The organism is Massilia eburnea (assembly GCF_050709955.1).
Lineage (GTDB): Bacteria > Pseudomonadota > Gammaproteobacteria > Burkholderiales > Burkholderiaceae_D > Rugamonas > Rugamonas eburnea_A.
Window position 1 is genome coordinate 1 of sequence record NZ_JBNZFX010000028.1, and the last position, 57,671, is coordinate 57,671.

Below are 57,671 nucleotides of genomic sequence, written 5' to 3' on the forward strand. Positions count from 1 at the left end.
GACCTGGCGGTGCTGAAGCGCGTGATCGTGATGAACGTCGACGAGCATGGCTATGCGGTGCTGAATGCGACCGATCCGATCGTGGCCGCCATGGCGGCCAAGTGCAAGGGCAAGGTGATCTTCTTCGGTGCGGACCGCTATCACCCTGTGGTGGCGACGCACCTGGCGCAGGGCAAGCGCACCGTGTACATCGAGAACGGCCAACTGGTGGCGGTGGAAGGCAAGAACGAGCAGCGCATTCCGCTGGCGGACGTGCCGATCACCTTCAACGGCACCATCGGCTTCCAGGTGGAGAACACCATGGCGGCGGTGGCGGCGGCGTGGGCTGCGGGCATCGACTGGGATTCGATCCGTCGTGGCCTGCTGACCTTTACTACCGACAGCCACAACGCGCCAGGCCGCTTCAACATCTTCAAGTACCGCGGTGCGACCGTGATTGCGGACTATGGCCACAATCCGGATGCGATGCTGGCACTGGTGCAGGCTGTCGATGCAATGCCGGCCAAGCGCCGGTCGGTGGTGATCTCGGGCGCCGGCGATCGCCGTGACCAGGATATCCGTGAGCAGACCGAGATCCTCGGCAAAGCCTTTGATGATGTGATCTTGTACCAGGATGCTTGCCAGCGCGGGCCGATCTGACGGTGAAGTGGTCGGCTTGCTGCGCCAGGGCCTGGAAGGCGCTACGCGCACCAGCCGGATCGACACCATCACTGGTGAGTTCATTGCGATTGATACCGCGATGGAGCGCTTGCAGGATGGGGATCTGTGCCTGATTCTGGTGGATCAGGTGGAGGAGTCGCTGCGGCATATTGCTGAGCGGATTGCGGCGGGCTGAAACCGGTAAGGCGGTGTCTGACCCAAGGGTCAGACACCCAACGGTATTACGGCCGCGGTTCGGGTTGTGCGCCTTTGATCTTCGCAGAAAGTCAAAGGCGCACAACCCAGCCCGCGGCCGCAGCACAGACGGTGTCTGACCCTTGGGTCAGACACCGGTTTACCGGTCTTCAGGCAACCAAAACAGCCTTCGGCGCCACCAGCCGCGCCGTCTCGCCCTCAACAAACTGCGCCGCAAACACCCGCTTCTCAGCCGCCACTTCCCCGTCCGCTTCGATCAGGCCGCAAATCAAATCCGCAGTCGCCACCGCCATCTTGTGCAATGGCTGCTTCAGCGTAGTGAGCTCATAGCTCAGCCAATGCGAGCCTTCCACCGCATCGCAACCCACGACCGACATCTGCGACGGCACGTCGATATGCAAATGCTGGCGCGCCGCGTCAACGCAGCCCATGGCCATCGCATCGTTGCCGCAGATTACCGTGTCCGGCACCGCGCCAATGCGCGCAATCAGTTCATGCAGCCCCGCCACGCCACTGGAATAGTCGAAGCAGCCGTGGAACACCGGCGCTTCCGGCAGTCCCAGTTCCGCGATCCGGTCCAGCGCTCCCCGCAAGCGTTCGCGCGCCACGGAATTCTGGGCTGGCCCGCCGATCAGGGCAAACTGGCGATGCCCTGCAGCGGCCAGGCGGGTCACCAGGGCGCGGCTGGCGTCATACTGGTCGCACAGCACGGTATTGACGTCCAGGTCGCGCAAGTGGCGGTTGAACACCACCAGAGGCACCTTCCTGCGCTTGAATTCCCCCACATGGGCTTCGTTCAGTTTGGACGCAGCCACCACGCCATCCACCTGGAACTGCCAGATTTCGGTCAGGATGTTCTCGATCTCGCCTTCATGATGCATGGTGAAGAGCAGGGCGCGCTTGCCGCGGCGATTCAGCTGCTGGCTAAGCTCCGACAACGCCGCCGGGTTATACAGCATGCTGGTGTGCGACACCACGATCGCAACGATATTGGTGCGGCGCGTAATCAGGCTGCGCGCCGCGGCGTTCGGGATGTACTCGAGTCCCTCGGCCGCCTTCATCACCCGCGCGTAGGTCGCTTTCGACACGCTGGCGCCCGGCTTGAAGCAGCGCGAAACCGCCGATTGCGATACGCCCGCCACCAGCGCCACATCATAGGAGGTGACGCGGCGTCCCTCCAGGAGGATGATGGCCTTTTGTTCGGCAAGGCTGATGGCAGTTTGTGGCTTGGATTGGCGCATGAATGCGGAGGTTGCGGCTGGTGGGCTTGCGATTTTGAAAATAATCTCCAATCTTACCACATGGCAATAGTTTCCCGGCGTTTACGCGACCCCGGCAGGGCTGCGGTGTGGCGCACAAGCCGCGCCGCGCTCTGTTAAAATATCGCCCCTTTTGGTTTCGGATGATTAAGATGGCTCAGGCTTGCGGCATAGACTTTGGCACTTCCAACTCCACCGTAGGATGGGTGCGCCCCCGGCCAGCCCATCATGCTGGAACTCGAAGATGGCAAAATGACTCTGCCGTCGGTGGTTTTCTTCAATGCGGAAGACGAGGAAACCAGCTACGGCCGCGCGGCCCTTGCCGAATACCTGGCCGGCTGCGAAGGGCGCCTGATGCGCTCCCTGAAAAGCCTGCTGGGCACCAGCCTGATTGACGGGCAGACCGAGGTTGGCGGCCGCGCGCTGCCTTTCCGCCTGTTGCTGTCGCAGTTCATCGGGGAAGTGAAGCGCCGCGCCGAAAGCGCTGCCGGCCGCCATTTCGACCACGTGGTGCTGGGGCGCCCCGGTCCATTTCATCGATGACGACAAGACTGCCGACCAACTGGCTGAAGACACCCTGGGGGAAATCGCGCGCAGCGTCGGTTTCCGCGAAGTGGCCTTCCAGTACGAGCCGATCGCGGCAGCATTCGAATACGAATCCCAGATCGACCGCGAAGAGCTGGTGCTGATTGCCGACATCGGCGGCGGTACTTCGGACTTTACCCTGGTGCGCCTGGGTCCCGAGCGCGTGGCGCGCACCGAGCGCGCGGACGACATCCTTGCGACTGGCGGTGTGCATATTGGCGGTACCGACTTCGATAAGTACCTCAGCCTGTCGAGCGTGATGCCGTTGCTGGGCTATGGCAGCCAGTTCCACAGCGGCGCCGAGGTGCCGTCCAGCTATTACTTCAACCTGGCCACCTGGCACACCATCAACTTGGCGTACACCCGCAAGATGCAGGCGCAGTTGACCGAAATGATCCGCGATGCACGCGAGCCGGCCAAACTGGAACGCCTGCAGCACCTGATTGAAGAGCGCGCGGGACACTGGCTGGCGTTGAAGGTGGGAAGAGGCCAAAATCGGACTTTCCAGCGACGACAAGGTGCAGCTCAACCTCGAGCGCTTTACGCCGCCAGTACTGCTGGACGTGACGCGCGGCAGTTTCGACAGTGCGGTGGACCAGCTGGTTTCCAGCGTCGGCGCCACTGTGACGCAACTGCTGGCCGATGCCGGTGTCCAGCCAGGGCAGGTCGATACTATCTTCTTCACCGGCGGCTCCAGCGGCGTGCGCGTGCTGCGCGAGCGGATTGCAGCGATGGTGCCGGACGCCCGCCGCGTCGAGGGCGACCTGTTCGGCAGCATTGGCGCCGGCCTGGCACGTGATGCATTGCGCAAGTTCGCATAATCTGCTTACAATAGCTGTCGTGAAAAAAGCCAATCGCCATTTCCTGCACGTTTTACTCGCGCTGCTGCTGGTACTGTCCCAGCAGCTCGGGATGGCGCACGCGGTTTCGCACTGGTCGGACTTCCGGCACAGCAGTGAACCGCAGCAGCTCACCGATGTCGATGGCAATGGCCTGAGCGCGGGCCTGGCGCTGGACCACAACTGCAGCCAATGCGCAGCCTTTGCTTCGCTGGCGACGGCGATCCACTCGCCAAGCTTCACCTTCCCGTCCGTCGACTACAGCGCGCCGCAAGCCGGCGTCGCCTTGCAGCACCTTCACGGCGCACGCGCCGCACGCGCTTACGATTCGCGCGCTCCTCCCCTGGCTTGACACAAACAAGGTAGTGCATTTGCTGCCGCCGTGGCTCGCGCCGCGGGCTGGCTATTGTTTGTCGTATCCAGAGGTTAACTATGAATTTCAAGTACTCCCTGCTGGCGGGCGCTGTCCTGTCGGCCGTATCCGCCATTGCCTATGCCGATGATGGCGAAGTGACCAAGGTCGTTGTGACCGCCAATCCTTTCCACAAAGGCGAAACCGAACAGATCCTGCTGCCGGCGAAAGTGCTGTCCGGCGAAGAACTGCGCGACAAGATGGCGAACTCGCTGGGCGAAACGCTGTCGTCCGAGCTGGGCGTGTCTTCTTCGGCCTTCGGCGCCGGCGCTTCACGGCCAATCATCCGTGGCCTGGAAGGTGCGCGGGTGAAGATGCTGGAAAACGGCATGGCGGTGTCCGACGTATCCGGCTTGTCCAACGACCACGCGGTGTCCGCTGAAGGCGCTGTGGCGCACCAGATCGAGATCCTGCGTGGACCGGCTTCGCTGATGTACGGTTCCGGCGCCATTGGCGGCCTGGTGAACGTGGTGAACGAGCGCATTCCGCCGGCGCTGGAACAGAAACTGACCGGCCAGGCCGAAGCGCGTTACAGCACGGTCGATGATGGCAAGGCGGCTTCCGGCACCATCGATGGCGCCATCGGCAAGGTCGCGCTGCACCTGGATGCAAACACCCGCCAAAGCGGCGACTACAAGATTCCGGGCAACCGTGTTGACGGCGATCCCGATTCGGCTTCCGGCCGCCTGCCGCACTCGGGCACCAAGGAAAAAGGTGCCGGCTTCGGCGGTTCCTACATCGATAGCTGGGGCTATGTCGGCGCATCCGTTTCGGGCCTGGATAACAAGTACGGCATTCCGAGTGCGGAAGGGTCGACGATTGACCAGCACCAGACCCGCTACGACATCGACAGCCTGTTCAAGAATCCGCTGCCAGGCATCGAGTCGGCCAAGTTCAAGGCTGGCTACACCGATTACCATCACGCCGAACTGGGCGACGACGGCCAGCCGGAAGTGCTGTTCAAGAACCGTGCGGTGGAAACCCGCGCCGAAGCGGTGCACAAGGGCATCGGCGGCTGGCACGGTACTTTCGGCATGCAGACCGAATTGACGCACTTCTCGGCGCTGAGCGCGGAAGGTGGGCCGGACACGGTTCCAGTCACGCGTTCGAATTCCACCGCAGGCTTCCTGGTTGAAGAAAAAGAATGGGGCCCGGTGCGCGTCAACGCCGGCTTGCGCCTGGAACGCGTCAAGCGCGAACCGGTGAGTGGCCTGGACCGTTCGTTCTCGCTGCAAAGCGGCGCGCTTGGCGCGCTGTGGTCGTTCACGCCGGGCTACGCGACGGGCCTGACCCTGTCGCGCGCCCAGCGTGCTCCTTCGACCGAGGAGCTGTATTCCGGCGGTCCGCACGACGCGACCATCACCTTCGACCAAGGCGACCCGAACCTGCGCAAGGAAACCTCGCGCAATATCGAGTTCTCGCTGCAGAAGACCGCGGGCCTGGTGCGCTGGAAAGCCAACTTGTTCCATAACAGCATTTCCGACTTCATTTTCGGTCACGTTACCGGCCGCTCGCTTGACGAAGAGGGCAATGAAGGCGGCGAATTCCGCGAACGCCTGTTCAGCCAGGGCGATGCCACCGTGCGCGGCGCCGAGGCGGAGATCGAGTACAACCCGTTGGCCATGGGCCTGAACGGCCGCCTGTTTGCCGATACCTCGCATGGCGACCTGAAAAACAGCGGCAGCCTGCCGCTGCAGCCGGCATCGCGCGTCGGCGCCACCATCGGCTACCGCAGCGCCAACTGGCGCGCCGGCGCCACCTGGATCCACGCGCAGTCGCAGGACCGCCTGGCGGCGTTCGAATCCACGCCAACCGGTTCCTACAACCAGCTGAACGCCAACCTGTCGTACACGCAGAAGCTGAAGGACTTGGACCTGACCTGGTTCGTGCTGGCGAAGAACCTGCTGAATGAAGAAATCCGCGTCTCGACCTCGCTGCTGAAGGACGTTTCGCCTTTGCCCGGCCGCAGTTTGGTATTTGGTGTGCGCGCCAAGTTCTGAGTTTGCGCAAAATCAAACGTAGCACGGAGTCGCTTCTTATACTTTAGATAACAATCGAGGGTATGGGAGGCGGCGATGGGCAAACGTCTGGCAGACCGGGAGCGCATCTTCCGGTGGTTTCTTGGCTCCGCCCAGCGGGGCAATCCTTACGCACAGTTCAACCTGGCGCTTCTTTACAAAAACGGGCAAGGCGTCGAAACCGACGTGCGCCTGGCATTCAGCTGGATGCGCATGTCGGCGCTACAGGGGCTGGCCTTCGCCCAGAACCAGCTCGGCGCGATGTACTACAAGGGCGTTGGCACCGGCAACAGCGATGCCGAAGCGCTGTACTGGTTCCGGCGCGCTGCGCGCCAGGGCGATCCCGCCGCACAGCAAAACCTCGGGCAGATGTACCGGCGCGGGCGCGGGGTTGCGGCCGACGAGGAGATGGCCGCGCGCTGGTTCAGCCGCGCGGCGGAACAAGGTGTCTCCAGTGCCCAGGCTTTGCTGGGCGAGGCCTATCTGAATGGACGTGGCGTGCCGCCTGACTGCAAGCTGGCGCAAGCCTGGCTGCGCAAGGCCGCGGTGCGCGGCGAGATTCATGCGCAATGCCTGCTGGGCAGCATGTTCGCCCACGGTACAGGCGTGGAGCGCGACGCGGTACAGGCGCTGATGTGGTACTGCCTGGCCGCGGAGGGCGGCTCGGCCCAGGCGCAGTTCAGCGTGGCGGTGCTGTATGCCAGCGGCGATGGCATACAGCGTGACCTGGTGAAAGCGGTGCGCTGGTATCGCAGCGCGGCTGAAAAAGGCGATGCGGCGGCGCAGAATAATCTGGGCGTGCTGTATGCAACAGGGCAGGGCGTAAGCCAGGATGAAGCCGAAGCGCTGCGCTGGTACAGGCGTGCGGCCGCCCAGGGGCACGCACTGGCGCGGCACAACCTGGCCGGTTTGGGTGGCGGCGCAGCGAATGCGGCGCTGCCTGACGAAGTGGCGCATGGCGAGATTGACTTCGACGAGGCGTGGCGCCTGCGCTCCCACGTGCCGGAGGCACGCAACAGCCCGCGCTGAAGCGGCCTAGCGCTGCGCGGTCAACGGGCGATCGGGACTGGCGGCCAGCATCACCGTGGTGTTCAGTCGTTCCAGTCCGGCTTGGGCGTCGACATTTTCGATGCGCATGCTGTAGCTGCCACGCGCCAGCGCAATGTTGCCAAGGCTGCGCGAACGCTGGTTGGCCCATTTGCTGGCGACGCACAAGGTATTCACGGTGCGCGAATGCACCAGCAAATTGTCCGGTTTGCGCCGTACTTCCACCTTGAAGGCCATCGGGCGCCCATAACTGGCGCGCTCCTGTTTCGCGACCTTGGCGAGGTCGGTGCCTTGGTCGCAGTCTTCCACGCGGCGGTCGCCGATGATCGATATTTCCTGCTTGCTCAGCGAGTCGCCGGCAGGATTGCTCATTTCAAGCATCAGCGTATAGCTCAGATCAACCGGCACTTCAAGGTCGGCACTGGCGACAGTGCCGGCTTCGCCGAGCTTTACCTGAACGTCTTTCACGAGCGGAGGGAATTCACACAGTGCGACAGTCGCCATCGCCAAGCCGACAATGGGTTTCTGGCACAGGTTGTAGATGAATGGGCTCATGAATTCAATATAGACTATGCCCCTTGCGTTTGCATCCTGCGGTCGAGGAAAAGGCTGTTGCCGTGTATCTTTTTAGCCTGCTTCTTGGCATCGGCCGCGCTGGCGGCGATCTGGTGGTGCGAATAATACTGGCGCGGTTCGACGCGGATCACGCCCACCGATAGGCTCATCAGCGAGTAGAACACTTTCTTGCCCTGGCGGTCTTCGCTGATATAGCCGCCGCGTTCGCGGTCCTCGTTGCTGTAAAACTCCGAAATGGCGCTGGCGAAATCCTCGAGCACCGCCTGGCAGCGCTGTTCCCAGTCTTCGCTCTGGAACAGGATCACGAAGTCGTCGCCGCCGATGTGGCCGACGAAATCGCGATGGCGGTCGGCGCGCTTGGCCAGGATATGGCCGGTGAGCTGGATCACGTCGTCGCCGCGGCGGTAGCCATAGACATCGTTGAAGGGCTTGAAGTGATCGAGGTCGACATAGCAGACCCAGAAGCGCGTGGCGCTCTCCAGCAAGCGGTCGATATGCTCGTTGATCGGCACATTGCCCGGCAACTGTGTCAGCGGGTTGGCGTAGCGCGCCGCGTTGATCTGCATCTGGGTGATCTCGCGCATCAGGTCGTGGCCGGTGCCCATGCCGATATAGCTGCCGCCTTCGGTGATGATGAAACCGTTGAACAGGTGATGCGCGTCCGATTCGGCCATGCGGCAGGACAGGTCTTGCAGGCTGGTGTCGACGTCGGCAATGATCGGTTTGGCATCCATGAAAAGTGTGCATGGTTTCTTGCCGTATAACTCGCGCTGGTAAGGGCGCGCGAAGTGGTCGATCATTTCGAAGCGCGACACCAGGCCAAGCGGGCTGCCCGCGTCGACCACAGGAATGATCATCAGCTTGGGTTCGGCCATGAAGATTTCATAGACGTCGTTGTTGTTCATGGACGGCGGCACGGCGGCCACGTCGTGCAACAGCTTGCGGATGGACACGGCATTTCTCTCGGCAGCGCGTTGCGGGTAGACCGCCACACCATTGCGGCCCAGCACCTTGACTACTTCCGCCGGCAGGACCCGTGCCGGCTGGAGGTGGGGACGGCCCAAATGGTATCCCTGGCCGTATGCAATGCCAAGGTCGCGCAGCACCAGCAGCTCGGCCGCTTTCTCGATGCCTTCTGCGATGACCAGGGTATTGGACTTGTCGGCGATTTCCTGGATCGAGCGCACGAACTGCAGCTTGACCGGGTCGTGCTCGATGCCCTGGATGAAATGCATGTCGATCTTGACGAATTCCGGGCGCAGCTCGGACCACAGGCGCAGGCTGGAAAAACCTTCGCCCAGGTCGTCGATCGCGATCTGGAATCCCATGTTCCGGTAATGCAGGACGGCCTCGCGCATGCGCTGGTAGTCGTAGGTCGGCTGGTTCTCGGTCAGCTCGATGATGACGTTGGCCGGGTTGAGGCCGAATTCGTGAATGTAGCCGAGGGTTTCGCCCTGGCTGCCATCGGGTTGGCGCACCAGCGATTCCGGACTGACGTTCAGGAATAGCTTGCCCGGGAGCTGCAGTTCGGCGAAGCGCTCAAGGACGATGTGCCGGCACAGGTATTCCACTTCACGCGACAGGTTGTTGGCGCGCGCCGCACGGAACAGGTTGAGCGGCGAGTGCAGCGGACTGTCCGCGGGGCCGCGAATCAGTCCTTCGTAAGCGATGATCTCGCCGCTTTGCATGTGGACGATGGGCTGGAACAGGGCGTGCAGCTGGCGGCGCTGGATGATGTCCAGCAGGTGCTGGCCCAACAGCGTATCCGGCGGCGGGCGCAGGTAGCTTACGTTGTTCGGGAGGGCGGCGGTTGGAGGGCTCACGATGGCGGGCGCAAAAATGGCAACGTGATGATTCTGTGTCGCAATTGTGACAGCATGATGAACGCCGGAAACACTTTTTGGCGTTACAATAAGCCTTCCACGTGCTTGATTGAGAACGATGCCGCGCCAGTCCTTGATCCGTCCCGCTGCCCTGGCAGTCTTTTGTTTTTCCGGTGCCGCCGCTGCGGCCAGCGGGATTACCGTGCACATTGCCGACGCCAATGGAAAGCCGGTTGCCGATGCCGTGGTCTACCTGGAGGCGGATGGCGGGCAGTCGCTGCCGAAGCCGCAGAAGGCGGGTGAAATCAGCCAGAAGGGCCTGAAATTCAATCCGCTGGTGACCGTGATCCAGGCCGGCAGCAAGATCTACTTCCCGAACAACGACAAGGTGCGGCACCATATCTACTCGTTTTCAGCGCCGCACAAGTTCGACCAGAAACTCTACTCCGGCACCACCGCCGATCCGCAGACTTTCGACAAGCCGGGCACGGTGGTCCTCGGCTGCAATATCCACGACAAGATGATCGCCTATGTACGCATTGTCGACACGCCGTATTTCGGCAAGACCGATGCCGGCGGCGACGTGGCTGTGGATGCTCCCGCCGGCAAATACGTGCTGAAGGCATGGCACCCCGACATCGTTGGCGGCAATGCGCAGGAGCAGGCGGTACGCCTGAGCGACGGCACGGCGAACGCCAGCTTCAAGTTCGCGTTGAAGCCACCATCAACCGATCCGGACGCGCCAGCCTACTGATACCATGCGATTCCGTAGCCTTGAAAGCCGTATCGTCACATTGTTCCTCGTGTTGCTGATCGTGGTGCAGCTTGTGGGACTGGTCGTGATCCAGCGCGGCATCGACAGCAATGCCCGCTCTGCGATCGCCTCGGAGCTGGTCAACGGCAGCAAGGTGTTTGCGCGCCTGATGGACCAGAACGCGGAAAACCTGCGCAATGGCGCGCGATTGCTGTCGCGCGATACCGGTTTCCTGTCTGCGATCGGCAATACGGACGACGATGACCGCGCCACCATCGAGTCGGCGCTGGCCAACCATGGCCGCCGCATCAAGGCGGCCATGACGATGCTGGTGAGTCCGGAGCGCCAGGTGGTGGCATCGACCAGCGATGCGCAGGCTGCGGGCCTGGAGCACATGGTCATGGCCATGCTGGACAAGGCGGAACAGGGCGACGGCGCATATGGCGTCGCCATCGTGGAACGCCTGCCGTACCAGGTGGTTGTGGTGCCGGTCAAGGCGCCGGTAACCATCGGTTTTGTGGTGATGACGTTCCCGCTCGATGAGCGCCTGGCGCGGGACATGCAGGAAACCACGGCGCTGCAGACGCTGTTGCTGACGCGCGATTCGAACGGGCGCTGGCTGTCGGTGGCATCCAGCCTGGCGCCTGTTGCCGTGGGACGCATCATGGCGCAGCTCCAGGGTATGGGCGGCATGCCTGGCGAAGCCTTCGACGTCGACATCGGCGGCGACAAGCTCAGCGTACACATGACGAAAATCGGCGAGGATGATGGAAATGCCGCGGTGGCGATGCTGGGCCGCTCGATCGACGAGGCCACCGCCGAATATGCGCGCCTGGAACGTTGGCTGCTTGGCCTCACTGTGGCCGGCATGATCGTCTGCGTGATAGCCAGCGTATTGACGGCCAAGCGCATCGCACAGCCGCTGCGCCAATTGGCCGATACCGCGAAAAAACTGGAGCAGGGCGATTACAAGGTCGATATCGCGTCCTCCCGTGCCGATGAAATCGGCGAACTGGCGCATGCCTTGGGCAGCATGCGTGACGGTATCGCCAAGCGCGAACAGGAGATCCGGCGCCTGGCGTATTGGGACCCGCTGACTAACCTGCCGAACCGTGCGCAGTTCCTGCTGCTGTTGAACGACGCCATCGGCGAGGCGCGCAAGCGCGGCGGTTCGGTGTATGTGCTGATGATGGACCTGGACCGCTTCAAGCACGTGAACGACGTGATGGGGCACAGTTTTGGCGACGCCTTGCTGAAGCAGGTGGCGGGCCGGCTGTTGCAAAAACTGGCAAACCGTCGCTACCCGGCCCAGGTGGCGCGCCTGGGCGGCGACGAATTTGCCGTCCTGCTGCCCGGCTCGGACCTGGACCAGGCGGTGGTGGTGGCGGCCGAGATCCTGCAAGCGCTGGAATCACCGCTGTCGCTGGACGAGCAGATGGTCGACATCGGCGCCGGCATCGGCATCGCCGGCTTTCCCGATAACGGATTGGATGGCGAAGAGTTACTGGGCAAGTCGGAAATTGCCATGTACACCGCCAAGCAGCGTAACGAAGGCGCGGTGGTCTACGAGGACGCGATCGACAAGGGGAGCCAGCAAAGCCTTTCCTTGCTGACGGAACTGCGCCAGGCGGTGGAAAATAATGAGCTGCGCCTGTTCGTGCAGCCGAAATTGACGCTGGCTACCGGCCTGGTGGTGGGCATGGAAGCGTTGGTGCGCTGGCAGCATCCAGTGCGCGGCAATGTCTTCCCTGACCAGTTCATTCCGTTCGCCGAGCAGACTGGCTTTATCCGCGTGATTACCCACTGGGTGCTTGAGCGTTCGGCCGAGTTGTGCCATGAGCTGGCGCAGCGCGGCATCCACCTGAAAGTTTCGGTCAACCTCTCCACGCGCGATTTGCTGGACCAGGAGCTGCCGTTCAAGTTCGGCGAGATCTTCATGCGCCACCATGTTTCGCCGGGCGCCTTCTGCCTGGAGATTACGGAAAGCGCAATCATGGAGGATCCGGTGCGGGCCCAGCAAACGCTGGAACGCCTGCACAGCATGGGATGCGATCTTTCAATTGACGACTTCGGGACAGGCTATTCCTCGCTGGCCTACCTGAAACGCCTGCCGGTCGACGAGTTGAAAATTGATAAATCGTTTGTGCTGAACATGGCGAACGACGTGGGCGACGCCAAGATCGTGCGCTCCACCATCGACCTTGGCCACAATATGGGCCTGCGCGTGGTGGCGGAAGGCATCGAGAGCGAGGCGGCCTGGAACATTCTGGCGGAAATGGGATGCGACCAGGGCCAGGGCTACCATATGAGCCGTCCGATCCCGGCCAATGAACTGGCAGGCTGGATCGAGAACTGGAAAGCTTCCGTATTGGCCGAATAAACACCGGCGCTGAAGGCTTCGGAGAGTTACTTATTTGTTAAAGTTCAAGTTATGATCGTTGCCGCATCATAACTACTCTACGGAAGACCAATGCCATTCAAGCGCGCCACCCTTGCACTTTCCCTGATTGCCGCCTTCTCCGCTCAAGCCCTGGCCCAGTCCCAGGCCTGCCCGGCGGGTACCCCTGCAGTGAGCTATCCAACCACCAAGAAGGTCGAGCAGCAGGACAACTACCACGGCACCATGGTCGCCGATCCATACCGCTGGCTGGAAGATGCCAACAGCGACGAGACCAAGGCCTGGGTGGTGGAACAGAACAAGGTAACGCAAGGCTGGCTGGCCCAGATTCCCGAGCGCGAGGCAATCAAGACGCGCCTGACCAAGCTGTGGAACTATGAGCGTTATGGCGTGCCCTCGAAGAAGGGTGGCCGCTACTTCTACAGCCGCAATGACGGCCTGCAGAACCAGGCGGTCCTGTACACCGCCAAAACCCTGTCCGAAGCGCCGCGCGTGCTGCTCGACCCGAACACCCTGGCCACTGACGGCACCGTCGCGCTGGCTGGTACCGCCGTGAGCCCGAACGGCAAGTTCCTGGCCTATAGCACCGCCGCATCCGGCTCCGACTGGAACGAAATCAAGGTGCGAGACATCGCGACCGGCAAGGACATGGCCGACCATATCAAGTGGGTCAAGTTTTCCAACACCGCCTGGGCCGCCGACGGTTCCGGCTTTTACTACAGCCGCTACGACGAGCCGACCGAAGAAAGCAAGCTGGCTGGCGTAAACTATTTCCAGAAAGTGTATTTCCACAAACTGGGCACCGGGCAAAGCGCAGATGTGCTGGTCTACCACCGTCCGGACCAGAAAGAGTGGGGTTTTGGCGCAGAGGTGACCGACGACGGCCGCTACCTGGTGATCAACGGCTCGCATGGCACTGAAGCCAAAAACCGCGTCTTCATCAAGGACCTGAAAGCCAAGGACGCGCAAGTGGTCGGCCTGCTGGAAGCGTTCGATGCTTCCTACAACCTGATCGACAATGAAGGCCCGCTGTTCTACTTCATGACCGATAAGAATGCCCCGCGTTCGCGCGTTATCGCCATCGATATCCGCAAGCCGGGCATCGAGAATTGGAAGGAAATCGTTCCGGAAACCCAGCAAACCCTGACCGGAGCCAGCATCGTCAACAAGCAACTGGTGCTGAACTACCTGAGTGACGCCCACAGTGCCGTCAAGGTGCTCGACCTGAAAGGCAAGCCGGTGCGCGATATCGCGCTGCCAGGACTGGGCACCGCCTCCGGCTTCGGCGGCAAGTCGACCGATACCGAGACCTTCTACGCCTACACCAGCTTCACCACCCCGACCACGATCTATCGCCTGGACCTGAAGAGCGGAAAATCGAGCATCTATCGTCAGCCAAAGGTCGACTTCGACCCGAGCGCGTTTGATACGCGCCAGGAATTCTTCACCAGCAAGGACGGCACCAAGGTACCAATGTTCATCGTGTCGAAGAAAGGCATGAAGCTGGATGGCAGCAACCCGACCTACCTGTACGGCTATGGCGGCTTCAATATCTCGCTGACTCCAAGCTTCTCCGTGTCCAACCTGGCGTGGGTTGAAATGGGCGGCGTGTACGTTGTAGCCAACCTGCGCGGTGGCGGCGAGTACGGCGAGGCATGGCACCAGGCAGGCACCAAGCTGCAAAAGCAAAACGTATTCGACGACTTCATCGGCGCGGCCGAATGGCTGGTGTCGAACAAGGTAACTTCGCCGGCCAAGCTGTCGATCGGTGGCGGCTCGAACGGCGGCCTGCTGGTTGGCGCTGCAATGACCCAGCGTCCGGACCTGTTTGGCGCAGCGGTGCCTGCAGTCGGTGTGATGGATATGCTGCGCTTCCAGAAGTTCACCATCGGCTGGGCATGGGCCTCGGACTACGGTTCGTCCGACAACGCGGATGAATTCAAGGCTTTGGTCAAGTACTCGCCGTTGCATAACCTGAAGCAAGGCGGCTGCTATCCGGCCACCATGGTCATGACGGCCGACCACGACGACCGCGTGGTACCTGCCCACAGTTTCAAGTTCGCCGCTGCAGCTCAAGCGGCACAAGCAGGTGCCGCGCCGATCCTGATCCGCATCGACTCCAAAGCAGGTCATGGCGCCGGCAAACCGACCGCCAAGCAGATCGAGGAAGTGGCTGACCGTTGGGGCTTCCTGAGCCGCGCCCTGGATATGCATCCAGCCGCATCGGCCACCATCACCGGCGGACAGTAAGCCATGCGCGCGCTTCTGCTGCTGTGGACAGTCTTGCTTGCGCCAGCCACGGCGGCGGAAGCGCCGGAAATTTTCACCGAGCAGACCCAGTCGCTCGCCGCGCAGCCTGGTTTCATCGAGGTCTGGCGCGACGCGGCGAAGGGCAGGGTGCTGCTCTCCGTGCGCGAACTCGACCAGCCATTCCTGCTGGTCTCATCGCTGCCCTATGCGCTCGGTTCAAACGATGTAGGCTTGGACCGCGCGCAGCCTGGCAGTCCGAAGCTGGTACGCTTCCAGAAGTTTGGTAACCGGCTGTTCCTGGTGCAGGAGAACACGCGCTTCGTGGCGCGTTCGGCGGATGCGGACGAGCGCAATGCGGTGGCTGAATCCTTCGCCGGGGCAGTTCTATGGTCTGGCGACATTCTCGCCAGCGACGGAGCGCGCCACCTGGTTGATTTCTCGAGCTTCCTGCTGGCCGACCAGCACGGCGTAGCGCAGCGGCTGGATGAAACCAAGCAGGGCGCATATCGTGTGGATGAAAAGCGCAGCGCCGTATTGCCGACCGAAGCCAAGGCCTTCCCGGACAATATCGAGCTGGAGTCTTTGCTGACCTTTGCCGGTCCTGGCAGCGGCGAATACGTCAAGCAGGTAGCGGCCGATCCGGCCAGCCTGTCGATGCGCCAGCATATTTCGATGGTGCGGCTGCCGGACAATGGCTACCAGCCGCGCCGCTATCACCCATTCTCCGGTGGCTTTGACACCGGTTACTTCGACTTCGCCACGCCACTTGCAAAGAGCCTTGACGTGCGCTGGCAGGTGCGCCACCGCCTGGAAAAAGGCGGCAAACCAATCGTCTATTACCTTGATCGCGGCGCCCCGGAGCCGGTGCGCTCCGCATTGCTGGAAGGCGCGCGCTGGTGGGCCAGCGCCTTTGAAAAGGCTGGTTTCAAAGATGGCTTCCGCGTCGAACTGATGCCGGAAGGGGCCGACCCGGCAGATGTGCGCTACAACGTGATCACCTGGGTACACCGCGCCACGCGTGGCTGGTCGTATGGCAATGCGATCACCGATCCACGCACTGGCCAGATCATTCGCGGCGCCGTGACGCTCGGCTCACAGCGCGTGCGGCAGGACATCCTAATTGCAGAAGCCTTGCTGGCACCATATGGAAAATCCGTTCCCGCCGAGCGCCGTAAGCTTGCCGAACAAATGGCGCTGGCACGCCTGCGGCAGCTGGCAGCCCACGAGGTAGGTCACACCCTCGGCTTCGCCCACAACTTTGCGGCCAGCCGCCAAGGCAACGGCTCGGTGATGGATTACCCGCATCCGGTCCTGAAGCTCGGCGCAGATGGTGCAATCGACCTGCAAGATGCCTATGGCGTTGGTGTCGGTGCGTGGGACGATTACGTCGTAAAGCATATTTACGGCGATTTTGGCGGGGGCGAAGCCGAATCGACCGCACTGGCCGGGCTGCGCAGCGATGCGCGTGCCGCCGGCCTGCAATATGTGTCTGACGAGGATGCGCGTGCACCTGGGGCGTCACATCCGAATGGACTGCTGTGGGACTTTGGCCCTGACACCTTGAAGACCTGGGATCAGTTGGGCGCCATCCGCCGCCGCGCCCTGGACAACTTCTCCTTTGACGTTCTGCCCGATGAACGCCAGGCCGGCGAACTGGAGGCACGCTTGGTGCCGGTATATCTGCTGCAGCGCTACCAGGGGGAAGCCGTAGCTCGGCTGCTGGCTGGCGGTGAATATGAATCCGCCACCGGTGCCGACATCCGCGCCGGGCGCGCCGCCGCGGGAATCAAGATCACCCCCGCCGCCACGCAACGGGCGGCGCTCACACGCCTGGCCGATACGCTGCGCGCCGAGTACCTCGCTTTGCCGGCAGGTGTGCTCGACCTGTTGGCGCCGCCATCGACTGGTTTCGAGCGCAATAAAGAATACTTCGGCACCCGCATGACTGCCGTCTTCGACGCGCTATCCGCCGCTGAATCGGGCGCTGCGCAAACTGCGAGCTTCCTGTTCGACGCCGGCAGGCTGAATCGCCTGTACTGGCAGCACGCGCGCGACGCCGCAATGCCGGGCGCCGACGAAGTGGTTGAAGCCGCACTGGCCCGGGGCTGGAAGCGCGGCCCGGTTCCCGCCAATGTGACAGGTGGCGAGGCGGTCCAGCTTGCAGCCAACTGGGTTGTGCTCGACGCACTGCTTCAAGTACTGGACGGCGGCAAGCTGCACGCCAACGTCGACGCCGGCCTGCGCCAACAACTGCGCGTCTTCTGCGGCTGGTTGAAAGCGAACCCCGGCAAAGGAACTACCGCTTCCAGCCGCGCCCAGGCAGCCGATCACGTGTTGCGCTTCCTGGCCGACCCGCGCAGCGTCAAGCTGCGTACACTGCCCGCAATCCCTCCGGGTGCTCCAATTTAGAGAAATGATGATGCGCTTGATTCATATTTTTGCACTGCTTGCATTCTATGGACCGTTGGCCCAAGCGGAGGAGTCTATGCCAACGCATTGCAGGACAGGCGAAATTGCGCTCCTTGACGCCTGGATGGGGCCCATCGACGATGCGGAGCAGGGCGATGAACGTTATCCTGCCAGCGGCAAATTGCTTTCCTTGTGCGCCGAGGGGCAAGGGGAGTCAACTACGAAGCTGGCCTTCCGCTATGGTCAGCTGAAGCGCCCGGAGATCGAAGCAATCGCAACTCCTCACTCAAAGTTTCGGATCTACAGCGGGTCAACCACGCCTCACACTGGAGAAGAGGTCGTTTCCTTCAACAAGGGGTCGTTGACCTACTACGTTGTAGTCGCAACAGGGCAAGGCCATGGCGCCTCGTTGTTCATTTTTAAAGGCAATAGGAAAATCAGATCGATGCACTCCGCTTTTGAAGAAGGTGTCGCCTATCAGCGGGGAGCTGCAGCGTACGATTTCTTCGATCGGCGCAATCGGATACCTGTCGCTGTATGGGCGAAGCCTCAGCATAGATTCGGTTGGTACTAACGCGGGAGCGAGAAGGAAGTACCGTGCTAACATTTGCAGAAATTTTAATTGAATGTAACTTTGGGTATGGACGGATTTCGGATCACCACGGAAGTAAGCGAGCTTGATACTGGGCTCGTTCATCGCTTCCTCTCGCTGCAAAGTAGTTGGGCCAAGGGCATTTCGTTCGACCTGGTTGAACGATCGATGGCTAATTCGCTCTGTTTTGGCGGCTTCGTGGGCAAAGATCAAATCGCTTTCGCACGAGTGATCTCCGATTACTCAACCTTCGCGAATCTGGTGGACGTCTTCGTCTTGCCTGAACATCGGGGAAAAGGCTATAGCAAAGCGTTGATGGCCGCAGTATTCGCGCATCCAGACCTTCAGGGGCTGCGTCGATTCACGCTGGCTACCGGTAATGCGCATGGACTGTACGAACAGTTCGGTTTTTCGGCACCGTTGTATCCACAGTCGCTCATGGAGCGCTATTTTCCGGGGATGTACGCTGTTAAGCCATAACGAGACTTGCGGCCGAAAGGCCGCCTGCCACGCTCCAGCATCAATATCATGATTCGACCTCCAATACGTTTTGATCCGCAGTTTCTTGCGTCGCCGGAAAAACTGTTCGACCATCTGCTAACGTCGATCGAATGGGACATGCGGATGAAAGCCCGGAAGACTGCGAGCTTTGGCGTCTCTTACGATTACTCGCAAATGTCGTACGAACCGGCACCAATGCCGAGCGTACTCGCTTCGGTTTCGGAGCGGATCGGACAGGTCCTCGGTTTCACGCCCAATAACTGCCTGCTCAACTACTACGAGGATGGCAGTTCCTCGATGGGCTTCCACTCCGACTCGAGCGAAGAACTCAGCGCAGGGACCGGCGTGGCAATTGTCTCGCTGGGAAGCGTAAGATCGCTTGTCTTCAGGAGCAAGGCCGACAAGGCGGTGGAGTTCGACTATCCTCTTCCGCCTGGCTCGTTGATCTATATGACCAAAGAGGTACAAGATCACTGGCTCCATGCCATTCCGAGAATGGAGAATACGGGCCCACGTATCAGCCTGACCTTCAGGTCTATCGTCAAACAGGAGCAATGTGATGACTAAACGCCTCGCATCATGCAGCTGTGGCCAACTTTCTGCCGAAGTGATCGGCGAACCTGTGCGAATCTCGATCTGTCATTGCCTGGCTTGCCAGCGCAGGACAGGCAGCGTATTCGGTGAGCAGGCCAGATTTCCGCGTGAGAACGTGACTGTGTCCGGCGTCTCGACAGAGTACGAACGGGTTGGAGATGAAGGGGGCAAGGTAAAATTTCATTTCTGCCTAGCTTGCGGTTCAACGGTATATTACGGTCTCGAGAGCGTTGACGGTTTCGTGGGCATTCCGGTCGGAGCTTTTGCAGATCCAGGCTTCCCCACGCCCCGGGTGTCCGTGTACGAAGAACGGATGCACAGTTGGGTAGTCCCGCCGGCAGATGCGGAACGTATCCCGTAGCTGCAGACGCGCGTGCGTTTAGCGGTGGATCACCACCAGCAGCGCTTTGGCTTCCGTTTTTCCTGGATTGCGGATGGCGTGGTGCAGGTCGGCGGAGTAGCGCGCTGTACCGCCTAACTTGATCTTCTTCTTATTGGACCCGACTTCCAGCTCCATCGATCCGTGCAGGATCGTCAGGTGCTCGGTCGTGCCTGGATCGTGCGGCTGGGAGACCAGTTCGCCGCCTGGCGACAGCGTCAGCTCATACCATTCGTATTTACCCGCCAGCTCCATCGGTCCCAAGATCCGCAGTACGTAACCGGCGTGGGCGCCGGGCAGGGTAGGCGTTTCGTGCGCATCCACCAACTTTATCGCTTCGACATCCTTCTCGACGTCGGACAGCAGCTCGCCGATCTGCACGCCCAGTGCATTGGCCAGGCGCCAGGTAATGGCGATGGTCGGATTGGCTTTTTCGCGCTCAATCTGGGATAGCATTGACTTGGAAACGCCTGCAATACGGGACAGGTCTTCCAGGGTCAGCCCGCGCGCCAGGCGCAGTCGTTGCAGTGCGGCGCCGACTTCGGGCGGGGCGTTGGTGGAAATGTTCGGCTTCACGCTTGCAGAGTTCAATATAGTAAAGTACGATCCCGTATATCGAATTTACGTTCAATATAGTGAATTCGCGTCGAAATAGTGAAATAAGAGTAAACTTTACATCAGAGGACGACCATGAGCCAAGCGACGAATGCGTTTTACACCGGCCTGCAACAAAACCTGGAAAAGCTGCGCAGTGACGGCCTGTACAAACCTGAGCGCGTAATCGCTTCCCGCCAGGGCAGCGAAGTGCAGTCGGAAGATGGCCGTACCCTGATCAATATGTGCGCCAACAATTACCTGGGCCTGTCGGGCCAGGAGTGGGTGGCGCAGGCCTCCATCGAAGCGACCGAGAAGTACGGCTATGGCCTGTCGTCGGTGCGCTTCATCTGCGGCACGCAGACCGTGCACAAGCAGCTGGAAAAGGCCATCTCGGAATTTCTGGGCACTGAAGACACCATCCTGTACGCGGCGGCATTCGACGCCAACGGCGGCGTATTCGAGCCGTTGTTCGACGAAAACGACGCGATCATCTCCGATGCTCTGAACCACGCATCGATCATCGACGGCATCCGCCTGTGCAAGGCCGCGCGCTTCCGCTACGCCCACAACGACATGGCCGACCTGGAAAAGCAACTGCAGGCAGCTGCGGACAAGCGCCATAAAGTCATCGTCACCGACGGCGTATTCTCGATGGACGGCACCATCGCCCAGCTGGACAAAGTCGTTGAACTGGCCGAAAAATACGGTGCCCTGGTCATGATCGACGAGTGCCACGCTTCCGGCTTCATGGGCAAGACCGGCCGCGGCACCCACGAGCACCATAATGTGCTGGGCAAGATCGACATCATCACCGGTACTCTGGGCAAGGCCCTGGGCGGCGCGATGGGCGGCTTTACTTCCGGCCGCAAGGAAGTGATCGACACCCTGCGCCAGAAATCGCGTCCTTACCTGTTCTCGAACACCCTGGCTCCAGCCATCGCCGGCGCCTCGCTGGAAGTGTTGAAGCGCCTGTCTGCTTCGACCGAATTGCGCGACCGTCTGCACGAAAACACCGCCTACTTCCGCAAGGAGATCGAGCGTATCGGCTTCACCATCAAGCCAGGTACCCATCCGGTCGTGCCGGTGATGCTGTTCGAAGCACCGGTGGCACAGAAATTCGCGGCACGCATGTATGAACTGGGCGTGCTGCTGTCCGGCTTCTTCTATCCAGTGGTGCCGATGGGGCAGGCACGCGTGCGCGTGCAGCTGTCCGCCGCACACACCCGCGAGCAACTTGACAAGGTCCTCGCAGCATTCGAACAAGCCGGCAATGAGCTGGGCATCATCAAGAACTAATCAGGAAAACAGGTAAGAATCATGGAACGTATTCTCGTCATCGGCGCCAACGGCCAAATCGGTAGTGAACTGGTTGAAGCGCTGGCCAAACAGCACGGCCAACAAAACGTCATCGCAACCGACATCAGCCCGGTCAATAAGTACAACGCAGCGCGCTACCAGGTGCTGAACGTGATGGACAAGGCCGCGCTGCAAGCATTGGTCGCCGATGAAGGCATCACCCAGGTGTACCAGCTGGCCGCGATGCTGTCCGCCACCGGCGAAGCGGCGCCGCTGAAGGCGTGGGACCTGAACATGGACGGCCTGCTGAACATCCTGGAAGTGGCGCGTGAGCGCGGCGAGCAGGGCAAGCCGCTGCGTATTTTCTGGCCATCGTCGATCGCGGCTTTCGGCCCGAACACGCCGGCCGAGAATACTCCGCAATACACCGTGATGGACCCGACCACGATTTACGGCATTTCCAAGCTGGCCGGCGAACGACTGTGCGAATATTACTTCCTGAAGTACGGCGTGGACGTGCGTTCGATCCGCTACCCAGGCATCATCAGCTTCAAATCGCCGCCAGGCGGCGGTACCACCGACTACGCAATTGCGATCTTCCACTCCGCGCTGCGTGGCGAACGTTACGATTGCTTCCTCGGCCCGAAGACCACGCTGCCGATGATCTACATGCCTGACGCGATTCGCGCAACCATTGAATTGATGGACGCACCCGCTTCACAAATCAAGATTCGTTCGTCGTACAATGTCGCCGGCGTTTCCTTCAACCCGGAAGAACTGGCCGCAGCGATTACCCGCGCACTGCCTGACTTCAAGATCGCCTACACGCCGGACAGCCGCCAGGCTATCGCGGACAGCTGGCCGCGCAGCCTGGATGATTCCAAGGCAAGCGCGGACTGGAACTGGAAAGCGAAGATCGGCGTGGAAGAGATGGTGAAGGACATGCTGGCGAATATCGACGTGAGCCTCAGTGAGGCCGCATAACTAGAGAGAGACAAGCAACAATGGACATGAGTGTTTTCGACTTATTCAAGATTGGCATTGGCCCATCGAGCTCGCATACGGTGGGACCAATGGTGGCGGCGCGCCGCTTCCTGGTCGAAAACGGTCCATTGGAAGATGTCACCTCGGTGACGGCCGAGCTCTACGGCTCACTGGCCTTGACCGGTATCGGCCACGGCACCGACAAGGCCGTGCTGCTTGGCCTGATGGGTGAAACGCCGCAAGGGGTCGATCCTGATGCGGTGGACGATATGCTGGCAGCGGCCGACGTTGACGGCGAGTTACGCCTGCTGGGCGAGAAGAGCATTGCATTCACCCGCAAGCAGCACCTGTTCTTCCATATGTCGGAGAACCTGCCGGAGCATCCGAACGGCATGCGCTTCACGCTGACGCGCGCCGACGGCAGCACCGCTTCCAGGATTTACTACTCTGTCGGCGGCGGTTTCATTCGCGCCGAAGGCGAAGAGGCGGCCACCGATGGCAAGCCTGCCGTTCGCCTGCCGTACCCGTTCAACACCATGGCGGAGCTGCTGGGACATGGCGTCAGCAGCGGCAAGACCATTCCACAGATGCTGCGTGCAAATGAGCTGACCCGCATCAGCGAGTCTGAGCTCAATGAGGGCATGGACCGCATCTGGCACGTCATGCGCGACTGCATCCAGCATGGCCTGGAAACCTCCGGCCAACTGCCGGGCGGCCTGAATGTGAAGCGCCGCGCGGCCGATCTTTGGCGCCAGGCGCAAGGCGGCGATCGCGCCAACCAGCTGCCGCACGATGCGCTGAACGGCGTGAGTTTGTACGCGATGGCGGTCAATGAAGAGAACGCAGCAGGCGGACGTGTTGTAACGGCGCCTACAAATGGCGCTGCCGGCATTATTCCAGCTGTGCTGAAATACTATGCGGAAGACTGCAAACCGGTCGACCCGATTGCCGGCGTGCGCGCGTTTATGCTGACCGCTGCGGCGATTGGCATGCTCTGTAAGCGCAATGCGTCGATCTCCGGTGCCGAAGTCGGGTGCCAGGGCGAGGTTGGCGTGGCGTGTGCGATGGCGGCGGCAGGCCTGGTCGCAGCGCTGGGCGGCAGCAACGCGCAGATTGAGAATGCGGCGGAGATCGGGATTGAGCATCACCTGGGCATGACCTGCGATCCAATCGGCGGGCTGGTGCAGATTCCTTGCATCGAGCGCAATGGGATGGGGGCGGTGAAGGCGATTACCGCTGCATCGCTGGCCCTGAAGGGAGACGGTACCCACTTTGTCACGCTGGATAATGTGATCGAGACCATGCGCCAGACCGGCGCTGACATGCAGGCGAAGTACAAAGAGACTTCGCTGGGCGGCTTGGCTATCCACGTCGTGTCGGTGAATCACGCTGCTTGCTGACGCTAGAAAATTCCGAAATTTAGCTAAATTCACAAAGAAAGACTGGTGGCACTATAATAAGTGTCCGTTTTCACCTGCCACCGGACTTTCTACTCTATGCAATACGTGTCTACCCGGGCCGACGCGTCGGCTGCATCCCACTCCCTCCAGCAATTTTCCGACATCCTCCTGGGTGGTCTGGCGCCAGACGGCGGCCTGTACCTGCCGGTCGAGTATCCGCAAGTCAGCGGCGAAGAGCTGAACAAGTGGCGTCATCTGTCCTACGCTGACCTGGCGGTGGAAATACTGAAGAAGTTTGCCGGCGACATTCCAGAAGCCGACTTGCGCGCCCTGGCCAAGAAGACCTACACCGCCGATGTCTACCGCAATGTGCGCGAAGGCGAGAACGCCGCCGACATCACCCCGCTGCGCGTGCTGGAAGAAACCGACGGCAAGAAGCTGGTGCTGCAATCCTTGTCGAACGGCCCAACGCTGGCTTTCAAGGACATGGCGATGCAGTTGCTGGGCAACCTGTTCGAATATGCCCTGGCCAAGAAGGACGCGCAACTGAACATCTTCGGCGCCACCTCCGGCGATACCGGCAGCGCCGCTGAATATGCAATGCGCGGCAAACAAGGCATCAAGGTTTTCATGCTGTCGCCGCACAAGAAGATGAGCGCCTTCCAGACCGCCCAGATGTTCAGCCTGCAGGACCCGAACATCTTCAATATCGCCGTCGAAGGCGTGTTCGACGACTGCCAGGACATGGTCAAGGCGGTGTCGAACGACCTGGAATTCAAAGCCCGCCACAAGATTGGCACCGTGAACTCGATCAACTGGGCGCGCGTGGTGGCGCAGGTGGTGTACTACTTCCGCGGCTACGTGGCGGCGACCAGGGACAATGAGCAGAAGGTGTCCTTCACCGTCCCGTCGGGCAATTTCGGCAATATCTGCGCCGGCCATATCGCCCGCCAGATGGGCCTGCCGATCGACAAGCTGGTGGTCGCCACCAACGAGAATGACGTGCTGGACGAATTCTTCCGCACCGGCATCTACCGTGTGCGCAAGTCGGCCGAAACCCACCACACCTCCAGCCCGTCGATGGACATCTCGAAAGCCTCGAACTTCGAGCGCTTCGTGTTCGACCTGGTGAAGGGCGACGGCAAACGCGTGCGCGAACTGTTCAAGAAAGTGGAAACCGAAGGCGGTTTTCGACCTGTCCGGGCGCGCCGGGCAGCGACGGTGATGAATTCAAGCTGGCGGCAGGCTTCGGCTTCAAATCGGGCAAGTCGACTCACGATGACCGTGTGCAGACCATTCGCGACGTGGCCGACGATTACGGCATCGTGATCGACACCCACACCGCGGACGGCATCAAGGTCGCCAAGGAACACATGGAAGCGGGCGTTCCGATGATCGTGCTGGAAACCGCGTTGGCCGCCAAGTTCAACGAAACCATCCTGGAAGCACTGGGCCAGGACGCCGAGCGCCCAGCCGGTTTCGAAAATATCGAAACGCTGCCGCAGCGTTTTGAAGTCATGCCGGCCGATGTGAGCAAGATGAAGGCTTACATCGCGGCCAATACAGGACTGTAAGGCATGGCAATGCTCGCCGTACGCGAAGCCCTCGATTTCCTGCTCGCGGCCGCCCGTCCGGTGGCAGGGGGTGGAGAACATCCCAACCCTGGAAGCCAATGGCCGTGTGCTTGCGAGCGCCGTGGTGTCGGCCATGAACGTGCCAGGCCATGACAATACGCAGATGGACGGCTATGCCGTGCGTGCCGCGGATTGCGCCAGCGGCGATGCTACGCTGACCGTCACGCAGCGCATTCCGGCAGGCCATGTCGGCCAGCCGCTGCTGCCCGGATGCGCCGCGCGTATTTTCACCGGCGCCTTGATTCCCGAGGGCGCGGATGCCCGTCGTCATGCAGGAACAATGCGAAGCAAACGATGGCCTGGTAACCATCCGCCATGCGCCTAAAGCAGGCGAATGGATCCGCCGTACCGGCGAGGACATCAGCGTGGGAAGTGTGATCCTGGCAGCGGGCACACGCTTGCGCAGCCAGGAGCTGGGCCTGGCCGCATCGATCGGCATGGCGGAGCTGAACGTGCGCCGCAAGCTGCGCGTGGCGGTATTCTTTACCGGCGACGAGCTGGCGATGCCGGGCGAACCACTGGCGCCAGGCGCGATCTACAATTCCAACCGCTTCACGCTGCGCGCCTTGCTGGAAAACCTGGGCTGCGAGGTCCGCGATTTCGGCATCGTGCCGGATTCACTGGAGGCCACGCGCAATGTGCTGCGCCAGGCGGCGGACGGCAATGACCTGATCATCACCTCCGGTGGCGTCTCCGTCGGCGAAGAGGACCACATCAAGCCGGCCGTTGAAGCGGAGGGCAAACTGAATATGTGGCAGATCGCAGTCAAGCCGGGCAAGCCGTTGGCGTTTGGCGAAGTAGGGCAGGCGTTCTTCCCTCGGCCTGCCAGGGAATCCGGTGTCGAGCTTCGTCACCTTCCTGTTGTTCGTGCGCCCATTCCTGCTGCGCCTGCAGGGCGCCGACGTGCCGGCGCAAGCGCGCGGCATCTTGTGTGCGCGCCGATTTCAACTGGCCAAAAGCTGACCGCCGCAACGAATTCCTGCGCGCTAAACTGAACGGGCAGGGCGGCCTGGACCTGTTCCCGAACCAGGGTTCCGCTGTGTTGACCTCGACTGTTTGGGGCGATGGCCTGGTGGATAATCCAGCGGGCAATCCGATTGCGCCGGGCGACCTGGTGCGCTTCATCCCTTTCAGTGAACTGATGTACTGATATGCTGATCAACCTTAAATATTTTGCCAGCGGTGCGCGAAGTGCTGGGCAGTGGCGAGCAGGTGGTACTGCCGCCAAGCGCCGAGACGGTGGGCGATGTGCGTGCCTGGTTGTTGGCACGCGGCGAGCCGTGGGCGAGCACCCTGGCCGAAGGGCGCGCCTTGCGCATGGCCTGCAACCAGCGCATGTGCGACGCGATGACGCGCGTTGCGCCGGGCGACGAGGTTGCCTTTTTCCCACCTGTGACAGGCGGTTAACACTGACTGCTGTGCGCACGCAACAGTCGAGTTCCGGCTGTTGACCACCGGCACTGTCGCGTTATACTGGCTGACATGCGGCCCCAAACCTGCGCCGCGCCTGTCACCTCACACCGTTCCTGTCGCCTCTTCCCTGCGGCTTTTCCCTTCACTGCAAGGAGAGTCGCAATGGGTTTCGTCTTTGCCGCCCTTGGCTTGAATGCCATCACCAGGGCTCACGCTCCGGTCCCACCGCGCAAGCGCGCACAGAAGCTGCATATCGCCGGTTCCTCCACCATGGAACCCCTGTTGCAGGAAATCGCTGCCAAGTACCGCTTGATGCACCCTGAGATTGGTGTCGAAGTGGAGCTGGGTGGTTCATCGCGCGGCCTGGACGATGTGCGCTCCGGCCACGCGCACATCGCCATGCTGTCCCGCGCACTGGCGCCGGCCGAGCGCGATTTGTACGGCATTCCGATCGCCCGTGACGGCGTTGGCGTTGTGGTGCATGCGAATAACCCGGTGCGGCAGGTGAGCGATGAAGAGCTGCAAGCCATTTTTACGGGCCGCATGCGCGAATGGCCGGGCGCGGACGGCGGCAAGGACGACATTTATGCACTGGGTGGGCTGCGCGACGGTGCTTCCAGTTCCCTGTTTGCGCGCTTTCTCCGGCAGCCGCTCGATAGTTTCCGCCTGAACGCGGCAGTTGAATCGGATATCGAGCGCCTGGCCGTCGTGGCCTCGTGCGAGAACGCAATCGCCTACGTTTCGGTGGGCGCCGCGGAGCATGCCATTTCACAAGGCGTGTCGGTACGCCTGCTGCCGATTTCCGGCGTCGCCGCCTGCACAGCGAACATCCGCAACGGCAGCTACCCAATCTGCCGTGTACTCACCCTGGCAAGCAGGGATGCGCCAACCGGCGTCGCACGAAGCTTCTTCGCCTTCTGCCTTTCCGCCCAGGTGAACCGTATTCTGTCGGCATTCGACTTGGTACCTTACCTGGACTGATGGCATGGAAAACCTGGCCCTGAACAGCATGCCTGAAGCAGGCAAGCGCGGCGCGGCGGAACATGCGCTGGCTTGCCACGATCCGGCCACAGCCCTGGCCAGCCGGACCTTGTTCAACGACCGCCTGCGCCAAGCGGTGATGGCCGTCGGGCGCACCGGGCGCAAAGTCGCAGTAATGGCTTTGACCATGGACTGCTATCGTGGCGTCAAGTCCAGCCTGGGTCACGACGCTTGCAATGCCTTGCTGATGCACGCTGCATCTGCCATCAAGTCCTGTCTGGGGGAACGCGCTACCGTAGCGCACTTGCTCCGCAACGAATTTGCTGTAATCGTGCCTGACATGGCCAGCGATGACGACGTGCTGCCGCTGGCATCCAAGCTGCTGGAGGCAATCAAGCAGCCAATGTACTGGCAGGGGCAGTTCCTGACGACGACTGCCAGCATTGGCATCGCGTTGATGGGCAAGGATGGCGGCGAAGCCGCGCGCATGCTGCAGTCGGCCAATTCAGCCATGGCGCATGCGCTGGGCCACGGGGGCAATCGCTTCCGCTTCGTTGCGCACGAGATGAATGATCGCGCTTCGCTGATGTTCGCGCAGGAGGCCGAACTGCGGCGCGCCTTGATGTACAACGAGTTCGTACTTCACTACCAACTGCGTACGGGGGCGGCCGAGGAGGGTCCGGTTGCGGCCGAAGCGCGTGTCCTCTGGCAGCATCCGAAGCGCGGGCTGGTAGCGCTGGCGGACCTGATTCGAGTGGCTGAAATCAGCGGCCTGATCGTTCCTCTCGGTGCCTGGGTGATCCGCGAAGTATGCCGCCAGCAGCGTGCGTGGCGGGACGCAGGGGGGCCGATGTTGCCGGTCTCGATCAGGCTGTCGCCGCGCCAGTTCAGCGAAGATGGCCTGGTCGAGCATATCGAGGTGGCAATGGAAGAGTATGGCGTCCAATCCGACATGCTGAGATTCGAGATCACCGCAGCGATCGGTCAGGACTACCTCGGCGAGACCGAGTCTGTGCAGAAGGAACTCAAGTCGATTGGCGTCAAGCTGTCATTTGTCGACTGTGGCAGTGGCCAATCGGCGGCGGGCCAAGGAATCTGCCCCTCAATCATCGACCAGCCGCTGCCGGCGGACGCCTTCGCCCAACTCCTGGCAGCCGATCGCCCGAGATCGACTACAATGCTGCCCCTATGGAAAGCAATCAATTACAAGGCGTAGCGGTGATCGGCGGCGGCCCCGCCGGCTTGATGGCGGCCGAAGAATTGGCAGCAGCCGGGGTGCGTGTGGATGTGTATGACGCGATGCCCTCGGTCGGCCGCAAATTCCTGCTGGCCGGCCGCGGCGGCATGAATATCACCCATTCCGAACCGTATGAAGCCTTTATGGCACGTTACGGCAGCCGCGCCGGCGCCTTGCGCCCAATGCTGGATGCCTTCAAGCCCGACGACCTGCGCGCCTGGGTCCACGGCTTGGGCATCGATACCTTTGTCGGCACCTCGGGCCGGGTGTTCCCGACCGAGATGAAGGCCGCGCCCATGCTGCGCGCCTGGCTGCACCGCTTGCGCGAAAGTGGCGTGCATTTCCACCAGCGGCATCGCTGGCTCGGCTGGTCGCCAGACGGCGCCTTGCGATTCGAGACGCCGCAAGGCGGGCGGACGGCACGCCACGGCGCCGTCTTGCTGGCCCTGGGCGGCGCAAGCTGGGCGCGCCTCGGCTCGGACGGCAGCTGGCAAGCGCTGTTGGCGGAACGCGGCGTTGAAGTCGCACCCCTGGTCCCCGCCAACTGCGGCTTCGATGCCGGCTGGAGCGCCCACTTTGCCGAAAAATATGCGGGGCAGCCCCTCACCACGGTGGCGATCGGCGGCCGCAAAGGCCAGATGGTGGTCACTGCGACCGGTGTCGAAGGCAGCCTGATTTACGCGCTGTCGGCGGGCATCCGCGACAGCATCGCGGCACAAGGCCGCGCCATCATCGAGCTGGACCTGCTGCCCGACTGGCCGCTGGAACGCCTGCAACAGGAGTTGTCGCATCCGCGCGGCTCGCGGTCGATGTCGAGCTTCCTGCAAAGCCGCGTCCATATCAAGGGCGTCAAGACTGGCCTGCTGCATGAAGTGCTGGATAAGGAAGCCTTCCACGATCCGCAGCAAGTCGCGGCAACGCTGAAAGCCCTGCCTGTCACGCTGCGCGCCCCGCGCCCGATCGATGAGGCGATCAGCAGCGCCGGCGGCGTTCGTTTCGAGGCTCTGGAAGGGACGATGCTGAAGGTGATGCCGGGCGTTTTTGTGGCCGGCGAAATGCTGGACTGGGAAGCCCCGACCGGCGGCTATCTGCTCACTGCCTGTTTCGCCAGCGGCCGGGCCGCCGGCAGGGACATGCTGCGCTACTTAATGAACCCAGCTGACGCCGCCTGAGCCGCTGCGGCTGACATTGCGTTCGGATGGATTGCCAAACACGCGGATATTGCCGGTGCCCTTGACGGTGAGATCGGCCGATTGACGGGCGAACACATTGGTGGTGCCGGAGCCCAGCAGGGTCACCACCACCTTGTCGGTTGCCAGGTGCTGCGCATCCAGGTCGCCGGAGCCGGTGACTTCGGCAGTGAGTTCCTTGCAGCTGCCGCTGGAGGTGATGGCGCCCGAGCCCACCATCTCCAGCATCACCTTCTCGCCGTGGCCGGTGTTCAGGTTCAGGTCACCGCTGCCATGCACGCCGGCTTCCACATTCTTGTAACGGCCATTGAAGGTCAGGTTTCCCGAGCCTTGCAATTGCACGCTCAGGTGCTCGCCACTGAAACCGTTGACGTTGCTGTCGCCGCTGCCGTTGATCACCAGTTCGTTCAGGGATGGTAGTACCAGCTCGACTTCAATCGGGCGGCGCGGATGCAGCAGCAGGCCTTTGGACCCGATACGCAGCGTCGATCCATCCTGTTCGGTGCCGATATTCGCCAGCAGGCGTTGCTCGCCGCGCACTTTCAGGGACGCCACATCGCCCTGTTTCAGGCGCAGGTCGATCGGGCCAACCAGTTCCACATTTGAAATCATCGCGCTGACCTCGCGCACTTCGGTGCGGGCGGCGCGGCCGGCCACGCTGGTTGGATTGGTGGCGCCCTGGGCGCGCAGCATGCTGTAAGTGACGGCAGTGAGCAGCACTGCGAGCAATGCCATGCCGAAACCGATTTTGAGCAGGGAACGGATATTCATTGCGTTTCCTTTCAGTGCCCGCGTAGCAGCGAAACGTTCATCTGGATGTAGCGTTTCAAGCCGATCAGGGAGTAGCGCGTGATCACAATGCTGGCCAGGCTCAGCACGATACCAAGCAGTACCAGGCCAATGCCTACGGCGGTCTGCGTGGCGCGCGATTCGTTATCGAGGTCGGAGGTGATGCGTACCCCGCCTTCGGCCATGGCTTCCGCGCCTTCCAGCCATTTCTCGGACTTGCTGTCCGCCTCAGCCCACTCCTTGCGCAGGCCCGGCGAAGGTTCCTGGAATACGTCGATGCCCTGGTCGCTGATCGAAATCTTGGTCTGCATGCGGGTGTCGACCTGGTCGCCTTCGTCGTCAAAGATCACGAGGTGGCGCAATGGGCCGCTCAGTACCAGTTCGTTGGCGCCCGCCAGGCCGGTTGCCGTTACGGCAATGCCGCTGACGTAAAAAGCGAAGGCACTGGCGTAGATCGACAGCAGCAGCGCGGAAAACACGGCAGCCGGCACCACCATGAAGAGGTTGAAGATGCCAAGGCCGATGAGCGAGAACATCATGCGCGCCAGGTTGGCCGGGTTGCGTTTTTGCTTGAATGCGCCGCGGTGGACGTTGGCGCGCAAAGTCATGGCGATCTTGCGCGGCTCGTCCAGCTCGGCGGCGATTTCCGCTTCGGTCTGGCCGGCGGCCAGGCTGTCGATAAACCGCTGCTCGTAGTAAGCCATCGTCTTGGCCGCCAGGTCAGGCGGCAAGCCGGTGAGGGCCTTCCTTAGTGCATCCAGGTACTCATGCTTACTCATGGGAAACTCAAGCCTCCTGTTGTTCCATGATTGCACTGTAGCGCGTGCACTGGAGGGCCCCGAGCTGTTTACGACAGGATGCAGGAATGGGGGAGCAGGCGACTAAAACGCGGGACAGGCGGAGCATCAAGGTTTGGCCTTCGCGAGCAGGCGGGCGGCTTGCACACCACTGCGGACAGCCATTTCGAGCGTGGCGGGATATTCGCCGGCGGTATAGTCGCCAGCCAGGACCAGGCCTTTGGCGGGCGTTTCGTTGCCTGGGCGCTTGAGGCCGGGCGCACAGGCGTAAGTTGCGCGCTTTTCCGTGATGACCTTGCTCCAGACTGGCTTGGCCAGTCCCGGTTGCGCCAGGTCGACGGCCAACTGAGCCGCCACAGCCGCCGTCAGTTGCTCTTGCGGCAGGCTGGCTGCTTCGCTGGAGGCGCTGATGACGACGGCGAACAGGCCGTCCTGCCCGCCATCGAGCTGGCCGCGGTCAAACACGAACTGGCCCCAGCGCTGGCTGGCCGGATCGTCAACCAGGGCGTAGAACGGGAGTTCCAGGCGTGTGCCTGGGGCGTATTGCAGATAGCAGGTAGTGATCGGCTCAGGCGCGAACGCCGCCAACTGGCTTGCCAGTTCGGCAAACTGCGTCGAGGCGCCGAGCAGGCCGGCGGTCGCGGCGGGCGAGGCGGCCAGTACCACACCGTCGAAATTTCCCGTCCAGTCGCCGCCTAAGGCTGCGCCGCTGGCGTGCACGCTCCAGCCATCGGCAGAGGGCCTGGCCGCGGTGACTTTCGCGCCTACGTGAATGGCATTGCCTTTACCTTGCAGCCAAGCTGCGGCGGCGTCGGGGAACAGCGCGGATAGGTCGGCGCGCGGCAGCAGCATGTCCGACGCGGCGCGGTTGGCGCCGAGGCTGTCGCGCAGCACGGCAAGGAACACCTGGGCCGACGCGCGCTCCGGCGGTGTATTCAGCGCGGCAAGGCATAACGGCCGCCACATCAGCGCCACCAGCCGTGGCGTCTGGTCGAAGCGCTCCAGCAACTCCGTTACGCTGCAATCGTTATTCAAACGCCAATCCATCCAGCGCGCAGTAGTGCTGAAGCGCGCCAGCGCCATCTTGTCCGCACGCGACAGGCCGCGCGCGCGCAGCAGGGCCATGCCGAGATGCAGCGGCGCCGGCAAGCGCGGCGCCAGGAAATCCATGCCGCCGCCAGCGGGCGGATACCGCATCTGCAAGGGCAGGGTGAGAACGGCCGAACGCAAATCCACGCCGACCGCGCGCATGATGCGCAGCGATTCCGAGTATGCCCCCAGCATGATGTGCTGGCCATTATCCAGTTCACGGCCATCGATGGAAACGCGTCGTGCCCGGCCGCCCAAGGTGCGCGCCGCCTCGAACAGGGTTACCCGGTGACCGGCTCGAACCAGTTCCACGGCGGCAGCAAATCCCGCCCAGCCGCCGCCGGCGACGGCAAAGTGCTTAGCCACGAACCCAGGTCTTCCATGCCAGCCACAGTTTGCGGATAGGCGTCAGCGAAATGCGCTGTTTGAGGACGTGATAGCCATCCTCTTCGATCTCGTTCAGCAAGGTGCGGTAAATGGCCGCCATGATCAGGCCCGGACGCTGGGCGCGGCGGTCTTCCTTCGGCAGCAACGCAAACGCTTCGTCGTAGGCTTTCTGCGCGCGCGCCACCTGGAACGCCATCAACTTCGCGAAATTCTCTGTTTCACGGGCGTTGAGCAGGTCCGCCGCAGTCACGTTGAACTGCTGCAGTTCATTGACCGGCAGGTAAATGCGGCCTTTGCGCGCATCCTCGCCCACGTCGCGGATGATATTGGTGAGCTGGAACGCGTGCCCCAGCTTCTCGGCGTATTGCAGGGTTTCCGGCCGCGTCACGCCGAAAATCGAGGCCGACAGGATGCCGACCACGCTGGCCACATGCCAGCAATACTTCGACATGCCCGCGTAATCCAGGTAGCGGGTCTGGTTCAAGTCCATCTCCATGCCGTCGATGATGGCCTGCATATGCTCCTGCTTCAGGTCATATGTCGCGATATGCGGCTGCAAAGCCTGGGTCACGGGGTGCGTCTGTTTGCCCTGGTACATCTGGGCGATCTCATTGCGCCACCAGGCGAGCTTGATGCGCGCCAATGACTCGTCGGTGCACTCGTCGACGGTGTCGTCGACTTCACGGCAAAAGGCATACAGCGCGGTGATTGCACGTCGGCGCTCCGGTGGCAGGAACAGGAAGCTGTAGTAGAAACTGGAACCGCTGGCGGCGGCCTTTTGCTGGCAGTATTCGTCGGGGGACATGTTCTTTTGGCTTGGGTAATGCTGACAAAGGCGCTATTTTATAGTGAAGAAGGCTTCATTCGAAGCGCGCGCCATAAAACCTTGAACCAATCGCGCTTTTCAAGCTTCGGACGACGCAGGAAAACGTCGTAATCGACTTCCTCGATCGCCTCCAGAATGCGCAGGCCGCCCTGTACCACCATGCGCAGCTCCAGGCCGATGCGGCCTTTCAGGCGGCAGGCCAGCGGGGCGCCGGACAGCATCAGGGCGCGGGCGCGGTCAACCTGGAATTTCATCATGGCGCTCCATTTGGCCCGGTTATCGGGGCGCGCCAGGTGGGCCGGTGACAGCGCGTAGCGCGCCAGGTCTTCCATCGGCAGGTAAATGCGCTCCTTATGCTCGTCGATCGCCACATCTTGCAGGAAGTTGATGATCTGGAGGGCTGAGCAAATGGCGTCCGACTGGCGGATATTTTCTTCATTGGCCGCGCCGTACAGGTGCAGCATCAGCAGTCCGACCGGATTGGCCGAGCGGGCACAGTAATCCAGCAGGGCCGCGTAGTCCTGGTAGCGGTGCACCACAATGTCTTGCTTGAAGGCGGACAGCAGGTCGTAAAAAGGGCGCAGCGGCAGTTTATGCTGTTCGATCACGGCGGCCAGCCGCTCGAACATGGGTTCATGGCCACCCTCGGCCCGCTCGATGCGGCCCAGGGCTTCCTGGTAGGCGTCCAGGCCGGCCAGGCGCTGCTCGGAGGTGGCGACGCCCTCGTCGGCGATATCGTCTGCGCTGCGGGCAAAGGCATAAATCGCCTCCACTGCCGGACGCAATCGGCGCGGCATGAGGATGGAAGCGACAGGAAAATTCTCGTAGTGGTCAACGGACATAGAGGTGCTGTTCTAAATTAATGACGCGAAAGTCATTTGCAAGTGCGGTTGACCCGGATATAATTTTTTCTTACTAAACGGAAAGTCATTTAGTTCCAAACGGGAAATAATAATGGCAAACATGCACTCCCGGCAATTGCCAGAGACACTAAAAAGGAATTCCATCGTGTTCGTAGCGAAAAAACTACCCCTGGTTGCGGCCTGCGCCTTGCTTCTCGCAGCCTGCTCAAAAGAGGCCCCCAAGACCGAAGATATCCGGCCGGTACGCGCCATGGTGCTACAAAGCTCGGACATCGATGTGAATGCCGAATTCTCCGGCGAAGTCCGTTCGCGCGTCGAATCGCGCCTCGGCTTCCGGGTTGGCGGCAAGATTATCTCCCGCAAAGTCGATGTGGGGAGCGTCGTCAAGCGCGGCCAGGCCCTGATGGATCTCGATCCGCAGGACTTGAAGCTGTCGCAGGCGCAGTCGATGGCGGCCTTGCGCGCAGCCGAAACCACGCGCGACCTTGCCAGTGCTGAATTGAAGCGCTACCAGGAGCTGCGCGAAAAGAACTTCGTCAGTCAGGCCATCCTGGACGCCAAGCTGTCGAGCTATAAATCGGCGCAAGCGCAGGTCGACTCGGCGCAAGCGGCCTACCGCGGCATGTCCAACCAGGCCGGTTACGCCAGCCTCGAAGCGGACATCGACGGTGTTGTCACCGCAGTCGATGCCGAAGTAGGGCAGGTTGTCTCGCCCGGCACGCCGGTGGTGCGCGTCGCCAAGACCGATGAAAAGGAAATCGTGTTCGGCGTGCCGGAAGATAAGGTCGACACGCTGCGCTCCATCTCCGATGTGCATGTGCGCCTGTGGGCCACCCCGGGCAAGTCGGTGCAAGGCAAGATCCGCGAAATCTCGCCGGTGGCGGACCCGTTTACCCGCACCTACGCTTTCCGGGTCTCGATTCCCGCCAGCCTGTCCGAGGCAAAGCTGGGCATGACCGCGCTGGTGGCTTTCGCCTCGCGCTCGCCGCAGCCACAGATCAAGGTGCCGCTGACGGCACTGTTCCATGAGAAGTCCGCAACTTCCGTGTGGGTGGTGGAAAACGGCGCCGTGCGCCTGGTGCCGGTCACTGTGAACGGCGTGTCGGGCAATGACCTGGTGCTGGGCAGTGGCGTAAAAGCCGGCCAGACCGTGGTCACAGCCGGCGTCAACCTGCTGAAGCCAGGCCAGAAAGTCACCATCCTCGGAGCGTCTAAATGAAGGGCTTCAACCTCTCGCGCTGGGCGCTGGAGCACATCCCGCTCACGCGCTACCTGATTGCGGTGCTGCTCCTGGGCGGCATGCTGGCGTACAAAAACCTGGGGCAGGATGAGGACCCGCCGTTCACCTTTCGTTCCATGGTGGTGCAGGCTTTCTGGCCTGGCGCAACTTCGCTGCAGATGGCGGAGCAGGTTACCGACAAACTGGAAAAGAAGCTGCAGGAAACGCCTTTTATCAATGAGATCACCAGCTATTCCAAACCTGGGCAAACCCTGATCCTGATTAGCCTGCGCGAATCGACGCCGCCCAAGGAAGTTGCGCAGGCCTGGTACCAGGTGCGCAAGAAGATTGGCGACATCCGCTCGACGCTGCCGTCCGGAGTGCAGGGTCCCGTTTTCAATGACGAATTCGGCGATACCTACGGCTCGATCTTCGCGCTGTCCGGCGACGGCTTCACATATGCGGAGTTGAAAGACTACGCTGACCTGGTGCGCCAGCAGCTGCTCGGCGTGAAGAAGGTCTCCAAGGTCGAGTTGTTCGGCGTGCAGGACGAGAAGATCAACATCGAGTTCTCGCACAAGAAATTCGCCCAGCTGGGCCTGACCATCGAGCAGATCGCCAACCAGATCGCCACCCAAAACGTGGTGGAAGCGACGGGCGTGGTGGTGACGCCGACCGACAACCTGCAAGTGCGCGTTTCGGGCGCGCTGCGTACGGTCAAGGACCTGGCAGAGCTGGAGCTGCGTGCCAATAACACGACTTTCCGCCTGGGCGACTTCGCCACCATCAAGCGCGAATACCTTGATCCGCCGCGCGACAAGATGCGCTTTAACGGCAAAGAGGTGATCGGCCTGGGCGTGTCAATGGAGAAGGGCGGCAACATCATCCAGATGGGCAAGGAGCTGGAGAAGACCGTCAACTCCATGAAGACCAAGCTGCCGGTCGGGATTGAGCTGGCGCGCGTGTCGGACCAGCCGGCCGCCGTCACGGCCTCGGTGGGCGAATTCCTGCATACCCTGATCGAAGCGGTACTGATCGTGCTGGCGGTGAGTTTCGTCGCCCTTGGCCTGCACACCAAGCCGAAATTGAGCATGGACACGCGTCCGGGCCTGGTGGTGGCGCTGACCATCCCGCTGGTGCTGGCGGTGACCTTCCTGTTCATGCGCATCCTGGACATCGACCTGCACAAGATCTCGCTCGGCGCCCTGATCATCGCGCTCGGCCTGCTGGTAGACGATGCCATCATCGCGGTTGAAATGATGGTGCGGAAAATGGAAGAGGGCCATTCGCGGCTGGAAGCGGCGACTTTCGCCTATACCTCAACGGCGATGCCGATGCTGACCGGCACCCTGATTACCGTCGCAGGCTTCCTGCCGATCGGCCTTGCGGCATCGGCGGCGGGCGAGTACACCTTCTCGCTGTTCTCGGTGAATGCGATCGCGCTGGTGACTTCGTGGATCGTGGCCGTGGTGTTCACGCCTTACATCGGCTATATCCTGTTGAATGTGAAACCGCACTCGGAGGGCGGCGGCCATCACGAGCTGTTCGATACGCCAGGCTACCGCAAGTTCCGCGCCGTCGTGAACTGGTGCGTGGAATTCCGCAAGACCACGATTGTGGCGACACTGGTGGTGTTCTTCCTCGGCGTGTATGGCTTCAAGTTCATCGAGAAGCAGTTCTTCCCGGATTCGAGCCGCCCCGAACTGATGGTGGAGATGTGGTCGCCGGAAGGCACCGCGTTCGCCCAGACCGAGCTCCAGGCCAAGAAATTCGAAGAATTCATCCGCAAGGAGCCAGGCGTCGCCAGTGTGACCACCTACGTCGGCACCGGCAGCCCGCGCTTCTACCTGCCGCTGAACCAGATCTTCCCGCAGACAAACGTGTCGCAGGCCGTAGTGCTGGCGAAAGACCTGCATTCGCGCGAAGAACTGCGCAAGAAGATCAGCAATGTCTTCAAGACCGATTTCCCTGAAGTGCGCGGCCGCGTGCAGTTGCTGCCGAACGGACCGCCGGTGCCGTATCCGGTGCAGTTCCGCATCACCGGTACTGAAGTGGAAGGGGTGCGCTCGATTGCCGACCAGGTGAAGGACATCATGCGCGCCAATCCGAATGCGGTGGGCGTCAACGACAACTGGAACGAGTCGATCAAGGTGCTGCGCCTTGACCTGGACCAGGACAAGATGCGCGCGCTGGGCGTTACCTCGCAAACCGTGATGCGGGCGGCGAACACCATCCTGTCCGGTACGCCGATTGGCCAGTTCCGCGAAGGGATCCGCCTGATCGACATCCAGGTGCGCCAGCCGCTGGACGAGCGCAACACCATCGCGGTCCTGAACGACACCTACATTCCGACCAATAGCGGTCGTTCGGTGCCGATCTCGCAACTGGCACGCGTGCATTTCGTGTGGGAGCCGGGCGTGGTATGGCGCGAGGGTCGCGAATGGGCGATTACCGTGCAGTCGGACGTGGTCGAGGGGGTGCAGGGTCCGACCGTGTCGGGGCAGATCAATCCGAAACTGGATGAGCTGCGCGCCAAACTGCCGCCGGGCTACGAGATCAAGGTGAAGGGTGCCGCTTCGGACAGCAGCGCCGCGGAGGAGTCGATCGCCGCCAACCTGCCGCTGGCTGTATTCATCATCTTCACGCTGCTGATGCTGCAATTGCACAGCTTCTCTCGTGCGCTGCTGGTGTTCCTGACCGGGCCACTGGGCGTGGCGGGGGCGGCGATGGCGCTGCTGGTGATGGGGCGTCCGCTGGGCTTCGTGGCGAACCTGGGCATTATTGCGCTGTTCGGGATGATTATCCGTAACTCGGTGATCCTGGTGGACCAGATCGAGCAGGACATCAAGGCGGGCGTGCCGGCATGGGATGCCATCGTGGAATCAGCGGTGCGCCGTTGCCGTCCGATCATCCTGACCGCTGCAGCGGCGGCGCTGGCGATGATTCCGTTGTCGCGTTCCGTGTTCTGGGGGCCGATGGCGGTGGCGATCATGGGCGGCCTGATCCTGGCGACCGCGCTGACCTTGCTGTTCTTGCCAGCTTTGTATGCGGCTTGGTTCCGCGTGCCAAAACCGGCAAAGTAGGATCAGGCGGGTCCGACCCTTGGGTCGGACCCGGAATTGCCGGTTTTGCTCAAATGTTGCGCATAACGCAAAAAAACCACTTCCGCACTCTAGAAACACCGTATAGAATGCCGGGTTGAAGTTGAAAGCCCCGGGCGACCCCGTTTTCACTGTAAGGTCGCCCTTTGCTTTTGTGCAAATATGCCGCGAGGATGGCGAAATTGGTAGACGCACCAGGTTTAGGTCCTGACGCCAGCAATGGTGTGGGGGTTCGAGTCCCCCTCCTCGCACCATAAGTACACTTAAATTTTTATTGGACGATTTTTACAATGGCCACTGCAGTTGAAACCCTGGGCACTCTCGAACGCCGCATGACGATTTCCTTCCCACTGTCGGACGTACGTTCCGAGGTGGAAAAGCGCCTGAAAGTGCAGGCTCGCTCCGCACGTGCTCCTGGCTTCCGTCCAGGTAAAGTGCCAATGAAGATGGTTGCCGCACAATACGGCTACCAGATCGAAACTGAAGTGCTGAACGACAAAGTCGGCCGCGCTTTCAACGATGCTGCCAATGAAAACCAGCTGCGCGTAGCTGGCTTCCCACGCATCGAGCCAAAACAAGACGCACCAGAAGGCCAGCTGTCCTTCGACGCAACCTTCGAAGTCTACCCGGAAGTTGAAGTCGGCGACCTGACCAATACTGAGATCGAAACCGTCAAGTCCAACGTGACCGACGTGGAAATCGACAAGACCATCGACATCCTGCGCAAGCAGCGCGTGCACTTCCACGTGAAGGGCGAGAAGGGCGAACACGGCGACGGCGGCGAAGCTATCGCTGCCAACGGCGACCGCGTGACCGTGGACTTCGTCGGTTCCATCGACGGCGTTGAGTTCCCAGGCGGTAAAGCTGAAGGCTACCCGTTCGTACTGGGCGAAGGCCGCATGCTGCCGGAATTCGAAGCCGCAACCGTCGGCCTGAAAGTGGGCGAAGCCAAGACCTTCCCGCTGTCGTTCCCAGAGGACTACCATGGCAAGGACGTGGCTGGTAAAACCGCCGAGTTCACCATCACTCTGAAGAACCTGGAATGGGCGCACCTGCCGGAAGTCGACGCTGAGTTCGCCAAGTCCCTGGGCGTGGCTGACGGCGACCTGGCCAAAATGCGCGAAGACATCAAAGTCAACCTGGAGCGCGAAGTTGCTGGCCGCGTCAAGGCGCGCAACAAAGAAGCCGTGATGGACACCCTGGTGAAGACCGCGACCCTGGAAGTGCCACAGTCGCTGATCGCCCAGGACACCGAGCGCCTGGCTGAGATGACCCGTCAGGACATGGCCCAGCGCGGCATGAACGTAAAAGATGTACCATTCCCTCCAGAGCTGTTCAAGGACAAAGCCGAGCGTCGCGTACGCCTGGGCCTGATCCTGTCCAAGCTGGTGGGCGACCAGAACCTGCAGGCTACCCCTGACCAGGTGAAGGCGCAGATCGAAGACTTCGCACAAAGCTACGAAGATCCACGCGAAGTGCTGAAGTACTACTACTCCGATCGCCGCCGCCTGGCCGAAGTCGAAGCTCTTGTATTGGAAGAAAACGTCGTTACTTACGTCCTGGGCCTGTGCAAGAACGTCTCGAAAGAAGTTCCTTTCGACGAACTCATGGGAAGCGTACAAGCTTAATAGCTTGATATCATTCGACGCCGGCCCCGAGCCGGCGTTGTTTTCAAAGGAATTGGAATGAATCGTAATCCCGCACTCGATACGGAAATGCTCGGCCTGGTGCCGATGGTGATCGAACAAAGCGGCCGCGGTGAGCGCTCGTACGATATCTACTCGCGCCTGCTGAAGGAACGCGTGATCTTCATGGTCGGTCCGGTCAACGACCAGATGGCCAACCTGATTGTCGCCCAGCTGTTGTTCCTGGAAAGCGAAAATCCGGACAAGGACATCTCGCTGTACATCAATTCCCCGGGCGGTTCCGTTTCTGCGGGCCTGGCGATCTTCGATACCATGCAGTTCATCAAGCCTGACGTGTCGACCCTGTGCACCGGCATGGCCGCCTCCATGGGCGCCTTCCTGCTGGCCGCAGGCGCCAAGGGCAAGCGTTTCTCGCTGCCGAACAGCCGCATCATGATCCACCAGCCGTCCGGTGGTTCGCAAGGCATGGCGTCGGATATCGAAATCCAGGCGAAAGAGATCCTGTACCTGCGTCACCGCCTGAATAGCATCATGGCAGAGCGCACCGGCCAGTCGATCGAGCAAATCGCCAAGGACACCGACCGTGACCGCTTCATGTCTTCGGATGAGGCTGCGGAATATGGCCTGATCGACAAAGTCTTGACCAGCCGCGCATAAGCGTCCTTGCAAGTCGACGCCCGGACGCTACAACGTTCGGGCGTTTTGCTTTTATTTCGGGTAGCATGTGGTTGTGCGCAGGATTTCTTGCTTGTGCGCACGGCAAATTTGCACCAAAACTAAAGATTAGTCCCATGTCAGAGAAAAAATCCTCCAGCGGTGAAAAACTGCTTTACTGCTCGTTCTGCGGCAAAAGCCAGCACGAGGTGAAGAAGCTGATTGCCGGCCCGTCCGTCTTCATTTGCGACGAGTGCATTGACTTATGCAATGACATCATCCGCGACGAGACGTCCAGCATCGAATCTGTCACGGGCGCAAAATCGGACCTGCCAACCCCGCAGGAAATCGCCGATCTGCTGAACCAGTACGTGATCGGCCAGTCGACTGCCAAGCGCATCCTGTCCGTGGCCGTGTACAACCATTACAAGCGCCTGAAGCACCTGGGCAAGAAGGATGACGTCGAGCTGGCCAAGTCCAACATCCTGCTGGTGGGCCCGACCGGCTCCGGCAAGACCCTGCTGGCCCAGACCCTGGCGCGCATGCTGAATGTGCCGTTCGTGATCGCCGACGCCACCACGCTGACCGAAGCCGGTTATGTGGGTGAAGACGTTGAGAACATCATCCAGAAGCTGCTGCAGAGCTGCAACTATGATGTGGAAAAAGCACAGCGCGGCATCGTCTATATTGATGAAATCGACAAGATTTCCCGTAAGTCCGACAATCCGTCGATTACCCGCGACGTGTCGGGTGAGGGCGTGCAACAGGCGCTGTTGAAACTGATCGAAGGCACCATGGCTTCGGTGCCTCCGCAAGGCGGCCGCAAGCATCCTAACCAGGACTTCGTGCAGATCGACACCACCAACATCATGTTCATCTGCGGCGGCGCGTTTGACGGCCTGGCGAAGATCATCTCCAATCGCTCCGAAAAATCCGGTATCGGTTTCGCGGCGGAAGTGAAGAGCAAAGAGCAACGTTCGAACAGCGACCTGATGTTGGACGCCGAACCGGAAGACCTGATCAAGTTCGGCCTGATCCCTGAACTGGTGGGCCGTCTGCCGGTGGTGGCAACGCTGGCTGAGTTGACCGAAGAAGCCCTGATCGAAATCCTGGTCGAGCCGAAGAATGCCCTGGTCAAGCAGTACTCCAAGTTGCTGGAAATGGAAGGCGCCGAACTGGAAATCCGTCCTGCCGCATTGCATGCCATCGCCCGCAAGGCACTGGCCCGCAAGACCGGCGCCCGCGGCCTGCGTTCCATCCTGGAACACGCGTTGCTGGACATTATGTTCGACCTGCCAAACCAATCGAACGTCACCAAAGTCGTTATTGATGAAAATACGATCACCAGTGGCGCAAAACCCCTCCTGATTTATCAGGAATCCCCAAAAGCAGCAGGGGAAAACTAAATAGGGTTTTGAATCGCTGAGGCAAGGCGTTACAATCGGTCTCAATAACCAAACGCCGGCTTCAGTCGAAAAGCCACTCGCGATCTCCCATCGCGCGTGGCTTTTTTTGTTCTAAATCGGCATTAAGTTAGAGTGCAAAGCATTTCCCTCAAAGCAAATATAATTGTAGTACTGGGCTTGTGAATTGGCCGCTGGGGCTTATATCAGATCCAAGCTTTTAAAATAAGGTACGCCATGACAACTACCAAACTAACTGAGCAAACTCAACTGCCTCTGTTGCCACTGCGCGATGTAGTCGTCTTCCCGCACATGGTGATCCCGTTGTTCGTTGGCCGACCAAAGTCCATCAAGGCGCTCGAAGCTGCCATGGAGCAGGGTAAGAGCATCATGCTGGCAGCGCAAAAAGCCGCTGCCAAGGACGAACCTTCGCCTTCGGATATTTATGAAATCGGCTGCGTCGCCAACATCCTGCAGATGTTGAAGCTGCCTGACGGCACCGTGAAGGTGCTGGTCGAAGGTGCACAGCGTGCGCGCATCAAGAAGATCACCGATAGCCCAACCCATTTTATTGCCGACCTGATGCCGCTCGAATCCGAGCAAGGCGATGAGTCGGAGATCGAGGCCATGCGCCGCGCGATCGTCCAGCAGTTCGACCAGTACGTCAAACTGAACAAGAAGATCCCGCCTGAGATCCTGGCTTCGTTGTCGGGGATCGACGATGCCGGCCGTCTGGCCGACACCGTGGCAGCCCACCTGCCGCTCAAGCTCGAGCAGAAGCAGGTGATCCTGGAAATCATTGAAGTCTCGAAGCGCCTGGAGCATCTGCTCGGCCAGCTGGAAGGCGAGCTCGATATCCTGCAGGTTGAAAAGCGCATCCGTGGTCGCGTCAAGCGCCAGATGGAGAAGTCGCAGCGCGAGTACTACCTGAACGAACAAGTCAAAGCCATCCAGAAGGAGCTGGGCGAGGGCGAAGAGGGCGCCGATATCGACGAACTCGAGAAGAAAGTCGTCGCCGCCAAGATGCCGAAGGAAGCGCTGGAGAAAGCCCAGGCCGAGCTGAAGAAGCTGAAGCTGATGTCGCCGATGTCGGCCGAAGCGACCGTGGTGCGCAACTATATCGATACCCTGGTGTCGCTGCCATGGAAGAAAAAGTCCAAGGTCAACAACGACCTGGCCAACGCCGAGAAAGTGCTCGATCACGACCACTACGGCCTGGAGAAGATCAAGGAACGCATCGTCGAGTACCTGGCAGTCCAGCAACGCGTGGACAAGCTGAAGGCGCCGATCCTGTGCTTCGTGGGTCCGCCAGGTGTTGGTAAGACCTCGCTGGGCCAGTCGATTGCCAAAGCCACCAACCGCAAGTACGTGCGCATGGCGTTGGGCGGCGTGCGCGACGAGGCCGAGATCCGCGGCCATCGCCGCACTTACATCGGCTCGATGCCGGGCAAGGTGCTGCAGTCGCTGTCGAAAGTCGGCGTGCGCAACCCGCTGTTCCTGCTGGACGAAATCGACAAGATGGGGCGCGGACTTCCGCGGCGATCCGTCGTCGGCCCTGCTGGAAGTGCTGGATCCCGAGCAGAACCACACCTTCTCGGACCACTACATCGAAGTCGACTTCGACCTGTCCGATGTGATGTTCGTGGCGACTTCGAACTCGTACAACATCCCGCCGGCACTGCTGGACCGTATGGAAGTGATCCGCTTGTCCGGTTACACGGAAGACGAGAAGACCAACATCTCCTTGCGCTACCTGTTGCCGAAGCAGGTCAAGAACAACGGCTTGAAGGACGAGGAGATCGCCATCAGCGAAGGTGCTGTGCGCGACATCATCCGCTACTACACGCGGGAAGCCGGCGTGCGTTCGCTGGAGCGCGAAATCTCCAAGATCTGCCGCAAGGTCGTGAAGATGCTGCTGCTGAAGAAGTCCGACAAGAAGGTCAGCGTTACGCCGAAAAACCTGGACAAGTTCCTGGGCGTGCGCCGCTACGACTTTGGCGTGGCCGAGAAGACCAACCAGGTTGGGACAGGTGGTCGGCCTGGCATGGACCGAAGTGGGCGGCGACCTGCTGACCATCGAATCGGTCAGCATGCCTGGCAAGGGCAACGTGATCCGCACCGGCACCCTGGGCGATGTGATGAAGGAATCGATCGAAGCTGCCCGCACCGTGGTGCGCAGCCGTGCCGCGCGCCTGGGCATCAAGAACGAAGCCTTTGAGAAGAAAGACATCCACATCCACGTGCCGGAAGGCGCGACGCCGAAGGATGGTCCATCGGCAGGTATTGCGATGACCACGGCGATGGTGTCGACCTTCACCGGCATCCCGGTCCGTGCGGACGTGGCGATGACTGGCGAGATCACGCTGCGTGGCGAGGTGCTGCCGATCGGCGGCCTGAAAGAGAAGCTGCTGGCTGCGCATCGCGGCGGCATCAAGACCGTGCTGATTCCTGAGCAGAACGTGAAAGACCTGGCCGAGATTCCGGACAATGTGAAGAACAAGCTGGAAATCGTGCCGGTGCGCTGGATCGATAAAGTGCTGGAAGTTGCGCTGGAACGGCAGCCGGAACCAATCACCGAGCCAGTGGCGCCGGTGGAAGTGCCGGCCGTGGCTGCGGCTGATGGAAGCAGTGAAGTAGTCAAGCACTAAACCGGTAAATCTGGGTCAGACCCAAGGGTCTGACCCGACCTGCGGCAGTCGCGTATGCGGGTCTGACCCTTGGGTCAGACCCTGGTTTACCGGTGTAAAGGGCGCCAGAAATGGCGCCCTTTTTGTTTCATCTCCCGATTTACCCTTGACACAGTGCAACCCCGACCTGTTTAATACGGCCTGAGATTTTTATACGCACCAAAACGCGGCATAAAAAACGGGTATAAACGATATAAACCTTTGTGACGGGGACTGTAATGAACAAGACCGAACTGATCGACCACATCGCGACTTCCGCTGACATCTCCAAGGCTGCAGCTGCACGCGCCCTGGATGCTGTGATCGATGGCGTAACCACCACCCTGGCCAAGAACGACAGCGTCCACCCTGGTCGGCTTTGGCACCTTCTCGGTGAGCGAGCGCGCAGCCCGTACCGGCCGCAATCCGCGCACCAAGGAAGAGATCAAAATCGAGGCAGCAAAAGTTCCTAAATTTAAAGCTGGTAAAGCTTTGAAAGACGCTGTACAATAATGGCCTTCGGTAAGCAGCAATGCTTACCGGCCAGTTTAAGCGGGCGCTTAGCTCAGTTGGTAGAGCGGATCCCTTACAAGGATTAGGTCGGGAGTTCGAGCCTCTCAGCGCCCACCAAGCTTAAACAGACGTTGTGTGAATGCTGGAGCGGTAGTTCAGTTGGTTAGAATACCGGCCTGTCACGCCGGGGGTCGCGGGTTCGAGCCCCGTCCGCTCCGCCAGCAAACGCACACACACGCAGTATCTGGAGGCGGTAGTTCAGTTGGTTAGAATACCGGCCTGTCAACGCCGGGGGGTCGCGGGTTCGAGCCCCGTCCGCTCCGGCCAGAATATAGAGAAAGCCCCATACGTCCAAAAGACTATGGGGCTTTTTCATTTGCCATGTGAGCAACAGCCCTGTAAAATCGCGCGAGCAAGTTTTCACGCCTCCTCTATACGGAAAAAAATAGCTGACATGTTTGATTTTGTACGCACGCATCAAAAGCTGATGCAGATTATCCTGGCGCTCCTGATTGTGCCTTCGTTTGTGCTGGTCGGCGTCGGCGGCGTCAAGCTGTTTGGCGAAGACGCGAACACCATCGCCAAAGTGGCCGGCCATCCCGCTGACCCAGCAAGAATGGGGAAAACGCGCAGCGCCGCCAGTTGGACCAGATGCGCCAGCAAATGGGCAAGAACTTTGACCAGAAGGCGTATCGACACTCCCGAGTTCAAGCAGAACATCCTGGACCAGCTGATCGCCCAGCGCGCCATGAACGCTGAGATCCGCACCGCCCACCTGACGGTGAGCGAGCAGAAGGTGCAGGACGCGATCACGAGCCAACTGCCACTGTTCAAGGCTGACGGCACCTTCGACAAGGAGCAGTACCTGCAGATCCTGGCAGCGCAAGGCATGAATGCCGGCATGCACCAGGAGCAGGTGCGCCACGACCTGGCCCCTGCAGCAGGTTGCCACCGGCGTGGAACTGAGCGGCTTCGTACCGCGCACCGTCTCCAAGGCGATTTCCGATTTCGGGCGCGCAAGAGCGTGAAGTGCAGGAACTGGCGCTGCCGGTTTCGCAATTCCTGCCTGCGAATGTGAAGGTCACCCGACGAAATGGTGAAAGCCCTTCTACGACAAGAACGCCAAGCTGTTCGAGATCCCTGAGTCGGCCAAGATCGAATACGTCGTGCTGAACGCCGACGCTATCGCTTCGCAAACCACGACCAGCGATGAAGAAGTGGCCGGCTACTACGAGTCAAACAAGAAGCGCTATACCGATGAAGAAGCCCGCCGTTTCTTCGCACATCCTGATCCTGAGCGAGAAGGATAAGGCCGCTGCGAAGGCGAAAGCTGAAGCGGTCCTGGCGGACGTGCGCAAGAATCCTGCCGATTTCGGCAAGATCGCAAAGGCCAAGTCGGAAGACCCTGGTTCCGCTGAAAAAAGGTGGCGACCTGGGCGTCCTCGAAAAAGGCCGTTTCGTCAAACCAGTGGAAGATGCCATCCTGAAGCTGAAGCAGGGCGAGATCAGCGACCTGGTCGAATCCGAGTACGGCTATCACATCATCACCGTGACCGAAGTCAAGCCGGCCCAGGTGAAGCCACTGGAAGAAGTGAAGGGCGAAATCGCTGCTGAAATCAAGAAGCAGAAGGCCGCCAAGCTGTACTCCGACCTGTCGGAGCAGTTCACCGATACCGTGTATTCGCAATACGAAAGCCTGAAACCAGCGGCCGACAAGCTGAAGCTGAAGATCGAAACCATGGACGGCATTTCGCGCCAGCCTAACCCGATCCTGGGCGCAGCGCCATTCAACAACGCCAAGTTCCTGACCGTGTTGTTCTCCGACGATGTACTGAAGAACAAGCGCAATACTGAAGCAGTTGAAGTCGCTCCGCAAACCCTGGTTTCCGGCCGTATCGTCGAATTCAAGCCAGCTGCAAGGAAGCCGCTGGCGGAAGTCGAAGCCGCCATCAAGCAGCAGGTGACTCTGGAAGAAGCTGTCAAAGCGGCCAAGAAAGCCGGCGAAGAGAAGCTGGCAGCCGCCAAGAAGTCGGGCGACGCTACCGGACTTCGGTGAAGCAAAAACCATCTCCCGTTCCAAGGCGGACGGCATCAATCCGGCGGCCGTGGCTGCGGTGATGAAGGCTGATGCAGCCAAGCTGCCAGCCTACGTTGGGCGTGGAAATTCCAGGCCAGGGCTACGGCGTGTATCGTATCGGCAAGGTCGGCCAGCCGGCAGAACAAGACGCCGCCCGCCGCGAACAGGAAGGCCAGCGCATCAACCAGATCGTTTCGCAGCAAGAGATGACTGGCTACATCGACGCGCTGAAACAGAAGGCCAAGGTCAAGATCCTGCACCCGGTTGCAAACGATCAAGGCGCAAGCCGAGTAAACAGCTGAACCTACTATGAAGGCCGGGGCCCGTGCAAACGGACCCCGGCCTTTTTCTTATGTGCGGACAATGCTTGCGGGGGACGGCGCCCCGCAGGGATGCTGGTGCTTGTTACGCCTGATGCAGCTTGCTTGCTGCGGCGACAAAGGACTCAGGCGAAATATCGGGGCAGCGCCAGTTCAGTAGCCTTATCGAACTGCACGAAATTGCGGTGGATCGACTTGAGGTATGCCGGGTCGTAGTGGTCCACCAGCAGTTCATCGACCAGCGCCGGCATTTCGCCGGCATTCGCCATCGACTGCCAGCGTTCGATGCGTTCGCGGCCATGCAGTTGCACACCAGGAACTCGAGCTGTGCATTCAGGGCAGGGGCGTTGCAGGCGAAATGCTGGTAATCCTCGATCAGCAGCTTGACGCGGTCTTCGCGCGCTACCTGCATCGAGATGCACGGCGAAGGCACGCATGCGCTCCATCAGTGCATCCCGGCACGCGCAGGCCCCCAACCTTGCGACTCTCGGCTTCGACAAACACCGGCAGGCTCGGATCGTAGCGGCGCAAACGGTCCCAGATAGAGGTCTCGAAGGCTTTTCTGCGAAGGCTGCGGCTGGCAGGGGATATTGCCCAGCACCGAGCCGCGATGCGCCGCCAACTGTTCCAGGTCCAGCACCTGGGCGCCGATCGCTTCCAGCGTATCGAGCAAACGGGTTTTGGCCGCTTCCTGTGGTGCCGCAGATGACGCGGAAATCCAGCTCCGGGGTTTGTTCGAGCTGGGTGTTGATGGCGCCTCGGAAGGCCTTGTAGCCGCCATCGAGCTGCACCACCGGCCAGCCGATCTTGGCCAATACGGTCGCCATGGAGCCGCTACGATTGCCGCCGCGCCAGCAGTAAATCAAGGGTTTCCACTCACGAGGTTTGTCCAGCCACAGCGTCTCGATGTGGTAGCCGATATTTTTCGATACCATGGCCGCGCCAACCTTCTTTGCTTCGAAGGCGCCGACCTGCTTGTACATGGTGCCGACCGTGATGCGCTGCTGGTCGTCCAGCACCGGGCAGTTGATCGCGTTCGGCAAGTGATCGAGCGCGTATTCGGACGGGCTGCGCGCGTCGATGATGGTGTCGAAGTCGTCGAGGCGGGCCAGGACGTCTTCAATAGGCAGGATTTCTGGATACTTCATTTTGTTTTCAGTATTGGCTGGAGATGGGGCCAGATATTGCCCAGGATGACGGGGTGTGCCGTCGCCAGCGGATGCATGCGGTCTGGCTGGAACAGTTCGGGCTTTTGCGCGACGCCGTCCAGCATGAAGGGCGCCAGCGGTGTTTTCAGATCCTTGCTCAGGATGCCGTACATGGCGAAAAGCTTGTCGGCATAATCGCGCCCATAGTTGGGCGGAATGCGTATGCCGACCAGCAGCACCTGGGCGCCGGCCTTGCGCGACTCGCCGACCATGGCGCGCAGGTTGGATTCGGCAGCGGCCACGGGCAGGCCGCGCAGGCCATCGTTGGCGCCGAGCTCGATGATCACGATATTCGGCTTGTGTTTGCTCAGCAGCGCAGGCAGGCGGGTGCGGCCGCCGCTGGTGGTCTCGCCGCTGACGCTGGCGTTGACCACGGTCACCGGCAGCTTCTGGTCCTTCATGCGCTGGTCGAGCAGGGCAACCCATCCGGCGCCGCGCGCGATACCATACTCGGCCGAGAGGCTGTCGCCCACCACCAGGACGGTTTTTGATGCAGAATAGGCGTTCGTGGCGGCGCTGAACATCAGGATCAGCACCGCGAAGCTGCGGACTATATTTTTGAACATGATCATGCGAGATATTCCTCAAACCTCCAGCCAAGTGGCCAAGGCGGCAATTTCCGTTTCGGGCCTGGGCAAGCGGGTGGCCGACGCCAGTGGCGAACTGACCATCCTGCATGGAGTGGATTTTACAGTGCAAAAGGCGGAAACGCTCGCCATTGTCGGGGCCTCCGGCTCCGGCAAATCAACCTTGCTTGGCCTGCTGGCGGGGTTGGATACGCCGACCGAGGGCAAGGTGGTGCTGGATGGCGTCGATATTTTCGCGCTGGATGAGGATGGCCGGGCTGCCTTGCGCAAGGAAAAGCTGGGTTTCGTATTCCAGTCCTTCCAGTTGCTGCCCCATCTGACGGCAGCTGAAAACGTGATGCTGCCGCTGGAACTGGCCGGCGACGGCGCGGCGCGCGAAAAGGCCGAGGCCATGCTGGGCCGCGTCGGGCTGTCCAGCCGCTTGAAGCATTATCCGAAATTCCTGTCCGGCGGCGAGCAGCAGCGCGTCGCACTGGCGCGTGCCTTCGTCACGCAGCCGCCATTGCTGTTGGCGGACGAGCCGACCGGCAGCCTCGATGCGGCCACCGGCGAATCGGTCATCCAGTTGATGTTCGAGTTGAACCGCGAGCATGGATCGACCCTGGTACTGGTCACGCACGACACGCATATTGCAGCCCGCTGCGGGCGCGTTATCACGATCGCAGCGGGACGGATCGCCTGACCGTTCAAGTGCCGTGGTAAGCGGCCAACCGGTTGACGGCCGTTGCGGATGGCGGGAATCAATTCGCTGGCCGTGAGGCCGATCGGGCCCGCACCGTCGGTGACCAGATCGTCGGCGGCCATGCCATGCAGCCAGACCGCAGCCAGCGCCGCTTCCCATTCCGGCCAGCCCTGCGCCAGCAGGCTGCCGCACAAGCCGGACAGCACATCACCAGTGCCAGCGGTAGCGAGGGCAGGATTGCCGGTCGTGTTGATCACGATTTCGCCGTCGCGCGCGGCAATCACCGTTCCCGATCCCTTTAGTACGACGCTGGCCGCCAACTGTGCGGCCAGTGCGCGCGCGGCAGAGGGCCGGTCCGCCTGGACTTCGGATACCGTGATCCCCAGCAGGCGCGCGGCTTCCAGCGGGTGTGGCGTCAGGATGCAGGGCGCCTTGCGCTGCGCCAGTTGGGTGCGCAGGGCTTCCGAGCCGGCCAGCAGGTTCAGGGCGTCGGCGTCCAGCACCACGGGGCTTTGGCTATGCAGGGCACTGGCCAGCATTTCTGCGCTGGCGGCGGAGCCCCCCATGCCGGGGCCAATCACCAGCACCGCGCTGTTGAAGTCATACTCCTGCGCGCTGCGGCACATCAGCTCAGGCTGGGCCGCATCGAATGCCGGCGGCTCGCCAACGAAACAGGCATAAACCCGGCCGGTGCCGCTATTGAGCGCCGTGCGTGCGGCTAAAATCGGCGCACCGGCCATGCCGCGTGCGCCGCCCACCACCGCCACGCTGCCATTGCTGCCTTTGTGCGAGCTATGGCGGCGGCGCCGCACGCAGTGGGCGAACAGTGCGGCGTCGTTCAGCTGGGCTCGCGCCGCCGGGAATAGCTCGCGGTCGATTGCGAGATTGTTGACGAGGACAAGGCCCGCGTGGTCCCGTCCCTCCGCTGTGTGCAAGCCAGGCTTGTCGCCGATGAAGGTCAGCGTGTGCGTCGCGCGCACCGCCACGCCTTGCGCGCTCGCGCCGACGATGGCTCCGGTGTCGGCATCGAGGCCACTCGGCAGGTCCAGCGCGATGACCGGGCAGGCCAGCGAGTTGACTGCATTGACCAGTTCTGCAAAGTCGCCCGTGATGGGCCGTGCCAGGCCAATCCCGAACAAGCCATCGACGACGAGGGTCCAATCGGTGCCTGCCACTACGGCACGCGCGTCAGCGGCGCCGTTGATCGCAGCAAAGCTGGCAGGGGAGCTGCGTGCCCGCTGGAGCGACTCGATGCGTTCCGTTGCAGGAGTGCCGGCGGGTGCGAAATGCAGGATAGTGACTTGCGCTCCCGCATGGCCGAGGTGTGCCGCGGTTTCGAGCGCGTCGCCGCCATTATTACCCGGTCCTGCCAGCACCAGCACTTTGGCGCGGTGAATGGTGAAGGGCAGGCGGTCAAGCGCCTCGTTGGCGCCGGCCTGGCCGGCGCGCTGCATCAGCGCACCATCGGGCAAGCGCTGCGCCGCAGCGTGCTCGATCGCGCGAATTTCTGCAATCGTAAAGAGGGGCGTCATGCGAGGCATTCTAGCACTACAATTACTGCTTCACGATTAGAGCGAGGCAGCGCAATGGACTGGCAATTCTGGATCGACCGTGGCGGCACTTTCACCGATATCGTGGCCCGCCGGCCTGATGGAAGCCTGGCTACCCATAAGCTGCTGTCGGAAAGTCCCGAACATTACCGCGATGCCGCGATAGCCGGCATCCGCCACTTGCTGGGCGTCGCGGCCGGAGGCGCCATCCCTGTCGAGCAAGTCGAAGCGGTCAAGATGGGCACCACAGTGGCCACCAATGCGCTGCTGGAGCGCAAAGGCGAGCCAACCGTGCTGGCGATTACACGGGGATTCCGGGATGCGCTGCGGATCGCTTACCAGAACCGTCCGCGCCTGTTCGACCGCCATATCGTGCTTCCTGAACTGCTCTACCGGCAGGTGGTGGAAATCGAAGAGCGCATGGGCGCGCATGGCGAAGTGGTACAGCCACTGGACGCGTCCGCCGCGCGTTCCGCCCTGCAGGCGCAATACGACAAAGGACTGCGTTCGATCGCCATCGTCCTGATGCACGGCTATCGCTATACCGCGCACGAAGCGGCGCTGGCGCAAATTGCCCGCGAGATCGGCTTTACGCAGGTCTCGGTTTCCCACCAGGTCAGCCCGATGATGAAGCTGGTGGCGCGCGGCGATACAGACTGTTTGTCGACGCATACCTGTCACCCAATCCTGCGCCGCTACGTGGACCAGGTGGCGTCCGAGCTCCCTGGCGTTAACCTGCAGTTTCATGCAGTCCAACGGCGGCCTGACCGATGCGCGCAAATTCCACGGCAAGGATTCGATCCTGAGCGGCCCGGCCGGCGGCATCGTGGGCATGGTGCGGGCCAGTCGCGCGGCCGGCTTTGAAAAAATCATCGGCTTCGACATGGGCGGTACGTCGACCGACGTTTCGCACTTCTCGGGCGAATTCGAACGCGTGTTCGAGACCCAGGTTGCCGGTGTGCGCATGCGTGCGCCGATGATGAGCATTCACACCGTCGCAGCTGGTGGTGGCTCCATCCTGCATTTCGACGGCAGCCGCTTCCGCGTTGGGCCCGATAGCGCCGGTGCCGATCCCGGCCCGGCCAGCTACCGCCGTGGCGGGCCGTTGGCGGTCACCGACTGCAACGTCATGCTGGGAAAAATCCAGCCCGGATTTTTCCCGAAACTGTTCGGCAGCGACGGTGCGCAGGCACTCGACGCGGCAACCGTGCGCGAAAAGTTCAGTGCCATGGCAGTCGAAAATCCAGCCGGCGACAGGCGCGCCTTCCTCGCCGGAACAGGTGGCGGAGGGCTTTATTGAAATCGCAGTTGGCAATATGGCCAACGCGATCAAGCAGATTTCCGTGCAACGCGGCCATGACGTGACCGAGTATGCGCTGACCAGTTTCGGCGGCGCGGGCGGCCAGCACGCCTGCCTGGTGGCCGATGCGCTGGGCATGAAGACGGTCTTTATTCACTCGCTGGCCGGCGTGCTGTCGGCCTATATGGCATGGGCCTGGCGGACCAGACTGCGATAGCGAGAAAGCGCCGTCGAGTTGAAGCTGGCGCCCGAAGCGCTGCCGGCGCTGGAAGCCCGCTTGCAGGCGCTGGGCGCAGAAGCGGTGGCCGACCTGCACGCGCAGGCCGTCGCCGATGAGCGTATCAGCGTGGTGCGCCGTGTCCACCTGCGCTATGAGGGCACGGATTCAGCCTTGATCGTGCTGTTCGATACCATCGATGGCATGAAGTCGCAGTTCGAGGCCGGCTACCGTAAGCGTTTTTTCCTTCCTGATGGCCTGGCAAGGCGATGATCGTGGAAGCGGTCTCGGTGGAGGCAATCGGCAAATCGGATGCGCCGCCGGAGGCCTTGCCGCAGCAGGCGCCGCGCCACGCACCGCTGGCGCCATCGCAAACCGTGCGCATGTACAGCGGCCGGCCAATGGCACGACACGGGGCTGTTCAAGCGCGATGCGACCCGTATTGGCGACATCATCAGGGGTCCCGCCATTATTGCCGAGAGCCAACGCCACGACCATCGTGGAACCCGGCTGGCAAGCCGAAGTGACTCCGCAGGATCACCTGGTACTGACCCGCGTGGAAGCGTTGCCGGTGCGCCGTGCCATCGGCACCACGGCGGATCCCGTCATGCTCGAGATTTTCAATAACCTGTTCATGTCGATCGCCGAGCAAATGGGGCTGCGGCTGCAGAATACCGCTTACTCGGTCAACATCAAGGAACGGCTGGACTTCAGCTGCGCCATCTTCGACGCCGAAGGCAACCTGATTGCCAATGCGCCGCATATGCCGGTGCATCCTTGGCTCGATGGGCGAAAGCATCAAGACGGTGATGCGCGAGAATGCCGGCCGGATGCATCCCGGCGACGTCTACATGCTGAACGACCCATACAACGGCGGCACCCACCTGCCGGACGTGACGGTCATCACGCCGGTCTTCGACCAGGCTGGTGGCGAGATCCTGTTCTACGTCGGTTCGCGCGGCCACCATGCCGATATCGGCGGCAGCACGCCGGGCTCGATGCCGCCGGACTCGCGCAGCATCGAGGAAGAGGGCGTCCTGATCAAACAATTTCAAGCTGGTTGACGGTGCCTCCGGCGGCCAGTTGCGCGATGCCGAGGCGCGCGCCTTGCTGGCCGGCGCGCGCTACCCGGCGCGCAATCCCGACCAGAACATGGCCGATTTCCGGGCCCAGGTCGCTGCCAACCAGAAGGGCGTGGAAGAGTTGCGCAAAATGGTCGCGCACTTTGGCCTCGATGTAGTGCGCGCCTACATGGGGCACGTGCAGGATAACGCCGAGGAAGCTGTGCGCCGCGTGATCAGCGCCCTGCGCAATGGCAGTTATGAACTGAAGCTTGATAACGGAGCCATGATCAAGGTCGCAGTGCGCGTCCATGCCGCCGAACGCAGCGCCGAGATCGATTTCAGCGGCACGTCCGGCCAGTTGGACAATAATTTCAACGCGCCTTCCGCCGTTTGCATGGCGGCAGTGCTGTATGTGTTCCGCACCCTGGTCAACGATGATATCCCGCTTAACGCCGGCTGCCTGAAGCCGCTGCACGTGATCATTCCAGCAGGATCGATGCTGAACCCCCATTACCCTGCGTCGGTGGTATCGGGCAACGTCGAAACCTCGACCTGCATTACCAATGCACTGTATGGCGCGCTCGGAGTGCAGGGCGCTTCGCAAGGGACGATGAACAACTTCACCTTCGGCAATGCGAAGTACCAGTATTACGAGACCATCAGCGGCGGCTCCGGCGCCGGAGAGGGATTCAATGGTACCGATGTGGTACAGACCAATATGACCAACTCGCGCCTGACGGACCCGGAAATCCTGGAATTCCGCTTCCCGGTGCGGCTGGAGAGTTATGAGATCCGCCCTGGGTCGGGCGGCGGCGGCCACTGGCATGGCGGCAATGGCGGCGTGCGCAAGGTGCGCTTCCTGGAGCCGATGACGGCCGCCATCCTGTCGAATAACCGCATCCATGCGCCGTTCGGCATGGCCGGTGGCGAGCCGGGCGCGCTGGGCCGCAATACAGTGCTGCGCGCCGGCGGCGGCACCGAACAACTGGGCCACATCGGCAAGATCGAGATGCAGCCCGGCGATATCTTCGTAGTCGAGACGCCGGGCGGCGGCGGTTTCGGGCCGGTTTAAGCGGTGGTAGAAATACCGTACTTGCGCTGGGTACCCGAATACTGCGTCAGCAGGGCTTCCAGCGCAGCGCTGCCGGCGTCGAGCCGGCGGATGCGGTCGATCAGGGTGCCGGCCTGGTCGCCCAGCGGTGCCTCCCAACCCAGTTCGTCCAGCTGGCGCAGGATGGCCTGGACCGCGGCATACAGCACCTTCAGGTTGCCCGGCGTGCGGCGCAGCGCCTGGTGCAGCGTCGCCACAGCCGCCCGGTGATCGCCCTGGCGGGCCATGGACTCGGCCCTCGCTCACCAGCTCCTGCATGACGTTGTCGATTTTCTCGCCGACGCCCTGCGCCAGGTCATGACGGCCGGCTTTTTCGAAGACGCTCACCGCTTCTTCCATGGTGATCGGCTTCTCGTTGTCGTTCATCATATGCATGACGACATCCGCTGCGTCCTTGTCCAGCCGATGCTTGAGGCATGAGTCGACCAGCCCGATGCGCAGGCGGTTCGACAAGCCGCGCGCCATGCCGACCGCCGTCACCGCATTCGACAATTCAGATGCGGCCTCGGTTGCGTGCCCGGTCATGTCGAGCAGCAGGGCGGAGGAGATATGCTTGCACACTTCCGTATTGGCGCTGGCGCGCAGCGTGCGCTCCATGTCGCGGATGACGCCGGAGGCCTGGTTGGCGTCTCCCTTGCGCACCAGGGCGCGCACCAGGTTCACATGGTCCTCAGGATCGCGGAACTCGGAATAGCGGGCCTTGGTCACGACCTGGCGGAAAGCCTTCTCCGCCGCGGTGATATCGCCCGTGCCATAGGCCACCTCGCCAAGGTGGCGCAGGCGGCGCACCATGTTCGGCGACATGGAAACCGCGTCTTCCAGGATCTTCTTGGCTTGCTGCGACTGCCCCATGGCCTCGTATGAGCGGGCCAGCAAGTCATAGGCTGCCATCAAATTTGCATTGGCCTCAAGCAGGCGCTCCAGCGTGCCTATCGCATCGGCATAGCGTTCCAGGCCGAACTGGCATCGCGCCAGGCCGAGTTGTGCCCAGCCCGTGGGACGGCCGATCAGGATCCCCTGGTAAGCCAGTTCCGCTTGGGCGAGCTCGCCGGCCTCGTAATGGAGTTCGGCGCGCAGGCGCGCAAATTCGGTGGCGTAGCGAGGATTGGCGGCTTCGGCTTCCTGGCAGGCATCGATGGCTTCGCGCTGCTTGCTTTGGGCGATCAGCTGGTAGACCGGCATGAATACTGCGCGACGCTCGACGGCGCGGCCGATGCGCTGCATCAGGCCATCGACAGTAAACGGCTTCAACACATAATCGGTCGGCGTCAGTTCGGCGGCACCGATCACTTTGGTCTGTACCGCCTCCGAAGTGAGCATGATGAAAATGGCCGAGCGGTCGATCAGCTTGTGGTGGCGCAGGTCTTCCAGCAACTGTTGGCCATCCTGCCCGTTGTCTTCATTGCCGCTGCCAAGATCGTATTCGCACAGGATAACGTCAAAGCGTTTATTGGTCAGTTGGCGGATCGCCGTGCCCGAGCTGACGGCATACTCGATCCGCGTGATCGAGGACTGGTTCAGCATATTGTGCAGGTTGCCCCGCATCGCTGGGTTGGGGTCGATGATCAACACCGACAGG

Annotated in this window: 41 protein-coding genes, 4 tRNA genes and 11 pseudogenes (1 of these 56 running past the window's edge); 42 read left to right on the top strand and 14 right to left on the bottom strand. The window is 61.4% G+C overall.

All coding sequences use genetic code 11. The features are described from left to right. Nucleotides 1–835 (top strand): annotated as a pseudogene (locus tag ACQ4MM_RS14500) (glutamate ligase domain-containing protein); the annotation flags it as partial. Nucleotides 836–1,004: 169 nt separating this feature from the next. Here ACQ4MM_RS14500 and ACQ4MM_RS14505 read toward each other — a convergent pair. Beyond that, the gene (locus tag ACQ4MM_RS14505; protein ID WP_431478023.1) at nt 1,005–2,096 is read right to left on the bottom strand and encodes a LacI family DNA-binding transcriptional regulator; all 1,092 of its coding nucleotides are present in this window, start codon (nt 2,094–2,096) and stop codon (nt 1,005–1,007) included. Between the two features lie 170 nt (nt 2,097–2,266). Between ACQ4MM_RS14505 and ACQ4MM_RS14510 the strand changes: the two are divergent. The 4 genes and pseudogenes from ACQ4MM_RS14510 (at nt 2,267) to ACQ4MM_RS14525 (ending at nt 6,997) form a co-directional block, all read left to right on the top strand. Beyond that, a pseudogene (locus ACQ4MM_RS14510) lies at nt 2,267–3,520 on the top strand (Hsp70 family protein). A gap of 19 nt (nt 3,521–3,539) precedes the next feature. Beyond that, nucleotides 3,540–3,890 (top strand): hypothetical protein, encoded by a 351-nt coding sequence (locus ACQ4MM_RS14515; protein WP_431478024.1) that lies wholly within the window; start codon nt 3,540–3,542, stop codon nt 3,888–3,890. Between the two features lie 80 nt (nt 3,891–3,970). Further along, nucleotides 3,971–5,950, top strand: a complete 1,980-nt coding sequence (locus ACQ4MM_RS14520) for a TonB-dependent receptor (protein ID WP_431478025.1) — start codon at nt 3,971–3,973, stop codon at nt 5,948–5,950. A gap of 75 nt (nt 5,951–6,025) precedes the next feature. Beyond that, nucleotides 6,026–6,997, top strand: a complete 972-nt coding sequence (locus ACQ4MM_RS14525; protein WP_431478026.1) for a tetratricopeptide repeat protein — start codon at nt 6,026–6,028, stop codon at nt 6,995–6,997. Nucleotides 6,998–7,003: 6 nt separating this feature from the next. Here the strand turns inward: ACQ4MM_RS14525 and ACQ4MM_RS14530 are convergent, their stop codons facing one another. Both ACQ4MM_RS14530 and ACQ4MM_RS14535 read right to left on the bottom strand, forming a co-directional pair. Then, entirely contained in the window at nt 7,004–7,570 is a 567-nt protein-coding gene (locus ACQ4MM_RS14530) for a hypothetical protein (RefSeq protein ID WP_431478027.1), read from the bottom strand. A 14-nt stretch (nt 7,571–7,584) separates the two neighbouring features. Further along, nucleotides 7,585–9,414 carry a GGDEF domain-containing protein gene (locus ACQ4MM_RS14535; protein ID WP_431478028.1) on the bottom strand — a complete coding sequence of 610 codons (1,830 nt, stop codon included), beginning with the start codon at nt 9,412–9,414 and terminating at the stop codon, nt 7,585–7,587. Between the two features lie 118 nt (nt 9,415–9,532). Between ACQ4MM_RS14535 and ACQ4MM_RS14540 the strand changes: the two genes are divergently transcribed. The 8 genes from ACQ4MM_RS14540 (at nt 9,533) to ACQ4MM_RS14575 (ending at nt 19,273) form a co-directional block, all read left to right on the top strand. Further along, entirely contained in the window at nt 9,533–10,168 is a 636-nt protein-coding gene (locus ACQ4MM_RS14540) for a methylamine utilization protein (RefSeq protein WP_431478029.1), read from the top strand. A 4-nt stretch (nt 10,169–10,172) separates the two neighbouring features. Beyond that, nucleotides 10,173–12,548, top strand: a complete 2,376-nt coding sequence (locus tag ACQ4MM_RS14545) for an EAL domain-containing protein (RefSeq protein WP_431478030.1) — start codon at nt 10,173–10,175, stop codon at nt 12,546–12,548. A gap of 90 nt (nt 12,549–12,638) precedes the next feature. After that, entirely contained in the window at nt 12,639–14,816 is a 2,178-nt protein-coding gene (locus tag ACQ4MM_RS14550) for a prolyl oligopeptidase family serine peptidase (protein ID WP_431478031.1), read from the top strand. Between the two features lie 3 nt (nt 14,817–14,819). After that, nucleotides 14,820–17,225: a zinc-dependent metalloprotease gene (locus ACQ4MM_RS14555; protein ID WP_431478032.1), complete on the top strand. Its 2,406-nt coding sequence runs from the start codon at nt 14,820–14,822 to the stop codon at nt 17,223–17,225. Between the two features lie 4 nt (nt 17,226–17,229). After that, on the top strand, nt 17,230–17,799 hold the full coding sequence (locus tag ACQ4MM_RS14560; RefSeq protein WP_431478033.1) for a hypothetical protein: 570 nt from the start codon (nt 17,230–17,232) through the stop codon (nt 17,797–17,799). Between the two features lie 48 nt (nt 17,800–17,847). After that, nucleotides 17,848–18,297, top strand: a complete 450-nt coding sequence (locus ACQ4MM_RS14565; RefSeq protein ID WP_431478034.1) for a GNAT family N-acetyltransferase — start codon at nt 17,848–17,850, stop codon at nt 18,295–18,297. Between the two features lie 48 nt (nt 18,298–18,345). Further along, nucleotides 18,346–18,885 carry an alpha-ketoglutarate-dependent dioxygenase AlkB family protein gene (locus ACQ4MM_RS14570; protein ID WP_431478035.1) on the top strand — a complete coding sequence of 180 codons (540 nt, stop codon included), beginning with the start codon at nt 18,346–18,348 and terminating at the stop codon, nt 18,883–18,885. Beyond that, nucleotides 18,878–19,273, top strand: a complete 396-nt coding sequence (locus ACQ4MM_RS14575; protein ID WP_431478036.1) for a GFA family protein — start codon at nt 18,878–18,880, stop codon at nt 19,271–19,273. Before ACQ4MM_RS14570 ends, ACQ4MM_RS14575 begins: the two co-directional genes overlap by 8 nt. Nucleotides 19,274–19,291: 18 nt before the next feature. On the opposite strand, the gene ACQ4MM_RS14580 is transcribed toward ACQ4MM_RS14575, so the two are convergent. Then, nucleotides 19,292–19,867, bottom strand: coding sequence for a helix-turn-helix domain-containing protein (locus ACQ4MM_RS14580; protein ID WP_431478037.1), 576 nt, complete (start codon nt 19,865–19,867; stop codon nt 19,292–19,294). 114 nt (nt 19,868–19,981) lie between these two features. Here ACQ4MM_RS14580 and kbl point away from each other — a divergent pair, with 114 nt between their 5' ends. The 9 genes and pseudogenes from kbl to ACQ4MM_RS14625 all read left to right on the top strand — a co-directional run bounded on the left by kbl (nt 19,982) and on the right by ACQ4MM_RS14625 (nt 30,005). Continuing rightward, a complete protein-coding gene (gene kbl, locus ACQ4MM_RS14585) occupies nt 19,982–21,184 on the top strand; it encodes a glycine C-acetyltransferase (RefSeq protein ID WP_431478038.1) in 1,203 nt (400 codons plus the stop codon). A gap of 21 nt (nt 21,185–21,205) precedes the next feature. After that, a complete protein-coding gene (locus tag ACQ4MM_RS14590; RefSeq protein ID WP_431478039.1) occupies nt 21,206–22,168 on the top strand; it encodes an NAD-dependent epimerase/dehydratase family protein in 963 nt (320 codons plus the stop codon). 20 nt (nt 22,169–22,188) lie between these two features. Further along, on the top strand, nt 22,189–23,568 hold the full coding sequence (locus ACQ4MM_RS14595) for an L-serine ammonia-lyase (protein ID WP_431478040.1): 1,380 nt from the start codon (nt 22,189–22,191) through the stop codon (nt 23,566–23,568). Nucleotides 23,569–23,664: 96 nt separating this feature from the next. Beyond that, a pseudogene (thrC, locus tag ACQ4MM_RS14600) lies at nt 23,665–25,142 on the top strand (threonine synthase). A gap of 9 nt (nt 25,143–25,151) precedes the next feature. Further along, a pseudogene (locus ACQ4MM_RS14605) lies at nt 25,152–26,352 on the top strand (molybdopterin molybdotransferase MoeA). A 1-nt stretch (nt 26,353) separates the two neighbouring features. Further along, a pseudogene (gene moaD / locus ACQ4MM_RS14610) lies at nt 26,354–26,609 on the top strand (molybdopterin converting factor subunit 1). Nucleotides 26,610–26,777: 168 nt separating this feature from the next. After that, complete coding sequence (locus tag ACQ4MM_RS14615) at nt 26,778–27,596, top strand: substrate-binding domain-containing protein (protein WP_431478041.1); 819 nt, start codon at nt 26,778–26,780, stop codon at nt 27,594–27,596. Nucleotides 27,597–27,600: 4 nt separating this feature from the next. Next, nucleotides 27,601–28,812: a diguanylate cyclase domain-containing protein gene (locus ACQ4MM_RS14620; RefSeq protein ID WP_431478042.1), complete on the top strand. Its 1,212-nt coding sequence runs from the start codon at nt 27,601–27,603 to the stop codon at nt 28,810–28,812. Next, nucleotides 28,785–30,005, top strand: a complete 1,221-nt coding sequence (locus tag ACQ4MM_RS14625) for a TIGR03862 family flavoprotein (RefSeq protein WP_431478043.1) — start codon at nt 28,785–28,787, stop codon at nt 30,003–30,005. The genes ACQ4MM_RS14620 and ACQ4MM_RS14625 overlap by 28 nt, the downstream gene beginning before the upstream one ends. Here ACQ4MM_RS14625 and ACQ4MM_RS14630 read toward each other — a convergent pair. The 5 genes from ACQ4MM_RS14630 to hpnC all read right to left on the bottom strand — a co-directional run bounded on the left by ACQ4MM_RS14630 (nt 29,979) and on the right by hpnC (nt 34,753). After that, a complete protein-coding gene (locus tag ACQ4MM_RS14630) occupies nt 29,979–30,794 on the bottom strand; it encodes a head GIN domain-containing protein (RefSeq protein ID WP_431478044.1) in 816 nt (271 codons plus the stop codon). The genes ACQ4MM_RS14625 and ACQ4MM_RS14630 overlap by 27 nt on opposite strands. 11 nt (nt 30,795–30,805) lie before the next feature. Continuing rightward, a complete protein-coding gene (locus ACQ4MM_RS14635) occupies nt 30,806–31,591 on the bottom strand; it encodes a DUF1700 domain-containing protein (protein WP_431478045.1) in 786 nt (261 codons plus the stop codon). Between the two features lie 126 nt (nt 31,592–31,717). Next, on the bottom strand, nt 31,718–33,064 hold the full coding sequence (hpnE, locus tag ACQ4MM_RS14640; RefSeq protein WP_431478046.1) for a hydroxysqualene dehydroxylase HpnE: 1,347 nt from the start codon (nt 33,062–33,064) through the stop codon (nt 31,718–31,720). After that, nucleotides 33,057–33,890, bottom strand: coding sequence for a presqualene diphosphate synthase HpnD (hpnD, locus tag ACQ4MM_RS14645; protein ID WP_431478047.1), 834 nt, complete (start codon nt 33,888–33,890; stop codon nt 33,057–33,059). The genes hpnE and hpnD overlap by 8 nt, the downstream gene beginning before the upstream one ends. Nucleotides 33,891–33,928: 38 nt before the next feature. Then, nucleotides 33,929–34,753, bottom strand: a complete 825-nt coding sequence (hpnC, locus tag ACQ4MM_RS14650) for a squalene synthase HpnC (protein WP_431478048.1) — start codon at nt 34,751–34,753, stop codon at nt 33,929–33,931. Between the two features lie 166 nt (nt 34,754–34,919). On the opposite strand from hpnC, the gene ACQ4MM_RS14655 reads away from it, so the two are divergent. From ACQ4MM_RS14655 to ACQ4MM_RS14730, 16 genes and pseudogenes are all read left to right on the top strand, one after another. Further along, complete coding sequence (locus ACQ4MM_RS14655; protein ID WP_431478049.1) at nt 34,920–35,993, top strand: efflux RND transporter periplasmic adaptor subunit; 1,074 nt, start codon at nt 34,920–34,922, stop codon at nt 35,991–35,993. Continuing rightward, nucleotides 35,990–39,076 carry an efflux RND transporter permease subunit gene (locus ACQ4MM_RS14660; RefSeq protein ID WP_431478050.1) on the top strand — a complete coding sequence of 1,029 codons (3,087 nt, stop codon included), beginning with the start codon at nt 35,990–35,992 and terminating at the stop codon, nt 39,074–39,076. The genes ACQ4MM_RS14655 and ACQ4MM_RS14660 overlap by 4 nt, the downstream gene beginning before the upstream one ends. A gap of 185 nt (nt 39,077–39,261) precedes the next feature. Beyond that, nucleotides 39,262–39,348: transfer RNA gene (locus ACQ4MM_RS14665), tRNA-Leu, on the top strand. Between the two features lie 36 nt (nt 39,349–39,384). Next, the gene (gene tig / locus ACQ4MM_RS14670) at nt 39,385–40,722 is read left to right on the top strand and encodes a trigger factor (protein ID WP_431478051.1); all 1,338 of its coding nucleotides are present in this window, start codon (nt 39,385–39,387) and stop codon (nt 40,720–40,722) included. Between the two features lie 57 nt (nt 40,723–40,779). After that, nucleotides 40,780–41,397 carry an ATP-dependent Clp endopeptidase proteolytic subunit ClpP gene (gene clpP, locus ACQ4MM_RS14675; RefSeq protein WP_055927915.1) on the top strand — a complete coding sequence of 206 codons (618 nt, stop codon included), beginning with the start codon at nt 40,780–40,782 and terminating at the stop codon, nt 41,395–41,397. Between the two features lie 134 nt (nt 41,398–41,531). Beyond that, on the top strand, nt 41,532–42,800 hold the full coding sequence (clpX, locus tag ACQ4MM_RS14680; protein WP_431478052.1) for an ATP-dependent Clp protease ATP-binding subunit ClpX: 1,269 nt from the start codon (nt 41,532–41,534) through the stop codon (nt 42,798–42,800). A gap of 234 nt (nt 42,801–43,034) precedes the next feature. Then, a pseudogene (gene lon / locus ACQ4MM_RS14685) lies at nt 43,035–45,445 on the top strand (endopeptidase La). 257 nt (nt 45,446–45,702) lie between these two features. Next, nucleotides 45,703–45,976 (top strand): annotated as a pseudogene (locus ACQ4MM_RS14690) (HU family DNA-binding protein). A 41-nt stretch (nt 45,977–46,017) separates the two neighbouring features. Beyond that, nucleotides 46,018–46,093 (top strand) — tRNA-Val (locus tag ACQ4MM_RS14695). Between the two features lie 27 nt (nt 46,094–46,120). Then, nucleotides 46,121–46,197: transfer RNA gene (locus ACQ4MM_RS14700), tRNA-Asp, on the top strand. Nucleotides 46,198–46,222: 25 nt separating this feature from the next. Next, a tRNA-OTHER gene (locus ACQ4MM_RS14705) sits at nt 46,223–46,299 on the top strand. Nucleotides 46,300–46,463: 164 nt separating this feature from the next. After that, nucleotides 46,464–47,054, top strand: a complete 591-nt coding sequence (locus ACQ4MM_RS14710) for a SurA N-terminal domain-containing protein (RefSeq protein WP_431478053.1) — start codon at nt 46,464–46,466, stop codon at nt 47,052–47,054. Between the two features lie 88 nt (nt 47,055–47,142). Next, entirely contained in the window at nt 47,143–47,286 is a 144-nt protein-coding gene (locus ACQ4MM_RS14715) for a hypothetical protein (RefSeq protein ID WP_431478075.1), read from the top strand. Then, nucleotides 47,270–47,332: pseudogene (locus ACQ4MM_RS14720) on the top strand (hypothetical protein); the annotation flags it as partial. The gene ACQ4MM_RS14715 and the pseudogene ACQ4MM_RS14720, both read left to right, overlap by 17 nt. Nucleotides 47,333–47,444: 112 nt before the next feature. Then, the gene (locus ACQ4MM_RS14725) at nt 47,445–48,032 is read left to right on the top strand and encodes a peptidyl-prolyl cis-trans isomerase (protein WP_431478054.1); all 588 of its coding nucleotides are present in this window, start codon (nt 47,445–47,447) and stop codon (nt 48,030–48,032) included. A gap of 71 nt (nt 48,033–48,103) precedes the next feature. Further along, complete coding sequence (locus ACQ4MM_RS14730) at nt 48,104–48,355, top strand: hypothetical protein (RefSeq protein WP_431478055.1); 252 nt, start codon at nt 48,104–48,106, stop codon at nt 48,353–48,355. Between the two features lie 143 nt (nt 48,356–48,498). Here the strand turns inward: ACQ4MM_RS14730 and ACQ4MM_RS14735 are convergent, their stop codons facing one another. Together ACQ4MM_RS14735 and ACQ4MM_RS14740 are read right to left on the bottom strand one after the other, a co-directional pair. Then, the gene (locus ACQ4MM_RS14735) at nt 48,499–49,521 is read right to left on the bottom strand and encodes a rhodanese-like domain-containing protein (protein ID WP_431478056.1); all 1,023 of its coding nucleotides are present in this window, start codon (nt 49,519–49,521) and stop codon (nt 48,499–48,501) included. Further along, nucleotides 49,518–50,153: an arylesterase gene (locus ACQ4MM_RS14740; RefSeq protein WP_431478057.1), complete on the bottom strand. Its 636-nt coding sequence runs from the start codon at nt 50,151–50,153 to the stop codon at nt 49,518–49,520. The genes ACQ4MM_RS14735 and ACQ4MM_RS14740 overlap by 4 nt, the downstream gene beginning before the upstream one ends. Here ACQ4MM_RS14740 and ACQ4MM_RS14745 point away from each other — a divergent pair. Continuing rightward, complete coding sequence (locus ACQ4MM_RS14745; protein ID WP_431478058.1) at nt 50,152–50,850, top strand: ABC transporter ATP-binding protein; 699 nt, start codon at nt 50,152–50,154, stop codon at nt 50,848–50,850. The genes ACQ4MM_RS14740 and ACQ4MM_RS14745 overlap by 2 nt on opposite strands. A gap of 101 nt (nt 50,851–50,951) precedes the next feature. Here ACQ4MM_RS14745 and ACQ4MM_RS14750 read toward each other — a convergent pair. Next, nucleotides 50,952–52,391 (bottom strand): annotated as a pseudogene (locus ACQ4MM_RS14750) (NAD(P)H-hydrate dehydratase); the annotation flags it as partial. 45 nt (nt 52,392–52,436) lie between these two features. On the opposite strand from ACQ4MM_RS14750, the pseudogene ACQ4MM_RS14755 reads away from it, so the two are divergent. After that, nucleotides 52,437–56,053 (top strand): annotated as a pseudogene (locus ACQ4MM_RS14755) (hydantoinase B/oxoprolinase family protein). On the opposite strand, the gene ACQ4MM_RS14760 reads toward ACQ4MM_RS14755, so the two are convergent. Next, nucleotides 56,050–56,319, bottom strand: a complete 270-nt coding sequence (locus tag ACQ4MM_RS14760) for a hypothetical protein (RefSeq protein WP_431478059.1) — start codon at nt 56,317–56,319, stop codon at nt 56,050–56,052. The pseudogene ACQ4MM_RS14755 and the gene ACQ4MM_RS14760 overlap by 4 nt on opposite strands. On the opposite strand from ACQ4MM_RS14760, the gene ACQ4MM_RS14765 reads away from it, so the two are divergent. Beyond that, a complete protein-coding gene (locus tag ACQ4MM_RS14765; RefSeq protein WP_431478060.1) occupies nt 56,318–56,512 on the top strand; it encodes a hypothetical protein in 195 nt (64 codons plus the stop codon). The two genes, ACQ4MM_RS14760 and ACQ4MM_RS14765, sit on opposite strands and share 2 nt — an antisense overlap. Before the next feature lie 129 nt (nt 56,513–56,641). Beyond that, the gene (locus ACQ4MM_RS14770; protein ID WP_431478061.1) at nt 56,642–56,956 is read left to right on the top strand and encodes a hypothetical protein; all 315 of its coding nucleotides are present in this window, start codon (nt 56,642–56,644) and stop codon (nt 56,954–56,956) included. On the opposite strand, the pseudogene ACQ4MM_RS14775 reads toward ACQ4MM_RS14770, so the two are convergent. Next, nucleotides 56,927–57,671 (bottom strand): annotated as a pseudogene (locus tag ACQ4MM_RS14775) (response regulator); its annotated part runs 17 nt beyond the window's last position; the annotation flags it as partial. The gene ACQ4MM_RS14770 and the pseudogene ACQ4MM_RS14775 sit on opposite strands and share 30 nt — an antisense overlap.

Excerpts from the sequence above, each read along its gene's own strand:
- ACQ4MM_RS14630 (WP_431478044.1), bottom strand. The coding sequence starts at position 30,794 with ATGAATATCCGTTCCCTGCTCAAAATCGGTTTCGGCATGGCATTGCTC.
- ACQ4MM_RS14595 (WP_431478040.1), top strand. The coding sequence starts at position 22,189 with ATGGACATGAGTGTTTTCGACTTATTCAAGATTGGCATTGGCCCATCG.
- kbl (WP_431478038.1), top strand. The coding sequence starts at position 19,982 with ATGAGCCAAGCGACGAATGCGTTTTACACCGGCCTGCAACAAAACCTG.
- hpnD (WP_431478047.1), bottom strand. The coding sequence starts at position 33,890 with ATGTCCCCCGACGAATACTGCCAGCAAAAGGCCGCCGCCAGCGGTTCC.
- ACQ4MM_RS14520 (WP_431478025.1), top strand. The coding sequence starts at position 3,971 with ATGAATTTCAAGTACTCCCTGCTGGCGGGCGCTGTCCTGTCGGCCGTA.
- ACQ4MM_RS14530 (WP_431478027.1), bottom strand. The coding sequence starts at position 7,570 with ATGAGCCCATTCATCTACAACCTGTGCCAGAAACCCATTGTCGGCTTG.
- ACQ4MM_RS14765 (WP_431478060.1), top strand. The coding sequence starts at position 56,318 with ATGGACTCGGCCCTCGCTCACCAGCTCCTGCATGACGTTGTCGATTTT.
- ACQ4MM_RS14555 (WP_431478032.1), top strand. The coding sequence starts at position 14,820 with ATGCGCGCGCTTCTGCTGCTGTGGACAGTCTTGCTTGCGCCAGCCACG.
- ACQ4MM_RS14710 (WP_431478053.1), top strand. The coding sequence starts at position 46,464 with ATGCAGATTATCCTGGCGCTCCTGATTGTGCCTTCGTTTGTGCTGGTC.
- clpP (WP_055927915.1), top strand. The coding sequence starts at position 40,780 with ATGAATCGTAATCCCGCACTCGATACGGAAATGCTCGGCCTGGTGCCG.
- ACQ4MM_RS14560 (WP_431478033.1), top strand. The coding sequence starts at position 17,230 with ATGATGATGCGCTTGATTCATATTTTTGCACTGCTTGCATTCTATGGA.
- ACQ4MM_RS14545 (WP_431478030.1), top strand. The coding sequence starts at position 10,173 with ATGCGATTCCGTAGCCTTGAAAGCCGTATCGTCACATTGTTCCTCGTG.
- ACQ4MM_RS14540 (WP_431478029.1), top strand. The coding sequence starts at position 9,533 with ATGCCGCGCCAGTCCTTGATCCGTCCCGCTGCCCTGGCAGTCTTTTGT.
- ACQ4MM_RS14635 (WP_431478045.1), bottom strand. The coding sequence starts at position 31,591 with ATGAGTAAGCATGAGTACCTGGATGCACTAAGGAAGGCCCTCACCGGC.
- hpnC (WP_431478048.1), bottom strand. The coding sequence starts at position 34,753 with ATGTCCGTTGACCACTACGAGAATTTTCCTGTCGCTTCCATCCTCATG.
- ACQ4MM_RS14745 (WP_431478058.1), top strand. The coding sequence starts at position 50,152 with ATGCGAGATATTCCTCAAACCTCCAGCCAAGTGGCCAAGGCGGCAATT.
- ACQ4MM_RS14735 (WP_431478056.1), bottom strand. The coding sequence starts at position 49,521 with ATGAAGTATCCAGAAATCCTGCCTATTGAAGACGTCCTGGCCCGCCTC.
- ACQ4MM_RS14730 (WP_431478055.1), top strand. The coding sequence starts at position 48,104 with ATGCAGCCAAGCTGCCAGCCTACGTTGGGCGTGGAAATTCCAGGCCAG.
- ACQ4MM_RS14550 (WP_431478031.1), top strand. The coding sequence starts at position 12,639 with ATGCCATTCAAGCGCGCCACCCTTGCACTTTCCCTGATTGCCGCCTTC.
- ACQ4MM_RS14570 (WP_431478035.1), top strand. The coding sequence starts at position 18,346 with ATGATTCGACCTCCAATACGTTTTGATCCGCAGTTTCTTGCGTCGCCG.
- tig (WP_431478051.1), top strand. The coding sequence starts at position 39,385 with ATGGCCACTGCAGTTGAAACCCTGGGCACTCTCGAACGCCGCATGACG.
- ACQ4MM_RS14615 (WP_431478041.1), top strand. The coding sequence starts at position 26,778 with ATGGGTTTCGTCTTTGCCGCCCTTGGCTTGAATGCCATCACCAGGGCT.
- ACQ4MM_RS14770 (WP_431478061.1), top strand. The coding sequence starts at position 56,642 with ATGCTTGCACACTTCCGTATTGGCGCTGGCGCGCAGCGTGCGCTCCAT.
- ACQ4MM_RS14590 (WP_431478039.1), top strand. The coding sequence starts at position 21,206 with ATGGAACGTATTCTCGTCATCGGCGCCAACGGCCAAATCGGTAGTGAA.
- ACQ4MM_RS14625 (WP_431478043.1), top strand. The coding sequence starts at position 28,785 with ATGGAAAGCAATCAATTACAAGGCGTAGCGGTGATCGGCGGCGGCCCC.
- ACQ4MM_RS14620 (WP_431478042.1), top strand. The coding sequence starts at position 27,601 with ATGGAAAACCTGGCCCTGAACAGCATGCCTGAAGCAGGCAAGCGCGGC.
- ACQ4MM_RS14525 (WP_431478026.1), top strand. The coding sequence starts at position 6,026 with ATGGGCAAACGTCTGGCAGACCGGGAGCGCATCTTCCGGTGGTTTCTT.
- clpX (WP_431478052.1), top strand. The coding sequence starts at position 41,532 with ATGTCAGAGAAAAAATCCTCCAGCGGTGAAAAACTGCTTTACTGCTCG.
- ACQ4MM_RS14575 (WP_431478036.1), top strand. The coding sequence starts at position 18,878 with ATGACTAAACGCCTCGCATCATGCAGCTGTGGCCAACTTTCTGCCGAA.
- ACQ4MM_RS14760 (WP_431478059.1), bottom strand. The coding sequence starts at position 56,319 with ATGGCCCGCCAGGGCGATCACCGGGCGGCTGTGGCGACGCTGCACCAG.
- ACQ4MM_RS14660 (WP_431478050.1), top strand. The coding sequence starts at position 35,990 with ATGAAGGGCTTCAACCTCTCGCGCTGGGCGCTGGAGCACATCCCGCTC.
- ACQ4MM_RS14740 (WP_431478057.1), bottom strand. The coding sequence starts at position 50,153 with ATGATCATGTTCAAAAATATAGTCCGCAGCTTCGCGGTGCTGATCCTG.
- ACQ4MM_RS14505 (WP_431478023.1), bottom strand. The coding sequence starts at position 2,096 with ATGCGCCAATCCAAGCCACAAACTGCCATCAGCCTTGCCGAACAAAAG.